Origin of the sequence: Flavobacterium sp., assembly GCF_041911335.1 — a bacterium.
Lineage (GTDB): Bacteria > Bacteroidota > Bacteroidia > Flavobacteriales > Flavobacteriaceae > Flavobacterium.
In genome coordinates this window covers 1-40716 of the sequence record NZ_JAYRPD010000020.1, presented here as the reverse complement: position 1 = coordinate 40716, position 40716 = coordinate 1, and the positions used below count along the sequence as shown (strand labels likewise).

At 33.2% G+C, this 40716-nt stretch carries 39 protein-coding genes and 1 pseudogene; 21 read left to right on the top strand and 19 right to left on the bottom strand.

What is annotated here, in order from left to right; translation table 11 throughout:
- Positions 1-5: 5 nt before the first annotated feature.
- Complete coding sequence (locus tag ACE3PD_RS02705; RefSeq protein ID WP_374398722.1) at positions 6-104, top strand: IS3 family transposase; 99 nt, start codon at positions 6-8, stop codon at positions 102-104.
- Positions 105-162: 58 nt separating this feature from the next.
- Here the strand turns inward: ACE3PD_RS02705 and ACE3PD_RS02700 are convergent, their stop codons facing one another.
- Positions 163-3588, bottom strand: coding sequence for a methylmalonyl-CoA mutase family protein (locus tag ACE3PD_RS02700; protein ID WP_374399298.1), 3426 nt, complete (start codon positions 3586-3588; stop codon positions 163-165).
- A gap of 186 nt (positions 3589-3774) precedes the next feature.
- Here ACE3PD_RS02700 and ACE3PD_RS02695 point away from each other — a divergent pair.
- Positions 3775-4431, top strand: a pseudogene (locus ACE3PD_RS02695) (DUF4197 domain-containing protein).
- Between the two features lie 410 nt (positions 4432-4841).
- Here ACE3PD_RS02695 and ACE3PD_RS02690 read toward each other — a convergent pair.
- Positions 4842-5534 carry an SIMPL domain-containing protein gene (locus tag ACE3PD_RS02690; protein WP_374399296.1) on the bottom strand — a complete coding sequence of 231 codons (693 nt, stop codon included), beginning with the start codon at positions 5532-5534 and terminating at the stop codon, positions 4842-4844.
- Between the two features lie 57 nt (positions 5535-5591).
- Positions 5592-6218, bottom strand: coding sequence for a rhomboid family intramembrane serine protease (locus ACE3PD_RS02685; protein ID WP_374399294.1), 627 nt, complete (start codon positions 6216-6218; stop codon positions 5592-5594).
- A gap of 81 nt (positions 6219-6299) precedes the next feature.
- On the opposite strand from ACE3PD_RS02685, the gene ACE3PD_RS02680 reads away from it, so the two are divergent.
- Complete coding sequence (locus ACE3PD_RS02680; protein WP_374399292.1) at positions 6300-7181, top strand: lysophospholipid acyltransferase family protein; 882 nt, start codon at positions 6300-6302, stop codon at positions 7179-7181.
- A gap of 16 nt (positions 7182-7197) precedes the next feature.
- Here the strand turns inward: ACE3PD_RS02680 and ACE3PD_RS02675 are convergent, their stop codons facing one another.
- From ACE3PD_RS02675 to ACE3PD_RS02665, 3 genes are read right to left on the bottom strand one after another with little or no spacing between them, the layout of a single operon-like run.
- Complete coding sequence (locus ACE3PD_RS02675) at positions 7198-8685, bottom strand: aminotransferase class V-fold PLP-dependent enzyme (RefSeq protein ID WP_374399290.1); 1488 nt, start codon at positions 8683-8685, stop codon at positions 7198-7200.
- Between the two features lie 17 nt (positions 8686-8702).
- Complete coding sequence (locus ACE3PD_RS02670) at positions 8703-9197, bottom strand: hydrolase (protein WP_374399288.1); 495 nt, start codon at positions 9195-9197, stop codon at positions 8703-8705.
- Positions 9198-9202: 5 nt separating this feature from the next.
- Positions 9203-9967 (bottom strand): MBL fold metallo-hydrolase, encoded by a 765-nt coding sequence (locus tag ACE3PD_RS02665; RefSeq protein ID WP_374399286.1) that lies wholly within the window; start codon positions 9965-9967, stop codon positions 9203-9205.
- Positions 9968-10082: 115 nt separating this feature from the next.
- On the opposite strand from ACE3PD_RS02665, the gene ACE3PD_RS02660 reads away from it, so the two are divergent.
- Positions 10083-11558, top strand: a complete 1476-nt coding sequence (locus tag ACE3PD_RS02660; RefSeq protein ID WP_374399300.1) for a TonB-dependent receptor — start codon at positions 10083-10085, stop codon at positions 11556-11558.
- Positions 11559-11611: 53 nt separating this feature from the next.
- Positions 11612-12085, top strand: a complete 474-nt coding sequence (gene rlmH, locus ACE3PD_RS02655) for a 23S rRNA (pseudouridine(1915)-N(3))-methyltransferase RlmH (protein ID WP_374399284.1) — start codon at positions 11612-11614, stop codon at positions 12083-12085.
- Between the two features lie 60 nt (positions 12086-12145).
- Here the strand turns inward: rlmH and ACE3PD_RS02650 are convergent, their stop codons facing one another.
- Positions 12146-12883, bottom strand: a complete 738-nt coding sequence (locus tag ACE3PD_RS02650; protein WP_374399282.1) for a hypothetical protein — start codon at positions 12881-12883, stop codon at positions 12146-12148.
- 3 nt (positions 12884-12886) lie between these two features.
- Complete coding sequence (gene folP / locus ACE3PD_RS02645) at positions 12887-13708, bottom strand: dihydropteroate synthase (protein WP_374399280.1); 822 nt, start codon at positions 13706-13708, stop codon at positions 12887-12889.
- Positions 13709-13797: 89 nt separating this feature from the next.
- Here folP and ACE3PD_RS02640 point away from each other — a divergent pair, with 89 nt between their 5' ends.
- The 5 genes from ACE3PD_RS02640 (at position 13798) to tpiA (ending at position 17326) form a co-directional block, all read left to right on the top strand.
- Complete coding sequence (locus ACE3PD_RS02640; protein ID WP_374399278.1) at positions 13798-14337, top strand: DUF1599 domain-containing protein; 540 nt, start codon at positions 13798-13800, stop codon at positions 14335-14337.
- A gap of 121 nt (positions 14338-14458) precedes the next feature.
- Positions 14459-14812 (top strand): four helix bundle protein, encoded by a 354-nt coding sequence (locus ACE3PD_RS02635; protein WP_374399276.1) that lies wholly within the window; start codon positions 14459-14461, stop codon positions 14810-14812.
- Between the two features lie 76 nt (positions 14813-14888).
- Positions 14889-15962 (top strand): MauE/DoxX family redox-associated membrane protein, encoded by a 1074-nt coding sequence (locus ACE3PD_RS02630; protein ID WP_374399272.1) that lies wholly within the window; start codon positions 14889-14891, stop codon positions 15960-15962.
- A gap of 3 nt (positions 15963-15965) precedes the next feature.
- Positions 15966-16466 (top strand): TlpA family protein disulfide reductase, encoded by a 501-nt coding sequence (locus tag ACE3PD_RS02625; RefSeq protein WP_374399270.1) that lies wholly within the window; start codon positions 15966-15968, stop codon positions 16464-16466.
- 110 nt (positions 16467-16576) lie between these two features.
- Entirely contained in the window at positions 16577-17326 is a 750-nt protein-coding gene (tpiA, locus tag ACE3PD_RS02620; RefSeq protein WP_374399268.1) for a triose-phosphate isomerase, read from the top strand.
- A 127-nt stretch (positions 17327-17453) separates the two neighbouring features.
- Here tpiA and rho read toward each other — a convergent pair whose 3' ends face one another.
- Positions 17454-19229, bottom strand: coding sequence for a transcription termination factor Rho (gene rho / locus ACE3PD_RS02615; RefSeq protein ID WP_374399266.1), 1776 nt, complete (start codon positions 19227-19229; stop codon positions 17454-17456).
- Positions 19230-19415: 186 nt separating this feature from the next.
- Between rho and ACE3PD_RS02610 the strand changes: the two genes are divergently transcribed.
- Entirely contained in the window at positions 19416-19826 is a 411-nt protein-coding gene (locus ACE3PD_RS02610; protein ID WP_026724970.1) for a DUF4293 domain-containing protein, read from the top strand.
- Positions 19827-19932: 106 nt separating this feature from the next.
- On the opposite strand, the gene ACE3PD_RS02605 is transcribed toward ACE3PD_RS02610, so the two are convergent.
- Positions 19933-20427 (bottom strand): metallophosphoesterase, encoded by a 495-nt coding sequence (locus tag ACE3PD_RS02605; RefSeq protein WP_374399264.1) that lies wholly within the window; start codon positions 20425-20427, stop codon positions 19933-19935.
- Between the two features lie 97 nt (positions 20428-20524).
- On the opposite strand from ACE3PD_RS02605, the gene truA reads away from it, so the two are divergent.
- The 9 genes from truA to ACE3PD_RS02560 all read left to right on the top strand — a co-directional run bounded on the left by truA (position 20525) and on the right by ACE3PD_RS02560 (position 30483).
- On the top strand, positions 20525-21271 hold the full coding sequence (gene truA / locus ACE3PD_RS02600) for a tRNA pseudouridine(38-40) synthase TruA (RefSeq protein ID WP_374399262.1): 747 nt from the start codon (positions 20525-20527) through the stop codon (positions 21269-21271).
- 39 nt (positions 21272-21310) lie between these two features.
- Entirely contained in the window at positions 21311-23062 is a 1752-nt protein-coding gene (locus ACE3PD_RS02595; protein ID WP_374399260.1) for an ABC transporter ATP-binding protein, read from the top strand.
- A 391-nt stretch (positions 23063-23453) separates the two neighbouring features.
- Positions 23454-24842, top strand: coding sequence for a dihydrolipoyl dehydrogenase (lpdA, locus tag ACE3PD_RS02590; RefSeq protein WP_374399257.1), 1389 nt, complete (start codon positions 23454-23456; stop codon positions 24840-24842).
- 93 nt (positions 24843-24935) lie between these two features.
- Positions 24936-26057, top strand: coding sequence for a hypothetical protein (locus ACE3PD_RS02585; RefSeq protein WP_374399255.1), 1122 nt, complete (start codon positions 24936-24938; stop codon positions 26055-26057).
- A gap of 442 nt (positions 26058-26499) precedes the next feature.
- Positions 26500-26667, top strand: a complete 168-nt coding sequence (locus ACE3PD_RS02580) for a hypothetical protein (RefSeq protein ID WP_374399253.1) — start codon at positions 26500-26502, stop codon at positions 26665-26667.
- A gap of 193 nt (positions 26668-26860) precedes the next feature.
- Positions 26861-27847: a virulence RhuM family protein gene (locus ACE3PD_RS02575; RefSeq protein ID WP_374399251.1), complete on the top strand. Its 987-nt coding sequence runs from the start codon at positions 26861-26863 to the stop codon at positions 27845-27847.
- Between the two features lie 115 nt (positions 27848-27962).
- Complete coding sequence (locus tag ACE3PD_RS02570) at positions 27963-28748, top strand: MlaE family ABC transporter permease (protein ID WP_374399249.1); 786 nt, start codon at positions 27963-27965, stop codon at positions 28746-28748.
- 2 nt (positions 28749-28750) lie between these two features.
- A complete protein-coding gene (locus ACE3PD_RS02565) occupies positions 28751-29497 on the top strand; it encodes an ABC transporter ATP-binding protein (RefSeq protein ID WP_374399247.1) in 747 nt (248 codons plus the stop codon).
- A gap of 8 nt (positions 29498-29505) precedes the next feature.
- Positions 29506-30483 carry an MlaD family protein gene (locus tag ACE3PD_RS02560; protein WP_374399245.1) on the top strand — a complete coding sequence of 326 codons (978 nt, stop codon included), beginning with the start codon at positions 29506-29508 and terminating at the stop codon, positions 30481-30483.
- Between the two features lie 47 nt (positions 30484-30530).
- On the opposite strand, the gene ACE3PD_RS02555 is transcribed toward ACE3PD_RS02560, so the two are convergent.
- From ACE3PD_RS02555 to ACE3PD_RS02530, 6 genes are all read right to left on the bottom strand, one after another.
- The gene (locus tag ACE3PD_RS02555; RefSeq protein WP_374399242.1) at positions 30531-30995 is read right to left on the bottom strand and encodes a hypothetical protein; all 465 of its coding nucleotides are present in this window, start codon (positions 30993-30995) and stop codon (positions 30531-30533) included.
- Positions 30996-31013: 18 nt separating this feature from the next.
- Entirely contained in the window at positions 31014-31697 is a 684-nt protein-coding gene (gene cmk, locus ACE3PD_RS02550) for a (d)CMP kinase (RefSeq protein ID WP_374399240.1), read from the bottom strand.
- Positions 31698-31856: 159 nt separating this feature from the next.
- On the bottom strand, positions 31857-32876 hold the full coding sequence (gene porQ, locus ACE3PD_RS02545; protein ID WP_374399238.1) for a type IX secretion system protein PorQ: 1020 nt from the start codon (positions 32874-32876) through the stop codon (positions 31857-31859).
- A 120-nt stretch (positions 32877-32996) separates the two neighbouring features.
- Positions 32997-35459 carry an endopeptidase La gene (gene lon, locus ACE3PD_RS02540; RefSeq protein ID WP_374399236.1) on the bottom strand — a complete coding sequence of 821 codons (2463 nt, stop codon included), beginning with the start codon at positions 35457-35459 and terminating at the stop codon, positions 32997-32999.
- Positions 35460-35609: 150 nt separating this feature from the next.
- Positions 35610-36899, bottom strand: coding sequence for an MFS transporter (locus ACE3PD_RS02535; RefSeq protein ID WP_374399234.1), 1290 nt, complete (start codon positions 36897-36899; stop codon positions 35610-35612).
- Between the two features lie 65 nt (positions 36900-36964).
- Positions 36965-37783 (bottom strand): M48 family metallopeptidase, encoded by an 819-nt coding sequence (locus tag ACE3PD_RS02530; RefSeq protein WP_374399232.1) that lies wholly within the window; start codon positions 37781-37783, stop codon positions 36965-36967.
- 168 nt (positions 37784-37951) lie between these two features.
- Here ACE3PD_RS02530 and ACE3PD_RS02525 point away from each other — a divergent pair, with 168 nt between their 5' ends.
- Positions 37952-38815 carry an alpha/beta fold hydrolase gene (locus ACE3PD_RS02525; protein WP_374399230.1) on the top strand — a complete coding sequence of 288 codons (864 nt, stop codon included), beginning with the start codon at positions 37952-37954 and terminating at the stop codon, positions 38813-38815.
- A 33-nt stretch (positions 38816-38848) separates the two neighbouring features.
- On the opposite strand, the gene ACE3PD_RS02520 is transcribed toward ACE3PD_RS02525, so the two are convergent.
- The 3 genes from ACE3PD_RS02520 to ACE3PD_RS02510 form a co-directional block, all read right to left on the bottom strand.
- Positions 38849-39574, bottom strand: coding sequence for a TIGR00730 family Rossman fold protein (locus tag ACE3PD_RS02520; protein WP_111567574.1), 726 nt, complete (start codon positions 39572-39574; stop codon positions 38849-38851).
- Positions 39575-39697: 123 nt separating this feature from the next.
- A complete protein-coding gene (locus ACE3PD_RS02515) occupies positions 39698-40228 on the bottom strand; it encodes a hypothetical protein (protein WP_374399227.1) in 531 nt (176 codons plus the stop codon).
- 3 nt (positions 40229-40231) lie between these two features.
- Positions 40232-40716: AAA family ATPase (locus ACE3PD_RS02510; protein WP_374399225.1), on the bottom strand; the 485-nt coding region annotated here is incomplete at its 5' end.

Sequence of the window (40716 nt, the reverse complement as noted above, 5' to 3'; positions counted from 1 at the left end):
ATGAAATAAAACAATATATAAACTATTACAATAACGAAAGAATTAAATCAAATCTAAACAAAATGAGCCCGATTAAATATCGAGCTCACTATTATCAAAATTAATTATAAATTTGTCTAAACTTTTGGGTGCAGTCTAAATGGAAGGTTTTTTATTTAAATTTTACATATTTCTTCTATACTGACCACCCACCTCAAACAATGCGCTGGTGATTTGTCCTAACGAACACACTTTCGTAGCATCCATTAATTTTTCAAAAATGTTTTGGTTGTTGATAGCAGCTTCTTGAATTACATTTAACTGTTCTTCAACCTTGTCAGAATTTCTCTTATGCAGATTATTCAACATATCAATTTGATATTGTTTTTCTTCCTCTGTTGCACGAATAACCTCAGCTGGGATAACTGTTGGTGAACCTTTTGAACTTAAGAACGTATTTACACCAATAATTGGAAATTCTCCTGTATGTTTTAAGGTTTCGTAATACAATGATTCTTCTTGAATTTTTGAACGTTGGTACATCGTTTCCATTGCACCAAGAACTCCGCCACGTTCTGTGATTCTTTCGAATTCTTGTAAAACAGCTTCTTCCACTAAATCGGTTAATTCTTCAATAATGAATGAACCTTGAATTGGATTTTCATTTTTCGCTAAACCTAATTCTTTATTAATAATCAACTGAATTGCCATTGCTCTACGCACTGATTCTTCTGTTGGTGTTGTAATCGCTTCGTCGTAAGCATTTGTGTGTAACGAGTTACAGTTATCGTAAATTGCATATAACGCTTGTAAAGTCGTACGAATATCGTTGAAATCAATTTCTTGAGCGTGTAATGAACGTCCAGAAGTTTGAATGTGGTATTTCAACATTTGTGCTCTTTCGTTAGCACCGTATTTATTTTTCATGGCTTTTGCCCAAATTTTACGTGCTACACGACCGATTACCGCATATTCAGGGTCGATTCCGTTTGAGAAAAAGAAGGATAAATTCGGACCGAAATCGTTGATATTCATTCCTCTACTTAAATAGTATTCCACGTAAGTGAAACCATTTGCTAACGTGAAAGCTAACTGAGTAATTGGATTCGCACCCGCTTCAGCAATATGATATCCAGAAATTGAAACCGAATAAAAATTACGAACATTTTGCTTAATGAAATATTCCTGAACATCACCCATTAAACGTAATGCAAATTCAGTTGAGAAAATACAAGTGTTTTGTGCTTGATCTTCTTTTAAAATATCCGCTTGAACCGTTCCACGAACTTGTGCTAACGTTTTTACTTTGATGTCTTGGTAAACCTCTAAAGGTAAAACTTGGTCTCCAGTTACTCCTAAAAGCATCAAACCTAAACCATTATTCCCTTCTGGTAAAGTACCTTGATATTTTGGACGCTCTACTCCTTTTTTCTTGTAAATTTCATTGATTTTAGCTTCAACTTCGTGTTGTAAACCGTTTTCAATGATATATTTTTCACAGTTTTGATCGATGGCAGCATTCATGAAGAATCCTAACAACATTGGTGCTGGACCATTAATTGTCATCGAAACCGAAGTTAACGGATGACTTAAATCGAAACCTGAATATAATTTCTTAGCATCATCTAAACAACAAATCGAAACTCCTGCATTTCCAATTTTCCCATAAATATCTGGTCGAACGTGTGGATCATTTCCGTATAAAGTTACCGAGTCAAAAGCAGTTGACAAACGTTTTGCAGGTAATCCAGCTGATACATAGTGGAAACGTTTGTTGGTTCTTTCTGGTCCTCCTTCTCCGGCAAACATTCTACTTGGATCTTCTCCTTCACGTTTGAATGGATATAATCCTGATGCGAATGGAAATTCTCCCGGTACGTTTTCTTGTAAATTCCATTTTAAGATATCGCCCCAAGCTTGGTATTTTGGTAAGGCAACTTTTGGAATTTGTGAATGGGATAACGATTCGGTATGCGTTGCAATTTTGATTTCTTTATCACGAACTTTAAAACTATAAACCGGATTTTTGTATTTATTTACTTTTTCGTCCCAAGTTAAAATGATTTCCCAATTATATGGATCTAAATTCATTTTTACTCGGTCGAATTCTTTAGTTAATAACGAAACGAAATCTTTGTTATCAGCAGTAATTTTTAAAGAACTTTCAACAATTCCGGCTTTGTCTAATTGCGGTACATTTCCGTTAACCGATTCGATGGTTTTGAAAATTCCGTATAATTTCTGAGCTACTTCTACTTGAGAAAGTGCTGTTTCATCGTATTTTCTATTGTTTTCTGCAATTTCAGATAAATAACGAGTTCTGTGTGGCGGAATTACGAAAATCTTCTCGCTCATTTCACGCGTAATTTCAAAAGTCGATTTTAAATCAGCTCCTGTTTTCTCCACAATCTTATCCATGATAGATTTGTAAAGCGTGTTCATTCCTGGATCGTTGAATTGCGACGCGATAGTTCCAAAAATTGGCATTTTATCGGTATCTACATCCCATAAATTATGATTGCGTTGGTATTGTTTTTTTACATCACGAATGGCATCTAAAGCGCCACGTTTGTCGAATTTGTTTAACGCTACTAAATCAGCAAAATCTAACATATCGATTTTTTCCAACTGAGTTGCTGCTCCAAATTCTGGCGTCATTACATATAAAGAAACATCAGAATGGTCCATAATTTCAGTATCTGATTGTCCAATTCCTGAAGTTTCTAAAACAATCAAATCGTATTTTGCAGCTTTCAATACTTGAATCGCTTCTGCCACATATTTTGATAACGCTAAATTTGATTGACGAGTTGCTAACGAACGCATGTAAACACGAGAATTGTTGATGGCATTCATACGAATTCTATCGCCTAACAAAGCTCCGCCTGTTTTACGTTTTGATGGGTCAACCGAAATTAAACCGATTGTTTTCTCTGGAAAATCGATTAAAAAACGACGCACTAATTCATCTACTAACGATGATTTTCCTGCACCACCCGTTCCTGTAATTCCTAAAACTGGAATTTTTGACGTTTCATTCTTTTGGTGAATTTCATCAAAAACCGATTTTGCAATTTCAGGAAAATTCTCAGCTGCAGAAATTAATCTTGCAATTGCAGTTGGATTTTTCTCTTCGATATGCGATAATTCTCCCGTAAGTTTATCTCCAATTGGATAATCGGAACGTTGTACTAAATCGTTAATCATCCCTTGTAATCCCATAGCACGACCGTCGTCTGGTGAATAAATTCTTTCGATTCCGTATTCGTGTAATTCTGAGATTTCAGATGGTAAAATTACACCTCCACCTCCACCAAATATTTTGATGTGACCTGCTCCTTTTTCTTTAAGCAAATCGTACATGTATTTGAAATATTCGTTATGACCTCCTTGGTAAGATGTCATTGCAATTGCATTAGCATCTTCCTGAATAGCGGTATTTACTACTTCTTCCACACTTCTATCATGCCCTAAGTGAATAACTTCTACTCCTGTAGCTTGAATAATTCTACGCATGATATTGATAGCTGCATCGTGTCCATCAAAAAGTGACGCTGCGGTCACAATTCTTACTTTATTTTTAGGAATATAAGGAGTTTGTAGTTCCATATGTAATTTTTGTTCGTTTTAAAGGGTGCAATTTACGAATTTAATAATTTTATTTCATTTAAAATTTTGAATTAATTGTGATAAAAATTGGCACTATCTTTGTCTAAATAGTTGACAAAATATTTATCATGAAAAAAATCGTATTAAGTTTATTTGTTTGTTTTTAGTTTATTTGGATGTGCCGAAATGCAACAAGTATTAGACCAATTACCACAAGGTACAGGAGTTTTGAGCCAGGCGGAAATTGGAAACGGATTGAAAGAAGCCTTAAATAATGGAATTACCAAACAAGTTTCAAAATTAACTGCTACAGATGGCTTTTTTAAGAATGAAGCTGTTAAAATTTTATTACCACAAGAATTGCAAGTGGTAGATAAAAAATTACGTCAAATAGGGATGAGTAAATTAGCCGATGAAGGATTGAAAGTCTTAAATCGTGCTGCTGAAGACGCGGTAAAAGAAGCGACTCCGATCTTCGTTGATGCTGTAAAACAAATGACTTTTAATGATGCCAAAAATATTTTGATGGGTAATGAAAGTTCGGCAACGACTTATTTACAAAACACGACTTCTACTGCTTTGTATGCAAAATTTAATCCTATGATTAAAAATTCTTTTGCAAAAGTAGGTGCTGATAAAGTTTGAACCAACATCATTACGAAATACAACGCCATTCCGTTAGTGACAAAAGTGAATCCTGATTTAACGGATTATACAACCAACAAAGCAATGGAAGGTGTTTTCAAAATGATTGCTATTGAGGAGAAGGAAATTCGTACAAATTTAACAGCAAGAAGTTCCGATTTATTAAAAAAGGTTTTTGCTTTACAAGACAAAAAATAATGAATTGTAATTTATTTTTTACAGAAAAAACGTTTTCGTAAAAATTTAGTAATCAATAACATAAGAATAACATAACCTTAACATTACAATTCAAAAAAAGGTAAGATATTTGCAACGTAATAAGAGAAAGTTTCTCATTTAGTTAGGGTTAGTTTAGAAAAAATCACTCCGATGCAAATCGGAGTTTTTTTGTTTTTGTAAGGTACGTTTTGTAAATATTTTATTATATTTGACAAACAAAAAAGTATGATGTTTAATATACATATTCATCAAAAATGGTGAGATATGTATTAGTAAGTTAACATATAAAGAAGTTAAATTTCAAAAAGTTTTTTGTGATTGCTTACGTCTTTATATAAACAAAAAACCAGAACTTTCATTCTGGCTTTTCAATTTTTTAAAACTATTTTTTATTCCAATACAAAAGAAACTGAAACATTAGAAATAATCTCAATTTCTCCAATAGCTAATGTTTCCTTAGGCATTGCACTTCCATCTGCCATCGCCATAGTTTTCATTTCGGCATAAACTGGTCGTGGATAGTTGGTATAAGAATTATCAGAAATCACTAAAGCCTTCCCTACTTTTTGTCCCGCTAAAACAGAAACGTAATCTTCTGCTTTTTGTTTGGCATCTACCATTGCTTTTTTACGAGCATCACGTTCAAACTCTTTAATCTTAGACGATTTAAACTCTACTCCTTGAATTGAGTTGATACCGCTATCTACCAAATCCATCATTAACTTATCGTATTTGGTTAAGTCTTTCAAATGAATAGAAATCGTTTGATTGGCTACATAATTGTATTTTTTTGTATTATAATCGTAGTTTTTGTACAAATTCACACGTTGTGTTTGATAATCGGCTGTTGGAATTCCACGTTGCTTGATTAATTTCAACACTTTATCTACAATTTCATCGTTTTTCTTTTTTACTTCGGCTGCTTCTTTACCTGTATTTTCCACCGCAACTGTAATTATCGCTTCGTCTGGAGTTACTTTGATTTTTCCTTCGCCAGAAACACTAATTTGTGGAACTGTTTTTACTTCTTGTGCGTGTACCATACCTACTGAGAATAATAGTATCATTACTAGTTTTTTCATAATCTTAATATTTTAATAATTTATAGTTTTCAAGTATTGTGCCAAAAATGAATCCACTTATATTTTTTTCATTTTAGCCATGATAAATAAAATTACAATAGGAACCAACAATGCTATTACTGTTTTTGATTCTTCTGTAATTAAAAAAGGGAATTTTGCTAAAGTAATTCCAAATCCGCCAATGGCACCTCCAAAATGCGCTACATGTCCAATATTATCGCTTTTTGCTTTCATGCCATAGATCGAAAATAGTAAATATGCGAATCCGAAAATATAACCTGGAATGAATCCGTACATATACAAATTAGGTTCTAACAAAATAGCACTATAAATAATTCCCATTACCGCACCAGAAGCGCCAACCGCTCGGTAGTAATATTCATCTTTATGAAAATACAAAGTGAGTAAATTTCCTGCAATTAAACTTCCAAAATAAAGATAAGCAAAATACATAGCACCTACACTATTAATTACAAAAGGAGCAAACATATAAAGCGTAAACATATTGAAAAGCAAATGCATCAAATCTACATGTAAAAATCCAGACGAAAACATTCTGTATTGTTCGCCTGAGCGAATGCTTCCAATGTGAAATTCGTATTTTCTGAAGAAAGAAGAATCGTTAAAGGCTTTGTAACTGATTAAAGCATTAGCCACCAAAATCACTAATAAAACAATGTTCATAAAGTTTTTTTTGTAAATTTAGGAATACTTTGTCAAATTTACTTGGAACGAAAGAAGTATATTTGTAAAAAATTTTAGGTAATGCAATTATTGATTTATATACTGGTTTATCCCATTTTATGGATAATTTCTATACTTCCCTTCCCTATTTTTTATTTGCTATCTGATGCTATTTGCTTTTTGGTATATAACCTTATCGGATATCGAAAAAAAGTAGTTCGAAAAAACATACGACTAGCACTTCCTCATTTATCTGAAAAAGAACAACTTACCGTAGAGAAAAAGTTTTACAGTCACATGTGTGATATGTTTTTAGAAATGATAAAAACCATGAGCATTTCGCAAAAAGAAATGGAAAAACGTTTTGTTTTTACTAATATGGAAGTGTACTATGATTTAGAGAAAAAAAATAAAAGTATTGCCCTGATGTGCGCGCATTATGCGAGTTACGAATGGGTGATTTCGATGAATTATTATACTAATTTCAAAGGAATTGGAATTTATAAGAGATTAGCAAATCCGTATTTTGATAAATTGGTGAAACGTATCCGTTCTAAATTTAAAGCTGAATTGATTACCACCAAAGAAACTATCGCTACGATTAAGAATAATTACCGAAACAACGTTTTAAGTTTGTATGGTTTTGCTAGTGACCAATCGCCAAGAGTAAGTGCTGCTCATCATTGGGCATCCTTTATGGGACATGTGGTTCCAGTGCATACAGGTGCAGAAATGTTAGCCAAACGTTTTGATATGAATGTGATTTTTTTAAGAACTAAAAAAATAAAACGTGGTTATTACGAAGCAAGTTTTGAAATTCTTTCTGAAGATGTAAAATCGGTTCCTAATTATGAGATTACTGATAAATTCTTGAAGTTAGTAGAAGAACAAATCTATGAAGCACCCGAATTTTACTTGTGGACGCATAAAAGATGGAAACATACAAAAGAAAAAGCTCAGTAATCACTGAGCTTTCTTTTTATAAATTAAACCAATTGTGAACCATTTCCTTGATTTCACCTTTGGCACTTTTATGAACAAATTCATTGGTTTTAGGATTGTATTCATAATCCGTTCCCCATTCTTTATGATTAGCTGCTAAAGCTTTGATGTTTTCGCAAACGAATTCTATTTCTTCTGTTGTAGTTGTTGGGTGAATCGACATACGAATCCATCCTGGTTTTTGAATTAAATCTCCTGAAGAAATTTTACAAACTAAATCGTGCGAAGTTTCTTGATCTACGTGTAGTAAATAATGTCCGTAAGTCCCAGCACAACTGCAGCCACCACGCGTTTGAATTCCGAATTTATCATTTAATAATTTTACTCCTAAATTGTAATGTAAATCATCAATATAAAACGAAATGACTCCTAACCTGTCTTGGTGTTGGTTTGCCAAAATATGTAAGTTATCGATATTTCCAAGAGCTTCAAAAATGTAAGCAACAATTTCGTGTTCTCTTTCTAAAATATTTTGAACACCCATTTTTTCTTTCAACTGAATTGCCAAAGCCGTTTTCATTACTTGTAAGAAACCTGGAGTTCCACCATCTTCTCTATCTTCGATATTGTCGATGTATTTGTGTTCGCCCCAAGGGTTAGTCCAACTTACGGTACCACCACCGGGACAATCGGGAACGTTATTTTTGTATAAATCTTTGTTGAAAATCAAAACGCCTGAGGTTCCAGGACCACCTAAAAACTTATGAGGCGAAAAGAAAATCGCATCCAAATAACTTTCTGCATCTTCTGGGTGCATATTGATATTCACATACGGACCCGAACAAGCGAAATCTACAAAGCAAACACCGTTATTTTGGTGCATTAATTTTGCCACTTCATGATACGGAGTTCTAATTCCGGTAACGTTTGAACAAGACGTTATTGAAGCTATTTTAAAACTTCTGTCTTTGTATTTTTCTAGTAAATTCTTTAATTCATTAATACATAACAATCCATTTTCATCGGCTGGAATTACCACAACATCAGCAATGGTTTCTAACCATGACGTTTGATTAGAATGGTGTTCCATGTGCGAAATAAAAACGATTGGTTTCAACTCGTTTGGAATCGCAGTAAACTCTTTTAAATTTTCTGGAATACGAAGTCCTAAAATACGTTGGAATTTGTTTACAACACCCGTCATTCCGGTTCCATCGGTAATTAAAATATCCGAATCCGATGCGTTTACATGATGTTTGATAATGTGACGTGCTTCATGATACGCCATTGTCATAGCGGTTCCTGTAACTGAAGTTTCGGTATGCGTATTGGCAACAAACGGACCAAAATCATTCATCAATTTCTCTTCAATTGGACGATATAATCTTCCACTGGCTGTCCAATCGGTATAAATGATTTTCTTTTCCCCAAAAGGCGATTGAAATTTTTGATTGATACCAATTATATCCTTTCTGAATTGATCAAAATAACACTCTAATTCAGTTTTTGTAGTTGTAGTTGACATGTTTTAACCTAATTTATTTATTCTTTCGTTTGTCTTTCGTATAAAACCGTTTCTACTGTTTCAAAATAAGTTGGTTTTCCTTCTGTGACAAAATATTTTATTAAAACTTGACCCCATAAATCGCCACAAGAAAATTCAGCAATTATCCATCTGTGATTCAGAATTTTTGATGTATTAATCAAAAACGGAACACCATCAATTGGTTCATAAGGAACAAGCGGATTTCCTTTTTTATTTTCGTTTAAACTAATCAAATCTTCTTTAACTTTTACAGCAACTTTTTGATAATCTAGATTGTTAGAAAAGAAATATTCTTGTGCATCTTCGTCGCTTTCCAAAGCAAAATAATTAGCATTAGCTAAAGTGGCAACAGAATCTCTCGACGTTTTTAAATTCGCTTTTACTTTTAGTATTTCTTTGTCTTTTGCATCTAATATTTTGGTTGAATTCACATATTGAAATACATTAAACAATAATGAGAAAATCAAAGCATACAAAATTACGTTCTTCATAAGTATTAAATATTAATTTCTAAATTGTCATAAGCTACAAACACATTTTCTGGCAATTTCTTCTGAATTTCTTTATGAAAACCAAACAAATGGCTGATATGTGTTAAATAAGTCGTTTTTGGATGCACCAAAGATATGAAATGTAAAACTTCTTCTAAATTAAAATGTGTCGCATGTGGTTCTTCTCGCAAGCAATTCACAACCAAAACCTTACAATCTTTAATTTTTTCGATTTCAGAAGCATCCATTGTTTTCACATCTGTCAAATACACAAAATCTTGAATTCGGTATCCAAAAACTTGCAACGAACCATGGTACGCATTTACGGGAATAACAACTTCATTATTCACTATAAACGATTGATTATTAATGACTTCATTTTCAGAAACAGAAGGTGCTCCTGGATATTTATTTTCGGTTTCAAAGATGTAATCGAATCTTCGTTCTAAATTCTTCAATACACGTTCATGAGCATAAATGGCAATAGCTCCTTGTTTAAAAAAGAACGGACGAATATCGTCTAAACCTGCAGTATGGTCAGCATGTTCGTGTGTAAATAACAAAGCGTCAATTTTAGGACATTTCGAATTTAGCATTTGTTGTCTAAAATCGGGACCACAATCGATAACAATAGAAGCATCTTCGGTTTCAATCCAAACAGAAACACGTAATCTGTTGTCTTTTTTATCCGTACTCAAACAAACTGAGTGATGACTTCCAATTACTGGAATTCCTTGAGATGTACCTGTTCCTAAAAAGTAAATTTTCACAACCTTATCTTTTGCACAAAAATAACAATAATTATGGTAGTTTTTATAAAATGATTAACTTTGCAATTAGAGATTATTATTCTCGTGTACCCCAAAATATATTTTAATGAAAAGTATGGTTACAGATATTAAAGTTCGTGGAGATAAAGAGATAGAGCAAATCCCTTCCATTAAAGATAAAGCATTAAGAATCAATCTTAATGAAAACATCTATGGAACGTTTGCAGAGATTGGTGCAGGACAAGAAACAGTACGTAACTTTTTTAGAGCTGGAGCCTCTTCTGGAACTATAGCAAAAGCCATGTCGGCATACGATAAAGACTTTAGTGACGCTATCTATGGTGAAGAATCTGATGGTCGTTATGTAACAGAAAGTCGTCTTCGTAAAATGCTAACTCATGAAATTAATCTTGTTGAACAACGTTTAAGTAGAGACAAACATCCAAATAAATTGTTTTTTAGTTATGCTAATACGGTTGCTACAATCGACTTTGCAAAGCAATTTAAAGGTCACGGATGGGTTGGAATCGTTTACCAAGTAGAGCCAGATGAAGATTATAACGAAATTATTCTTCACATTCGTTTCAAAGAAAATGATGCTAAATTACAACAAGAAACTCTAGGGATTTTAGGGGTAAATTTAATTTATGGTGCTTTCTATAAATACAACGACCCAAAAAAATTACTTCGTTATTTATACGATCACTTAGATAAAGACCAATTAGAAATTGATACGGTAAACTTCTCAGGCCCAAGATTTGCCAATGTGGACAATCGTTTGATGAGTTTACAATTAGTTAAAAATGGAATGACAGATGCCGTAATGTTTGGTCCAGATGGGAAAAACATTTTACCTGCTGCTGTTTTATATAAGAAGAATATCTTAGCATTAAGAGGGAGTTTTAGACCTGTTACTAAAGTAAATATGGACATGTATGAGGAATCATATAACATGTTTATCAAAGAAAATAAAGTAGCCGAAGACAACACATTTGTTGTTTTTGAAATTACGCTTTCCAATTTAAAAGCAGAAGGTGAAATTGACGAACGTGACTTCTTAGACCGTGCTGAGTTACTTTGTAAATTAGGACAAACGGTAATGATTTCTAACTTCCAAGAGTATTTCAAAGTTGTGGAATACTTCTCTAACTATTCAAAAGCAAGAATGGGATTGGCTATGGGAGTAAATAACTTAGTCGAAATCTTCGATGAAAAATATTACCGCCATTTATCAGGAGGAATTTTGGAAGCTTTTGGAAAATTATTCTATCGCGACTTAAAAGTGTACTTGTACCCAATGAAAGACGAAAGTGGTAATATCATCACTTCTGAAAATTTAAAAGTACATCCAAGAATGAAAGAATTGTACAAGTTCTTCAAATTCAACGGAAAAGTAATTGATATTAAAGATTTTGACGAAAAGAACTTAGATATTTTCTCAAGAAAAGTATTAAAAATGATTTGTAGAGGTGAATCAGGTTGGGAAGATATGCTTCCTGAAGGAACTGCCGATATCATTAAGAAAGAAAAATTATTTTCTTACGCTTGTGAAATCGACTTCAAAGAAAAGCAAACGGAAGAAATTAACTAATATCGAAAATCACTCCCAAAAAGAGTGATTTTTCATTTCACAAAACCAACCACATGAACATTCGTCTTTTAGCTATCGGAAAAACAGATAATAAAGCCCTTCAAACCTTGATTGATGATTACACCAAGCGTTTGTCTTTTTACGTGAAATTTGATTTGGAAATTATTCCCGATATTAAAAACGTAAAGAATTTATCCGAAGCCCAACAAAAAGAAAAAGAAGGCGAATTGATTTTATCTAAAATCACACCTACTGACCAATTAATTCTACTCGACGAAAACGGTAAAACCTTCAGTAGCGTAGGATTCTCCGATTTTTTACAAAAGAAAATGAATACTGGAATTAAAACGTTAGTATTCGTAATCGGTGGTCCGTACGGATTTAGCGAAACCGTTTACCAAAAAGCACAAGGAAAAGTTTCCTTATCGGAAATGACGTTTTCGCATCAAATGGTGCGCTTATTTGTCATTGAACAAATCTATAGAGGATTTACGATTTTGAGAAATGAACCGTATCATCATCAGTGATAAGGTAAAAGGTTAAAGAGGGTAATAGGAAACTAATTCATCCAATTCTTAACTTATTACTTACAACTTACATCCACATTCAGGCAATTTTTTCTCATCGTACACAAATTCAAAAGAAGACAACTGGATTTCATTATTCGTTGCTTTCCATGCCAAAATTTTATTTTGAATGTATTGGTCATAGGTTAATCGGTTATCAAAATTCAAATGTAGCATTGTGATTTTTCCGTCACTTGTGAAATCGGCAAATTCTTTGATGTAGTCAATAAATTCTTCTCTTGAAACATCTACACCATCAACCGTTATTTTGTTGTCTTTATTGAAATTCACGGTGAAATTGTGGTAATTTCTATAGTGTTCGGCGTGTTTTTTTATAAAAAACTTAGAGAAGTATTTTCTGTATTTAAACTCTACATCGGTAAAAGGGAAAAAAGCCAAATTCTTAGCCACACTATCCGAATACGTAAAAACGTTCATGGTTCCTTCTTTTGAGTGGGAACTGCGTTTCTTTTTGTCTTGTAAATTCATCACTTCTGGAATGACTAATTTCAAGGGTAAACGTTTGTCGATATTAAAAACCCAATTGGTTGATGCAATAGAATTCTTGCGATTCACTTCTACAATCGTATCTAATTTTTCTTTGTTGTCTGGATTTTCTTCGGTTTTAAAAAACATATAAATAGGTGAATGATCGGTCATTTCTTTTAGAACCGAAACATTTTCTTGAGGCAACAATACTTCTTCGTTATTACAAGAAAACAAGCCCATCAAGGCAATAATAGCAACTAATTTCTTCATTCTTTATTTTAATTTACTGACTAATTTTATACATTCCACCGCTTCTTTAACATCATGAACTCGGAGAATTTTAGCTCCTTTTTGTAACGCAATTGTATTCAACACCGAAGTGCCGTTCAATGCTTCTTGTGGCGAACTTTCTAACACTTTATAAATCATCGATTTTCTGGAAACTCCGGCTAATAATGGTAATTCTAACATCGAAAATAATCCCATTTTATGCAACACTTCGTAATTCTGTTCCAATGTTTTGGCAAAACCAAATCCAGGATCAATAATAATATCAGAAATTCCAAAGCTTCTCGCCTTTTGAATTTGCTCTGAAAAATAGAAAATCATTTCTTTTACAATATCATCATACTGCGTCAAACTTTGCATCGTTTGTGGGTTGCCTCGCATGTGCATCATAATATACGGCACTTTCAATTCGGCAACGGTTTCCAACATTTTATCATCTAACCAACCTGCTGCAATGTCATTTACCATCGCAACCCCATTTTCGACTGAAGCTTTCGCCACTTGAGCTCGAAATGTGTCTACTGATAAAATAATATTAGGAAAAGTGTCCACCAATGATTTCACAATCGGAACTAAACGTTTGATCTCTTCTTCTTCCGAAACAAATTCGGCACTTGGCTTACTTGAATAGGCTCCAATATCAATAAAATCAGCTCCTTCCGATAGCATTTTATCAACCTGATGAATAATCGAATTGATTTCTTTGTGCTTGCCACCATCGTAAAAGGAATTGGGCGTCACATTCAAAATCCCCATTACTTTTAGAGTTGATAAATCGATTAATTTTCCGTTACAATTGATATTCATCTTAATTTGTATTTCTTTTCACTTTTCACTTTTCACTTTTCACTTAAATGCTTACTTTTGAAAAATTTCACACAAATATAAAGCAAATAATGTCGAATACTTCTCAACAATATGATAAAGTTATAGCGGTTTGTCGCGATTTATTTTCAAAAAAAGCACATGATTACGGTACCGCATGGCGTGTTTTACGTTTGCCTTCTTTAACTGACCAAATTTTCATTAAAGCCCAAAGAATTCGCAGTTTACAAGAAAACGAAGTACGTAAAGTGGACGAAGATGAAACTTCAGAATTCATCGGAATTATCAATTATTGTGCGATGGCTTTGATTCAAATGGAAAAAGGAGTTGCGAGTCAACCTGATATGTCGGCAGATGAAGCTGTGCGCTTATACGATGAAAAAATTGCGGAAACCAAAGCTTTAATGGAAAATAAAAACCACGATTATGGTGAAGCTTGGCGTGATATGCGAATCAGTTCGTTAACTGATTTAATCATTCAAAAATTACTTCGTGTGAAGCAAATCGAAGACAACAAAGGAAAAACTTTAGTTTCCGAAGGAATTGACGCGAATTATCAAGACATGATTAACTATTCGGTTTTCGCCTTGATTTTAATGGAAAATAAATAACAAGTCGTTAACAAGATAACTCTTTTGTAAATTGTATTTTAGCCATTAGAAATCCCAAAAAGCAAAAAACAAAAAACAAATAAATCTAAAATTTCAATTTTTTAAATTCAAAAAAATCTAAATGAGTGAAAAAAAGTATGATTTAGAAGATAGAACCCTTGAATTTGCAATAGCTTGTAGAATTTATATTTGTAAATTACCAAAATCAATTTCAAATATTGAAGATTCAAAACAATTGGTTAGAGCATCAGGTTCTATTGGAGCTAATTATATTGAAGCCAATGAATCATTAAGTAAAAAAGATTTTGTTTTTAGATTGAAAATTTCGAGAAAAGAAAGTAAAGAAGCAGTGTATTGGTTAAACATATTAAACAGAACAAACCCCGAATTTAAATCCGAAACAGAACAACTAATAAAAGAAGGAAAAGAATTAAAATTGATATTTTCTTCTATAATCGAAAAATACAAAGTATAGACTTTTGGATTTTGAAGTTTTAAAATTTGGTCCTTATTTGTAATTTATGATTTGCTATTTGTAATTTAAATATACTATGAACTCAAAAAACATTTCTTGGATTTTACGCCTTATCATTTCAGCATTATTTTTACTTTCTGCTGTAGCCAAATTATATCCATCGCCTTATTTTGCGATTTCCACTTTTGAAGTAAAACAATTATATCCATTAGGATTTTCGGAAGGTTTTGCGCCTTATTTCTCTCGAATTTTAATCGGAATTGAATTCGCGCTAGGAATTGCAATTTTATTAAAAGATTACTTGAAAAAAATCACGATTCCAGCTACGATTTTATTGTTAGCGGTTTTCACAATTCACTTAAGTTACACAACTTTCGTAAGTGGAAATGCTGGAAATTGTGGTTGTTTCGGAGAATTAATTCCAATGACACCAGTTGAAGCGATTATTAAAAATATCATTGCGATTGGATTATTAGTTTGGTTATTCAAATTAGTACCTGCTGATGGAAAATCGAATTTTTGGTTGTTGAAATCAGTTGCTTTAGGCTGTATTTTAGCACTTTTTATGGTGGCTCCTATTCGACCAGTAGTGGAAGTTGTGGAAGAACCCACTACTGAAATTCAAGACAATTTAGGAGTTGTGGTTGATTCTAGCGCTTTATTAACTGTTGAAGGACCAGCAACTGCAATCATAAAAGATACTATTAAAAAAGCAGAAGAAAAGAAAACCGAAGATGCTCCTAAAAAAGTAAAATCGGGTTACGAGAAATATTTCCCAGGAATTGATACTGATAAAAAGATTCTGTGCTACTTTGTTCCAGGTTGCGACCATTGTATGGATACGGCAAAAGAATTGAATGAAATGCGCAAAAAAGACAAAAACTTCCCTCCTGTTTACGTGATTTTCATGAATGAAGAACCAGAGAAAATTCCAACTTTCTTTGAATTCGCAGGAACGAAATTCCCATACAAAATGATTGATGTGATTCCGTTTTGGACAGAACTAGGCTCAGGAAGAGACACACCTGGAGTAAAATATTTATGGAATGGAAACGAATTCAAATACTACGACGGCATCAATGAAAATAAATTCAATGGTGCTGAATTCAAAAAAATAATTAAAAAACCGTATTCGGAATTAAAAAAATAAGCTATGAAAAAAATATTTGTTTTAGCTACAATGCTAATCAGCACTTTAGGATGTGCGCAAAAAGAAGAAACTTCATTTAAAAATGAAAGCCTTAATTATGTTTTAAAAACAACAAATGATCAGCCAATTACTTTCCAAGAAGTAGTAAAAAAACATGAAGGAAAAACGATATTTATAGAACTTTGGGCTTCATGGTGTTCCGATTGTATTAAAGCAATGCCTGAAGTAAAAAAATTAAACCAAACGTATGGTAAAGACGTTGTTTTTGTAAACTTATCCTTTGACAAAACATTTGAAAAATGGATTCAAGGAATCGAAAAACATGAAGTGGAAGGTGAGAATTATTTCATTGGTGATAACATGAAAGGAACATTTGGAAAATCATTAGATGTAGATTGGATTCCAAGATATTTAATAGTGGACAAAACCGGTAAAATTGTTTTATACAGAGCCATAGAAAAAGACTTTGATAAAATAAAAGAGGTATTAAACAAGGTTAAATAATAGTCTAATCTTCGCAAACCTTTGCGTAAATTTATTACAATGAGGTGACCAAAAAGTACTAATTAAACAAACAAATTAGTACTTTTGAAATTAATAAAAATGAAATTTCAATGAGAAAAAATATCGTTGCCGGAAACTGGAAAATGCACAAAACTCAAAAAGAAACCGTTGCATTATTAGAAGAAATTATCGCAAAAAAACCAAATACAACTACTGAAATTATTGTAGCTCCAACGTTTGTCAACCTATCAAAAGCAGTTGAAATCACGAATGGAAAAGGAATTACAGTAGCCGCTCAAAACATGCACCAAGCAGAAGGTGGCGCTTTTACAGGTGAAATTGCAGCTTCAATGTTAACCGATATCGGCGTAACAACTGTAATCTTAGGTCACAGTGAAAGACGTGCGTATTTTCATGAAACCGATGCTTTATTAGCTAGTAAAGTCGATACCGCTTTAAAACACGAAATGCGCGTTATTTTTTGTTTTGGTGAAGAATTAAAAGACCGTCAACAAAACAATCATTTTAATATTGTAGAATACCAACTTCGCGATGGATTGTTCCATTTAGAGAAAAAAGATTGGGCGAATATTGTTTTGGCTTACGAACCGGTTTGGGCAATTGGAACAGGCGAAACGGCTTCTCCAGAACAAGCGCAAGAAATGCATAAATTCATAAGAACTTTAGTTGAAAAAGTATACGGATTTGATATCGCAGACAACTTAACCATTTTATACGGAGGAAGTGTAAAACCTGATAATGCGAAAGAAATCTTCTCAAAACCTGATGTAGATGGAGGATTAATTGGTGGTGCTGCTTTAAAAGCAGATGACTTTTTAGCTATTGTGAATGGTTTTTAATTTTGTTGGAACGCGGATAACACAGATTTAACGGATTTACACTGATTTCTTTTAATGAATTTGAAAATTAAATCTATATACAAAATAATACTATAAAAAACTCCGATTTTCATCGGAGTTTCTAATTTTATTCATTCATTGAAATTAAGAATTCTTCGTTATTTCTTGTTTTCTTGAAACGGTCGTGGATGAAATCCATAGCTTCTACTGGGTTCATATCGGCTAAGTATTTGCGCATAATCCACATTCTTTGGATGGTATTTTCGTCTAATAACAAATCGTCGCGTCGAGTACTTGAAGAAACCAAGTCGATTGCAGGGAAAATACGTTTGTTGGCAATTCTTCTGTCTAACTGTAATTCCATGTTTCCAGTTCCTTTAAATTCTTCGAAGATTACTTCGTCCATTTTAGAACCGGTTTCTGTTAATGCAGTTGCGATGATACTTAACGAACCACCATTTTCTACATTACGAGCCGCTCCAAAAAAACGTTTTGGTTTTTGTAACGCATTTGCATCCACACCACCACTCAATACTTTTCCAGAAGCTGGTTGAACCGTATTGTATGCTCTTGCTAAACGTGTAATCGAATCTAATAAAATCACTACATCGTGACCACATTCTACTAAACGTTTTGCTTTTTCTAATACAATATTGGCAATTTTAACATGCTCTTGAGGCTCTCTGTCGAAAGTTGAAGCAATTACTTCACCACGCACACTACGTTGCATATCGGTTACTTCTTCCGGACGTTCATCAATCAATAAAACAATTAAATAAACTTCAGGATGATTAGCAGCAATAGCATTCGCAACATCTTTTAACAACATCGTTTTACCCGTTTTTGGTTGGGCTACAATCATACCACGTTGTCCTTTTCCTATTGGAGAAAACAAATCGATAATACGAGTTGAAATGGTACTATTACGTTCTGCTAAATTGAATTTCTCTTTTGGAAAGATTGGCGTTAAATGATCAAAAGCAATTCTATCGCGAACAACTTGTGGATCATGACCATTGATTTTTAATACTTTTACCAAAGGGAAATATTTTTCTCCTTCTTTTGGTGGGCGCACTACTCCTTTTACAGTATCACCCGTTTTTAATCCGAACAAACGAATTTGAGACGTTGACAAATAAATATCATCTGGAGACGCTAAGTAGTTATAATCTGACGAACGTAAAAATCCGTAACCATCAGGCATCATTTCTAAAACGCCTTCACTTTCAATAATTCCGTCGAACTCATAATCAGGTTCTCTGAAATTTGGTTTTTTGTTTTGATTTGGATTTTTATTGTTATTTGGAGTGTTCCCAGTATTCCCTTCAGCAGGATTACTTTTTTTGTAATCAGGATGGTTGGGATTATTTTGATTTGCCTTGTGATTTGGATTTCTTGGCAAATTTTTATCATTCTGAGAAGTTTCTGTAGTAGTCACTTCTTTAATTGGTTTTTCAGCTTTAGCTACATCTTCGTTAATAGCTTCTTTGTTTGGTAAAGGTTTTTTATTTTTAAAATCTTTACGAGGCAGTTTGTCATTTGGTTTAGGTGAAACTACTTTTAACTCACTTACTTTGATTTCATCATCTTTATCAGTTACTTGAGGAATGCTATCTTCTGGTAAATCTTTTAAAGGTTTTGAGAATAAATCTTTTTTTATTTTTGGCGCTTGGCTAACTTCTTTTTTAGGAGCAATTCGCGCTCTTTTTTCTTTAGGTTGGTCTGTAGCTACTTCTTTAGGTAATTCAGATTTAATTACTTCTGGCTTAGCAGCTTGTAAGTCTAAAATTTGATATACCAAGTCATCTTTTTTAAGTGAACGGTATTTATTAATTTTAGCCACTTTTGCAATCTCTTGCAAATCAGAGAGTTTCATCTCCTTTAATACTTCAATATCAAACATGGATATAAGTTGAATAAAATTGTTGATAGGGTTAAAACAAAAAAATGATAGATTTTTTTTGAGGTGTAAGGTGTCGCAGAATGAAGTACTTACGACTAACACAATGCAATAATACGAATAAATTTGGATATAACAATAGTTTTAATTGAAAAGAAATACTATTTTTGCTCTACAAATTAACTCAAAATGATACAAAGAATTCAAACGGTTTATATGGCTATCAGCGCTATTGCGATGGGCGCTTTGCCATTTGTATTTTCTTTATGGACAACAACCGATAAAAAAGAAGTGTTTTTTACTTCTTCTTTATTGTATATCATTTTTTTCGTGGTTTCAGCTTTATTAGCGGTTTTTAGTATTATCAATTTTAAAAAGAGGCAACATCAATTTGTGTTAAACAGATTGAACATGATATTTAACTTTATTTTACTAGGATTTTTTGTGTATCGCTCGCTAAACTTATCCGGAGAAACCATGGTTTCTGAGAAGGGTATTGGGATGTTTCTTCCTGCAATTTCTATCGTTTTATTAGTCTTGGCCAACAAGGCAATAAAAAAGGACGAAGAGCTCGTAAAATCTGTTGATCGATTACGATAAACCTATCATCTTAGTTTATTAGTGCGAAGAAAAAATCCGAAGCGAAAGTTTCGGATTTTTTTGTTTTAGAATAGAACAGATGAACAACGAATTTTGAAGTTTTAAACTACTTCTTCCCTAACTCAACAATCTCTAAATTTTGAATTTTATCTCCATCGATTTCAAAGCGCAACATAGTTCTTACTTGGTGAAATCCATATTTTCCACAAGCACCTGGATTCATGTGTAATAAATTCAATTTTTTATCGAATTGCACTTTTAGAATGTGCGAATGACCACAAATGAATAATTTCGGAGGATTCTTTGTGATTTCAGCTCGAATTACTTGATTGTATTTATCAGGATAACCACCAATATGCGTAATCCAAACATCAACTCCTTCACAGAAAAATCGATTGTTTAATGGGAATTCTAAACGTGCTTTTTCATCGTCGATGTTTCCATAAACAGCGCGAAGTGGTTTTAGTTTTTTAATGGTGTCTGTGACTTCTAAATTCCCAATATCGCCTGCGTGCCACACTTCATCAGCTTGGTTGACGTATTTTAAAATGACATCATCAATATGACTGTGCGTATCGGATAACAATAGAATTTTCTTCATAAGACAAAATTAAGTTTTTATTATCACAATTTGAAACGAACTTTACTTTTGAATTTTGTAAATTTGCAAGCTATTTAAGAAAACCGAACACCTAATTTTGAGATATTTCATAGAATTTGCCTACAACGGAAAAAACTTCCACGGATTTCAGAGTCAGCCTGACGCCGCTTCGGTACAGGAAACTTTGGAAAAGGCGCTTTCTACCCTTTTCAGAGAAACTATCGCCATTGTAGGTGCCGGAAGAACGGATTCGGGCGTGCATGCCAAACAAATGTATGCGCATTTTGAAACTGAATTGGAATTGGATTCCTACTATTGGTCACACAAATTGAATTCGTTTTTACCGCCGTCGATTGTAGTGTATCGAATTTTTAAGGTAGCTGATGATGCTCATGCCCGTTTTGATGCGACTTCGAGAACTTACGAATATTACATGCACACGTTTAAAGATGCGTTTATTACCGATGGAAGTTGGTACCATTCGCATCGTTTGGATTTGGACAAAATGAACGAAGCGTGTAAAATTTTGTTTGAATACATCGATTTTGAGTGTTTTTCGAAAGTACATACTGATGTGAATACCTTTAATTGTAAAATTTCGGAAGCACGTTGGAAACAATCGGGAAATCAACTTATCTTTACCATCACAGCGGATCGATTTTTACGCAATATGGTAAGAGCGATTGTGGGAACTATGGTAAACATCGGTTTAGGCAAAATAGAAGTCGCTGATTTAAGAACGATTATCGAAAGTAAAAACAGAGGAAAAGCCGGATTTTCAGTTCCAGCACACGGATTGTATTTGGTGAATGTAAGATATCCATACATTGAAGACAGAAAATAGATTTTAGAAAATAGAACACAGAATATAGAAAATAGATAAATGAAGCTCATCAAATCCAAATCACTAAAAAAAGTATTGCACTATGCGAAGCCTTACCAAAAAAGGTTCAATTGGGTAATCGTTTGGGCTATCTTACTTTCTATTTTCGCTGCAGCGCGTCCGTATTTATTGAAACAAACGGTTGACGAATACATCAAACCCGAAGACGAAAACGGATTACTTCTTTATGTTGTTTTAATGGCAGTAGTACTTTTGTTAGAGGTTTTAGCGCAATTTTACTTTACGTATTGGGCAAACTGGCTCGGTCAAGACATTATTAAAGATATTCGCGATAAATTATTCCATCATATTACTTCCTTTAAAATGAAGTATTTTGACAATGAACCTGTTGGGAAATTAGTAACACGTTCCGTTTCAGATATTGAATCGATTGCTAGTATTTTCAGTCAAGGTTTGTTTATGATTGTGAGTGATGTACTTAAAATGGTCGTGATTTTGGGAATTATGTTCTTTATGAACTGGAAATTATCGTTAATCGTATTAGCCGCAATGCCAGTTTTAATCTACGCTACCGATGTTTTCCAAAAGAAAATGAAAGTTGCTTTTAACGAAGTTCGAAATGAAGTAGCTAACTTAAACACCTTTGTACAAGAGCGATTAACAGGAATGAAAATCGTACAATTGTTTAATAGAGAAGCAATTGAATTAGAAAAGTTCAAAGAAATCAACCAAAAACACAATGTAGCTTGGTTAAAAAACATTTTGTACAACTCCATCTTCTTCCCTATTGCCGATATCGTTTCATCCTTAACGCTTGGTGCGATTGTGTATTACGCCGGAATTTCCATCATAAATGGTGACACATTAACTACTGTGGGAGATTTATTCGCTTACACTATGTTAATCAATATGTTATTTAACCCATTGCGTCAAATTGCGGATAAATTCAACGTGATGCAAATGGGAATTATTGCTGCCGATAGAGTTTTTGAAATTTTAGAAAAAGAAGAAAACGTTCAAGATAAAGGAAGTGTTGAAGCGACGCATTTTAAAGGTTTAATTCAGTTGAAAGACGTTCGTTTTAGCTACATCAAAAATGAAGAAGTTTTAAAAGGCATTAATTTAGAAGTCCAACCTGGCGAAACTATTGCTATTGTGGGAAGTACCGGTGCTGGAAAATCGACTATTATCAATTTATTGAATCGTTTTTACGAAATTGATTCAGGTGAAATTAATATTGATAATCAGAATATAAAAAATTACACTTTAGAAAGTCTTCGCAAGCAAATTGCTATTGTTTTACAAGATGTTTTCTTATTTGCAGATAGTATTTACAACAACATCACTTTGCATAACGAAGCCATTACAAGAGAAGACGTTATAGCTGCAGCTAAGAAAATTGGAGTACATGAATTTATCATGAGCTTGCCCGATGGTTATGATTACAACGTAAAAGAACGCGGTGTCATGTTATCCTCTGGTCAACGTCAATTAATTGCTTTTTTAAGGGCATTTGTAAGCAATCCTAGTATTTTAATTTTAGATGAAGCCACTTCTTCAATTGACACACATTCGGAAGAATTGATTCAAAAAGCGACTGAAACCATTACAAAAGGTAGAACTTCAATTGTTATTGCGCACCGATTGGCAACAGTTGTAAATGCTAGTAAAATTGTGGTTATGGATAAAGGCCAAATTGTAGAATTAGGAACACATCAAGAGCTTTTGGCTAAAGAAAATGGTTATTACAAAAAATTATACGATTCGCAATTTGCTGCAGTAGTTGAGTAGTTATCTTAGTAGCAGTCTTCAGTCGCAGTCTCAGTTGTCATGCTGTAAAGCATCTCTTGAACTAGTGATAAGTTTTTAGAACGCGGATAACACAGATTGAACGGATAATCGCTGATTTTTTTGTGTTCCTTGTGCTTTCATTGTGCCCTTTGTGGTTAAACTTTTTACACAGAGATTCGCCGAGATATTTTTGAATTACTTTGTTTTGAGAGAGATTCACAGAGACGTTTCACTTTTTGCACTTGAAATTGAATATGTCTTTGAAATTGAATATGAATCACAGATTTCCTTTGCGTTTCTTTGCGTAAAACTTTGCGAACTTTGCGTTTAAACTTTTAAAATATTTCCTTAAATTCGCAACTTATAAATAAAACTGAAATACTTTATAAAAATGAAATACGATATCATAGTTTTAGGAAGTGGTCCTGGTGGTTATGTAACTGCTATTAGAGCATCACAATTAGGCTTCAAAGTAGCCGTTATCGAAAAAGAAAATTTGGGTGGAATTTGTCTGAATTGGGGTTGTATCCCAACGAAAGCGTTATTAAAATCGGCTCAAGTTTTTGATTACCTAAAACATGCTTCAGATTACGGATTAACCGTTAAAGAATTTGATAAAGACTTCAATGCTGTAATTGCACGTTCGCGTTCGGTTGCAGAAGGAATGAGCAAAGGAGTTCAATTCTTAATGAAGAAAAATAAAATCGACGTTATTGATGGTTTTGGAAAAGTAAAACCAGGTAAAAAAGTAGACGTTACTGCTGCTGACGGAAAAGTAACGGAATATACTGCAGATCATATCATCATTGCAACAGGAGCGCGTTCTCGCGAATTACCAAACTTACCTCAAGATGGTAAAAAAGTAATCGGATACCGCCAAGCGATGACATTACCTGAGCAACCAAAGAAAATGATTGTTGTGGGTTCTGGTGCGATTGGAGTTGAGTTTGCTCATTTCTATAACGCAATGGGAACTGAAGTTACGATTGTTGAATTCATGCCAAACGTAGTTCCAGTGGAAGACGAAGACATCTCAAAACAATTTGAGCGTTCGTTGAAAAAAGCAGGAATCAACGTGATGACGAATTCTTCTGTGGAAAGAATCGATACTTCTGGAAACGGAGTAAAAGCATTCGTAAAAACGGCAAAAGGAGAAGAAGTTTTAGAAGCCGATATCTTATTATCAGCGGTTGGAATTAAAACCAACATCGAAAACATCGGATTAGAAGAAACAGGTATTGCTACCGATAGAGATAAAATCTTAGTTAACGCTTATTACCAAACAAACGTTCCAGGTTACTACGCAATTGGTGATGTAACGCCAGGACAAGCTTTAGCACACGTTGCTTCTGCTGAAGGTATTTTATGTGTGGAGAAAATTGCAGGTTTACACGTTGAGCCATTAGATTACGGAAACATTCCAGGTTGTACGTATGCTACTCCAGAAATTGCTTCTGTGGGTATGACTGAAAAACAAGCGAAAGAAAAAGGATACGAATTGAAAATTGGTAAATTCCCATTCTCAGCTTCAGGAAAAGCAAAAGCAGCGGGAACTCCAGACGGATTTGTAAAAGTAATTTTCGATGCAAAATACGGCGAATGGTTAGGTTGCCACATGATTGGTGCCGGCGTTACCGATATGATTGCAGAAGCTGTTGTAGCGCGTAAATTAGAAACTACAGGACACGAAATCTTAAAAGCAGTTCACCCTCACCCTACTATGAGTGAAGCGGTTATGGAAGCTGTGGCTGAGGCTTACGGTGAAGTGATTCACTTGTAGTCTTTAGAACAAAGAAAATAGATTTTAGAAAATACAGAAATCCTTGACAAATTGTTGAGGATTTTTTTTATATTGCTGTTATAAAAAACTAATATGAAATTTTATTTTTTAATTGTTTTACTAATTGCCACAACTGTAAAAGCACAAGTTTCAAATATAGATTCTATATATGGAAAGGTTAAACGTGTTCGTGAAAAAGTTTTTGATATAAGTAATAAAGATAATCCAATTCAAATAGAAATAGATGAGTATAGTGACTCAATGATTTTAATTCCAAATAGTTTAAATCTCAATATTTATGACATTTTATTTTCGACAAGTAACATTGGATATGAAAATTATGAACGTAACTATAATGAGAATGGCAACATCTTAAAACATACTTGGTTTGTAAAAAAAGACGAGTTTTATAAATCTACAACTTACAAGTATGATGACAAAAACAGAGTAATCAGAAAAATTGATTCTACAAACAATTATGGTTTTATTGATAAACATTATTATGAAGATTTTGATGAGTTTACCAATGAAAATATTATTTCATTAAGTTTTGATTCTGATTATTTTAATCATACTATCAAACATTATAAAGACAATAAAGTAATAAGAGTAAAACTTATTGATGAATATGGCTATATGACAGAATACATCAATAATTATAATCAAAACGGAAAATTAAATTCTACTACCATAAAAAATCCAAAAACTTGGCGTAAAAATGAAGAAGGAGATTGGTCATATGGTGTTCAAGATTCTATTCCAAATGTTTTTAAAAGTAGAATTAATGAATATGATAACAAAAATAGAATTCTAAAATCATTGGAATATAATTATTCCATTAAAAACAATTATAAAGAACCTATTTTATTACATCAAGTTTTATATAATTATGAAAAAAATAAAACTACAGTAAAAACAATTTATGAGTCAGGGATGATTTCATCTAAAAGTTATATTTACGACAATCAAAACAGAATAATTAAATATTTTTGTTGTAGTGATACTATTTCAGGTTCAAATATAATTAGAGAATATTCGTATAAAAATGATAAAATAGTTTCAGGTAAGCTTATTACAAAAGATAAAGGCAAAATTGAAATTCAAAAAATTGAATTAAAATATAAATATGACGCTAAAAACAATTGGACTGAAATTATTAAATCAGTTGATGGTAAAGAGCGATATAAAAGAACAAGAGAAATTGAATATTACTAACTTTTATTGACCCGATAGCGCGGATTTGCAACCTGATAGCGCGGATTTGCAATCCGTGCCCATAATTTAAAATATTTCATTCAAAACTTAGCATGATTGAATGTTAGTCATCAGTTTTACAAAGTGTAAAAAGACTTAATAAAATGGAAAATAATATCAAACCCGATAGCGCGGATTTACAATCCGTGCCCATAAAGTAAAACAAACAAAATCCAACTCCACCACAAGTCTTATTTTTTACTACAACTCTTACAAATGTCATGTTTTATCTGATTAAAAATCACTATATTTGATTGTAATTAAGATGCTTCATGAAAAAATATTTCGACAATCTTACTGAAGCTTTACAAAACTTCCTCATCGAAGTGGGCGAACTCTCCTACTTTGCAGGGCGTTTTTTCAAGGAATTTTGGAAACCCCCGATAGCGCGGATTTCCAATCCGTGCCCACAAAATTCAAAGAATTACAAAATGACACAACAAATTTTATTCCTTATAGTAGTTTAATTGGAGCCTATTATGCTCGTAAATACGGAAATAAAGCAAAACGCGACATTGAAAAATACAATCAGAATAAAGAACAAGAAAAGATTAAAAATAAGCTTGATTAATCGTACCGTTCCGAGAAAACAAGAATCTCTTCACTTAGATAAAAAAAACCAAATCCGACTCCACCACAAGTCGGATTTTTTACTACAACTCTTACAAATGTAAGTTGGCGAGTGATAAATAAATCAGTATATTTGATTGTAATTATGTTACTGAAATAAAAGCTTATGAAAATGAATTTCTAAAGAAGTAAACATGGAGGAAAGTTTAAAAAAATTCTTGTTATACACCGCTCCTACGGGTGAAATTCGGGTTGATGTTTTGTTGCAGAATGAAATGTTGTGGTTATCGCAGAAAGCGATGGCTTTATTATTTGATTGTAGCGTAGATAATGTTTCTTTACATTTAAAAAATATTTTTGAAAGTAATGAGTTACTTGAAAATTCAGTTACCGAGGTTTTCTCGACAACTGCATCTGATGGAAAAAATTACAAGGTAAAACATTACAACCTCGATGCTATCATTTCTGTTGGTTATAGAGTAAATTCGGCTAAAGCTACACAATTTCGTATTTGGGCAACACAAGCATTAAAAGAATACATTATAAAAGGATTTGTTTTAGATGATAATCGCCTAAAACAAGGGCAAGCAGTTTTTGGAAAAGATTATTTTAAAGAATTATTGCAACGCGTTCGTTCCATTCGAGCAAGTGAGCGTCGCATTTACCAACAAGTGACTGATATTTTTGCCGAGTGTTGTTTAGATTATGACAGAAATTCCGAAATCACAAAGAACTTTTATGCTATGATTCAGAATAAGTTTCATTTTGCCATAACTGGAAATACAGCTGCCGAAATCATTCACAAAAAAGCAGATAAAACCGCTGAAAATATGGGTTTGACAACTTGGAAAAATGCTCCTGATGGAAGAATTTTAAAGCAAGATGTTATCATAGCGAAAAACTACTTAGATGAAAAAGAAATCAAACAATTAGAACGAACAGTTACGTCCTATTTCGATTATATTGAAGGCTTAATTGAACGTGAGAATACTTTTACTATGGAACAATTAGCAGAAAGTGTCAATAGATTTTTAAACTTCAATGATTATAAAATTTTAGAAGGAAAAGGAAGTGTTTCTAAACTTCAAGCGGATAAAAAAGCCATTCAAGAATATGAAGTGTTTAATAAAACTCAAAAAATAATTTCCGATTTTGACAAACAAATTAAAAAACTAAATTAAAACTATTGTTTTAAAATCCAACTCCACCTCAACTCCTATTTTTTACTACAACTCTTACAAATATCATGTTTTATCTGACTAAAAATCACTATATTTGATTGTAATTAGATGCTTCATGAAAAAATATTTCGACAATCTTACTGAAGCTTTACAAAACTTCCTTATCGAAGTGGGCGAACTCTCCTACTTTGCAGGGCGTTTTTTCAAAGAATTTTGGAAACCGCCTTACGAATTCAAAGAACTCTTACGTCAGTGTTTTTATATTGGAAATCGTTCTTTGTTGTTGGTGAGCGTTACGGGTTTTATCATTGGTTTGGTATTTACACTTCAATCTCGCCCTACATTGCAGGAATTTGGTGCCGTTTCTTGGATGGCGTCTATGGTGAGTGTTTCTATTATTCGTGAAATTGGTCCCATCATTACCGCTTTAATTTGCGCGGGAAGAATTGGCTCAGGAATTGGTGCCGAATTGGGTTCCATGAAAGTAACCGAACAAATTGATGCCATGGAAGTTTCGGGAACCAATCCCTTCAAATATTTAGTCATTACGAGAATTTTAGCGACTACTTTGATGTTGCCATTACTCGTAATCGTGGGCGATTTCATTGCCATTTACGGTTCGTTTTTAGTGGAAAACATCAAAGGAAATGTGTCGTTTACCTTATATTTCAATCAGGTTTTTAATATTTTAGAATACAGCGATATTGTGCCAGCTACCATCAAAACCTTCTTTTTTGGGTTTACGATTGGCTTAGTGGGTTGCTATAAAGGTTATAACTGTAAAAAAGGTACGGCTGGCGTAGGAAAAGCAGCCAATGCAGCGGTAGTATATACTTCGATGTTGCTTTTTATTATTGACTTTGTAGCGGTTTTTGTAACGAACATTTTTTACGATTTATAACCATGACAACTCCAACGAAAAAAGCGATTATCACCATCAAAGATTTGCATAAGCAATTTGGCAACAATGTAGTTTTGAATGGTTTCGATTTGGAACTCTTTGAAGGAGAAAACCTAGTGGTAATGGGAAAATCGGGTTCGGGGAAATCGGTGATGATTAAATGTGTGATTGGTTTAGAACAACCAGATAGCGGTTCGATTTTAGTCATGAATGAAGAAATTAACAAACTAGAACAAGAAGATTTAAACGAATTACGCACCGAAATCGGATTTCTATTTCAAGGAAATGCGTTGTACGATTCGATGATCGTTCGTGAGAATTTAGAGTTTCCATTGCGTCGACACACTAAAAAGTTTGGTGTAATTGAAGATACGACTCCTTTGGTTATGGAAGCCTTAGAAAACGTAGGATTAGCACATGCAATTGATTTGATGCCGAACGAACTTTCTGGTGGTATGAAACGAAGAATAGCTTTAGCCAGAACCTTAATTTTAAAACCCAAAATCATCCTATACGACGAACCCACAACCGGTTTAGACCCGATTACATCAAAAGAAATTGTACTTTTGATGAATTCGGTACAAAAACAATACAACACGTCTTCGATTATCATCACACACGATGTGGATTGCGCGAAAGTCATTGCCAATCGCATGATTTTATTGATAGATGGCGTAAATTATATAGAAGGAACTTTTGAGGAATTAGCCAGTTCAACCGATCCAAAAGTGCAAGCATTTTTTAAATAGTTTTAGTAATGGAAAAATCAAATTCTCAAAAAATACAACTCGGAATCTTTGTTATCATTGGAACATTAGTTTTCTTAGCTGCTATTTATTTTATTGGAAATAAGCAAAATATGTTTGGTAATACCTCACATTTGAAAGCGGTTTTTGTCAATGTAAACGGATTGCAATTGGGCAACAATGTGCGTTACGCTGGAATAGACATTGGTACCGTTAAAGAAATCGAAATGATTAACGATACCACTATTAGTGTGCACATGATTATCGATAACAAAATTATGGAACACATTAAGAAAAATGCAATTGCTACGATAAGTTCCGATGGTTTGGTGGGCAACATGATTATCAATATTATTCCGGGAAAAGGAATGGCAGAAAAAGTCGAAAATGGCGACACCATTCAATCCTATAGCCGAATTGGAACCGATGCAATGTTAGAAACTTTGAATGTAACCAATGAAAATGCGGCCATGTTAACCGCTGATTTATTAAAAATTACACAAGAAATCACACAAGGAAACGGAACGGTTGGACTTTTGATACGAGATACACTTATGGCACAAGATTTAAAAGCTACTATGAGTTATTTGCGACAAACTTCTAAAGGAACTTGGGAATCAGTGGCTAGTTTGAATAAATTAATCAATGAATTAAATCAAAAAGACAATGTTATCGGTACTTTGAACGACACGGTTGTAGCGAATAAAATGAAGAAAATCGTGATTAACTTAGAGAAATCAAGTAGTGAAATTGACAAAGTGGTAACCAATTTAAATGCCACCATTACCAATGTAAAAGAAGGAAAAGGCGCTTTAAACTACCTTTCTAATGATCCTAAATTAGTCCAACAAATTGACTCAACGATTACGAATATCAACAAAGCAAGTATTAAACTAAATGAAGATTTAGAAGCTTTGAAACACAATTTCTTATTTAGAAGGTATTTCAAAAAGCAAGAAAAAGAGAAAGCCAAAAATAAAACAAATTAAAAAAAGGCTGTCATTTTAAAGTGACAGCCTTTTTATATGCTTTTTAATTATCTGTGATATTCGGTAAAAAGTTCGCCTGTTACACCACTATCGTTGATTAATGTTTTAATTTTCATAAAATTAGCATTCAAAACGACTACTTTCGACATTTCGCCATCAATATCTAAATCATCTGTTATTTCGTCATAATAATATTCACCACTAGTGGAAGACGCTTCAATTGGTGTAGTTTCCGAATAATTCAAAGCTGGAATAGAAACCGTTAGATAAGCACTAATAATATTACTATCATAAGTTCCATTCGCCTTGAATTCCATAGTTCCTTCAGAATCGCCATCTAAATTGGCGTTCATTCCGTTATAATTAGCTGTTCCATACATGCGACCTAATTGCCAAACGCCTTGAATGTTTGCTACAGTTTCATCACTATCTTCTTCGCCACTACAACCGTTTAAAAATAAAACCGATAATAATAGAAAAGTTACTTTAAGAGAATTGGTTAAAAATTTCATATTGCTGTTTTAATTGATTTACATTTTTTCTTTTACTAAGTTCAAGACCAATTCAAATTGCTCTTTTTTAGTCAAGCTAGAATTATCGACTTCAATGGCATCTTCTGCTTTTACTAAAGGAGAATCTTCTCTGTGCGTGTCAATATAATCGCGCTCTTCTACATTTTGAAGTACTTCCTCGAAAGTGATGTGTTGTCCTTTTTCTACTAGCTCATCAAATCTTCGTTGCGCTCTAGTTTTCGAACTTGCTGTCATGAATAATTTCAACTCGGCATCAGGGAAAACTACGGTTCCGATGTCTCTTCCATCCATCACAATGCCTTTATCTTTGCCCATAGCTTGTTGTTGTTCGACTAATTTAGCACGAACTTCCGAGATTTCTGCTACTTTACTTACCATACGAGAAACTTCAATCGTTCTGATTTGAGTTTCTATATTTTCGTTGTTCAAATACATTTCAGCAAATCCTAAAGTTGGATTAAATTGAAAACGCAAATTGATATGCGGTAATTGGGCAACCAAACCTGCTTTATCTAAATGGGTTTCTGAAACCAAGTTATGTTGCATCGCAAAATACGCTACTGCGCGATACATCGCTCCCGTATCTACATAAACGTAACCTAATGCTGCAGCCAATTGCTTAGCTAATGTACTTTTTCCTGTTGACGAAAAACCGTCTATTGCTATGGTAATTTTTTTCATATGTTTCCACTAAGACGCTAAGGCGCTAAGTTTTATATTATTAAATCTATTGACTTTTATTTAAACACATAAGTCAGATAAGTTTTTTTTAGTGTTACTTTGACAAGAATGTAGTTCATTTAAGCTAGCCACTTCTCTCTTTTTACTTTTTACTTCTCCCTACTCCAAATCAATCATCAAACCAAATAAACTCGTATTGGCTGCTACAGTATATCTGGAATACGAATAATCAAATTTCACTTTTCCAAATCGCAATCCAAAACCAACTGATATTCCGGAGAAGTTGCGTTGGTCTACAATTCGTAATTCTTCACCTCTTCTAAAATTGTATCCTAATCGAAGATTAAAGCCTTTTTCTGGAAACAGTTCGGCTCCTAAAATTAGGTGACGTAAAGCGTTATTAAAAAACGATACTTTTTCTTCCTCCGAACCTCCATCTAAACTTCCTTGTGCTCGATTTGGATTGGAAAACGCAATATTCCATTGTTGTAAATTTTCAAAAGTCACATGCCAACGAATCGGAACATTTTCCATCAATTGCGAAATTCCAGCATCTATGGCCAATGGTAATTTTTCATTGGTATCTTCATACGGCTTAATTTGAAAACCTAAGTTTCGAACTGTTAATCCGTAATTGATGTCATTATCATAATCGACATATAAAAAACCTAAATCAACTGCGGTTCCCCATGAATTATAACTTTCCAATGTTGAGGAAATCAGCTTTACGTTGGCTCCAACAAACATATCCGTCCAAGGAATATTGTAAGCATAACCTAAAGACAAAGCGGCTTCACTTCCTGTGAAATCGGAAGTTAAATTCCCTAGTTCATCTCTTCCTTCAAAAGTTCCGTAATTGATGTAATTGATTCCCGCATGAAAAGTTTGCAAATGGCGGTCGTAAGTGTAAGCGTAAGCGGCGGTTCCGTAAGATACTTCTCCGTAATAACTACCATAATTCACCGATAATCTTTTGTGCATATCGGCATTAATTGTCGCTGGGTTGTAAAATGCTTGATTCACGTCGTAATCCACAACAGTAACTGTTTTTCCACCTAAAGCGGCTTGTCGAGGCGATTGTGCTAAGTTCAAAAACTGATATACTGCTCTACCTCCTATTTGGCCAAATACTGAAGCCGATAGTAGAAATGAGAGTAGTAATACGAGTTTTCTTAGCATTTTTTGGTGTTCATCTTACTTATAACGCAAGTGCGAAGATAAAATTATATCGGTTAGGAAACAAAAAAAGAACTCCCAATAAATGAATTATTGAGAGTTCGTATTTTAATTATTGAGAAATTACTTTTTACTTTCTAAAACTTTAGCGTTTTTCACCTTTTGATTCGTAATGGCAATGTCTAAAACTTCGCTCATTCGATCAACGTAATGGAACGTTAAACCTTCAATATAATCGGCTTTGATTTCTTCGATATCACGTTTGTTTTCTTTACACAAAATGATTTCTTTGATGTTTGCTCTTTTCGCAGCTAAAATCTTTTCTTTAATACCGCCTACTGGCAACACTTTTCCACGAAGTGTGATTTCTCCTGTCATGGCGATGTGTTTTTTCACTCGTTTTTGGGTGAAAGAAGACACCATTGAAGTCAACATGGCAATTCCGGCACTTGGTCCGTCTTTTGGCGTTGCGCCTTCTGGAACGTGAATGTGAATGTTATAATTGTTTAAAACTTCTGGATTGATTCCTAAAAATTCTGCATTAGCACGAATATATTCCAAAGCAATCGTAACCGATTCTTTCATCACGGTTCCTAAATTACCTGTCATCGTCATCGCTCCTTTTCCTTTTGAAATTAAAGATTCGATAAATAAAATATCACCACCAACCGATGTCCAAGCTAAACCTGTAACTACTCCGGCAACATCATTATTTTCGTATTTATCGCGCTCCATACGTGGCGATTTCAATACTTCTAAAATATCAGCATCCGAAACTTTTACGTTGTAAGGTTCTTCCATAGCAATTGATTTTGCTGCATGACGCACCATTTGAGCGATTTTCTTTTCTAAACCACGTACACCTGATTCACGTGTATAACCCACTACGATTTTTTCCAATTGTTTTTTTCCAATTTGTAAATCTTTCGTGGTTAATCCGTGTTCTTTTAATTGTTTTGGCAATAAGTGTGTTTTCGCGATTTCTATTTTCTCTTCAATCGTATAACCCGTCATTTCGATGATTTCCATACGGTCGCGAAGCGCTGGCTGAATGGTTGACAAGCTATTCGAAGTGGCAATGAACATCACTTTTGATAAATCATAACCCAATTCCAAGAAATTATCATGGAATTCTTTGTTTTGTTCCGGATCTAAAACCTCCAATAAAGCCGAAGATGGATCACCGTTATGACTTGAAGATAATTTATCAATCTCATCCAATACGAAAACTGGATTTGATGTTTTTGCTTTTTTAATATTTTGTAGAATTCGTCCTGGCATAGCTCCGATATACGTTTTTCTGTGACCACGAATTTCCGCTTCATCACGCAAACCACCTAATGACATTCTGATATATTCTCTACCTAAAGCTTCGGCAATAGATTTTCCAATTGATGTTTTACCAACCCCTGGAGGTCCATACAAACATAAAATTGGTGATTTCATATCGTTACGAAGTTTTAAAACTGCTAAATGTTCGATGATACGTTTTTTAACTTCTTCTAATCCGTAATGATCTCTATCTAGAATTTTTTGAGCACGTTTTAAATCGAAATTGTCTTTGGTAAATTCGTTCCAAGGCAATTCTAAAAATAGCTCAATATAATTGCGTTGGATACCAAAATCGGGAGAATTTGGATTGGTACGTTGCAGCTTAGACAATTCTTTTTCGAAATGTTGCGCTGTTTTATCGTCCCATTTTTTCTTTTTCCCTTTGGCACGCATTTCTTCAATTTCGGCTTCATACGAAACACCACCCAATTCTTCTTGAATGGTTTTCATTTGTTGTTGTAAGAAATATTCGCGTTGTTGTTGGTCTAAATCGAAACGAACTTTTGATTGAATATCGTTGCGAACTTCTAATTTTTGAAGCTCTAAATTCATGAAACGCAAGGTTTCAAGCGCTCTGTCTTTTAAATTTGGAATCGATAATAATTCTTGTTTCTCTTCTACCGAAAGATTCATGTTAGAAGAAACAAAATTGATTAAAAACGGATTACTTTCGATGTTTTTGATTGCAAAAGTAGCTTCTGTAGGGATGTTTGGACTTTCCTTGATAATTTGGATTGCCAATTCCTTAATCGATTCAACAATTGCTTTGAATTCAACATTTTTAGCATCAGGTCGTTCTTCTGGAACTTCTTTAATTGTTGCTCTCAAATAAGGTTCTTCCTGAGTGAAATTTTCTATTTCAAAACGTTTTTTCCCTTGAAGAATTACAGTAGTATTTCCATCAGGCATTTTTAAAACGCGCATGATACGAGCTACCGTTCCAATATGATGAACATCGTTTGGAGTAGGTTCTTCAACGTTTTCATCAATTTGCGCCACCACACCAATAATTTTACCTTTGGCATTGGCATCATTAATTAATTTAATCGATTTATCTCTTCCGGCAGTAATTGGAATAACCACTCCTGGGAATAAAACAGTATTTCGTAAAGGTAAAATGGCAATATCTTCAGGCAAAGCCTCGTTGTTCATTTCTTCTTCATCTTCGGGCGTCATTAACGGAATTAATTCCGCATCTGGATCCATTTCTTGAAGTGACAAATTGTCAAGCGCTAGTATTTTTTGATTCGGCATAATAATATTTATGGTCTTTTTGTCAGTAATTATCATTTGAAAATGTATTCAAAGGTACGCATTAAAGCGCTATTTTATTGATAATCAAATCATAAAATAATTTTAAATAGCAATTTCAAAAGTAATAGTTCAAGATGTATGCCAAGAACCTTACTTTTTAGGAACTCGTAACAAAAGAAGCAATCCAACAACAAAAAATAGGATTAAAAATAAGATCGCATTTTGGATTTTCCCTGTTACATCAGCAATATAACCATAGGTAAACATTCCGATAACAATTCCGATTTTCTCGGCTACATCGTAGAAACTAAAGAACGAAGTTGTGTCTTTAGAATCTTCAGGAATAAATTTAGAATAAGTAGAACGCGATAACGATTGAATTCCTCCCATTACTAATCCCACAAAAGCGGCAGCAATATAGAAATCGTTTGGAGTGATTACAAAATAGGCGTATGTACAAATTAAAATCCATGAGAAATTTAAACCAATTAAGACTACAATATTTCCATATTTAGCAACAAGTTTAGAGGTTAACCAAGCACCTAAAACAGCAATTAATTGAATTAATAAAATACTCACAATTAATCCCATTGTACGTTTACTATCGCTACCCCATTGTACTTCTTTTTCACCAAAATAAGCAGCAATAATCATAATAGTTTGTACTGCCATACTGTAAACAAAGAAAGCACCTAAATAACGTCGCAAGGATTTTAATTCTTTTATTTGTTGCCAAACTTTTCGCAACTCTTTGAAGCCATTAAAAATTACATTTTTATGCAGTTTGTTGTCATTTTTATTATTTGGCAAGTAGTAGTAAGTGTATTGACTAAAGCCTAACCACCAAATACCCACTAAAAGAAAGGAATAACGCATCATTTGTAGTTTTTGGTTATCCGCTACTGACATAACCATAGCCAAACAAATCAATAACAAAACAACGCTACCCACATAACCCAAACTAAATCCTTTTGCGCTGATTTTATCTTGTTGTTCTTTGTGAGCGATATCGGGTAAATAGGAATTGTAGAAAACTAAACTTCCCCAAAAACCTATTAAAGCCAATAAATAGGAAACCAGACTCAAAATAACCGTATCTAACGAAAAAAAGTATAAACTCATACAAGAAACAGCTCCAACATAACAGAAAAGCTTTAAGAAAAACTTCTTGTTTCCTAAATAATCGGCAATTCCAGATAATAGTGGCGAAATGAAGGCGATGATTAAAAATCCTAAAGCGGTAACATAACTTATTAATGCTTCACTTCGAATAGAAAATCCAAACAAAACAATCTCTTCAATATTTTTTTGGCGGAATAAAGCTCCATAATACAATGGAAAAATGGTTGAGGAAATCACCAAAGCATAAACCGAGTTTGCCCAATCGTAAAAAGCCCAAGCATTTAAAAGTTTTGAATCTCCTTTTTGAAGTTTTTGCATACCAATTATTTTAAAATAAAAAATCCCGACATTGTCGGGATTCAAATATAATAGTAATTTTTTAATTATTTAAACGTAACTCCAAACTTAGCTGCTTCGGCTTTTGCTTGCGGAATTAATGCGGTTAATTCTTTAATTCGTGTTTCATTGCTTGGATGCGTACTTAAAATTTCTGGTGGTGCTTGACCTCCTGAATTTGCCGACATACGTTCCCAAACTTTCACGGCATTAATTGGGTCGTAACCTGCAATTGCCATTAAGGTTAATCCAATCATATCGGCTTCACTTTCATGAGCACGACTAAAAGGCAACATACCACCTACCTGAGTACCTACACCGTACGCTTGCATAATTAAAGCTTGTGTTTGAGGATCTTTATTTCCAATAGCAATTTGTGTTCCTACAGCTCCTAACTGTTGTAAAAGTCCAGCACTCATACGTTGTTGTCCGTGATTTGCAAGTGCGTGGGCTACCTCGTGCCCCATTACAGCAGCGATACCAGCATCGTCTTTACAGATTGGTAAGATTCCTGTATAAAAAACAATTTTTCCTCCTGGCATACACCAAGCATTCACTTCTTTACTATCAACTAAATTATATTCCCAAGCATAACCTTCTAAATAGTCTGCTTGACCATTAGCCGCTAACCATCTTTCTGAAGCTGTTTTTATTTTAGTTCCAATGGTTTCAATTCTTTTTGCATCGGTTGTTCCTTTTATAACCTTATTTTCAGATAAAAATTGATTATACTGTTGAAAAGCCGATGGAAAAATTTGGCTATTAGGAACTAAAGCCATTGTACTTTTCCCTGTAAATGGATTTTTAGCACATGATACTACGAGTACCAAGATAGCAAAAGCGATAAATTTAAATTTGAAATTCATGAGTGAAAATTTTTTACAAAAATACGATTTTATAGTTTAACAATTCAACCTCGAACAAATTTTGTACCAATTTAGCATCTTTAAGCAATATAGAATTTAACTTTATTTTATAACCTTCATTTTACTACCTGATTTACATAAATTGTAAATTGCGCAAAATTTCTGAACATGTCTAAAAAGAAACAAAAACAATCGCAAGTTATTGAAATACCTAAACCTATTTTATATACGGCTAAATTTTTACAAGCTATTTCATCAAGTCTAACAACTAAATTTGCGGCTAAACTTTTTACAACTCCTATTCGCCATAAATTACCTAAACGTGAATTACATATGGAACGCGAAAGTGTTCAAAAGAGTATTATGATTCCTGAGATAAACAAAGAAATCGTAGTGTATGAATATGGCAAAAGCGATAAAAAGGTACTTTTAGTTCACGGATGGTCTGGTCGTGGAACCCAATTGGTTAAAATTGCGGATGAGTTACTAAAAATGGGTTACATGACTATTAGCTTTGATGCTCCAGCACATGGTAAATCAAAAGGAAATTATTCGATAATGACCGAATTTATTGCTTCAATTTTAGAATTGGAAAAACAATACGGTTCGTTTGAATTTGCTATTGGACATTCGCTTGGTGGTATGTCGGTTTTGAATGCGATTAAACAAAATCTGAATGTTAAAAAAGCTGTAACCATTGGAGCTGGTGATATCATTCAAGACATCATTGATGATTTTATTAAGAAATTGGAATTAAAACCAGAATACGGAATCAAATTGCGAGATCATTTTGAGAAACGTTTTGTTGGAAAAATGGATGATTATTCGGCTTACAAAGCAGCTAAAACAATTAAAATCCCAGTTTTAATCATGCACGACAAAGAAGATGATGATGTATCTGTCAAAGCAGCTTATCATATTCACGAACATTTACAAGGTTCTGAACTTGTGATTACAGAAGGTTTAGGTCATCGTAAAATTTTAGGCGATGAAGCTGTAATTGAGAAAATCAAAGAATTCCTTTCAAAATAAAAAAGTCCTTCGGTTTGAAGGACTTTTGCTTTTTTAGAAGTTTGGTGACAAATTGTATTTTTTATAGAAGTTATCTAATGCTTCTAGAACCTCATCTTCTGTATCAACTACTTTGATTAAGTTCATATCTTCTGGACTGGCGTTTTTCATTTTGTCAATCATGACATTTTTAATCCAATCTAATAAACCTGACCAAAATTCGGTTCCTACTAAGATAATCGGGAATTTTCCAATTTTCTTCGTTTGGATTAACGTTACCGCTTCGAATAATTCGTCTAATGTTCCAAAACCTCCTGGCATAACAACGAAACCTTGTGAATATTTTACAAACATTACTTTTCTTACGAAGAAATAATCGAAGTTTAAGTTTTTATCTTTATCAATATAAGGATTGAAATGTTGCTCAAATGGTAACTCGATGTTCAAACCTACCGATGTTCCACCACCATAATGTGCTCCTTTATTTCCTGCTTCCATGATACCAGGACCACCTCCGGTAATAACACCATAACCCGCTTTACTGATTTTATAAGCAATTTTTTCTGCTAATAAATAATATTTATCTTCAGGTTTTGTTCTTGCTGAACCAAAAATAGAAACACAAGGTCCTATTCTACCCATAGATTCATATCCGTTAACAAACTCAGACATAATTTTAAAAATTGCCCAAGAGTCGTTTGTTCTTATTTCGTTCCAGGTTTTTTGCTTGAATTTTTCCTGAATTCTATGATCTTCGTTTTCGTATTGATCTGCTGCCATAATAATTTTAGTCAATTTGTTAATAAACAAATCATTAAAGTTAATAATAAAGTTTAGCAGTGTTGTTGTGTGTAGTAATTAGTTTGCTAAGATACTAATTAAATATCATGATGTTAATAAAATTTATTCTATAAATAATATTTCCATTATTTGAAATTCACTTTTGTGATTATAATGTATAATATCATTTTCATCTTTTTTGCAAATATCTTTTGCTGTCTTTGGTCTCATTAATGCAGACTCACTTATTTTAACTTTTCTAAAATGTAACTCTTCCGTAAATTCAAATCCAACTCTTTTTCCAGAATTTATAATAAACTTTGCGAATTCTTCACTAGATAACAATTGTTTAGTTGCGCTATCACTACCTAATTTTAACTCTATGAGTAGAATATATAAAGTATTATTCTTTTGAACAAACATTAAATAATCACAAATTTTCGAAAGCCCTATATCGTTATTAAAATATGGAAATGGGATTGTCTTGTTTGGATCTAATCTAAAAAGTAAATAATTTATACATTTATGGCTTTTTATATCTCGTTTCATTGAGAATTCATCACCAAATTTATCTCTATCTTTTTCCTCTAAAATTTCTGATTCAACAAAAAATTCTTTTTTTAGAATTTCTTTTAGATTATTTAACTGTGTCATAAATTATTCGACTTTACCAAAACGTAATGAATAAAATAGTTGATTTGCTATTTCACTTTGTTTTTCAATTGTTTCATCGATTGATTTGATACTAAACCCACTTAGATTTTTTGACAAGACTTTCACATCAGCTTTTAATGCTTTATCATTTTTAAAGTTAAATAAATACATGTTAATATCTGTTGTATCAAATATTTCATCTTCCTGATAACCACCTATATCAGTAGCTAGTTCTTTTATTTCTTCATCTCCTTGAGAAATCATTAAAATATTATTAAACTCTCTTATTATATAATCACTATGAGTACTTACAATTATCCTTAAACCATTCTTAATCAATTTACTAAAAATTCTGGCTAACAGAATTTGATTATTTGGGTGTAAATTAAGTTCAGGTTCATCGATTATAATTAGATCATTTTCAACTGCTTTATGTTTTAAATATAAAATCAAACTAGCTAAAGTTTTTACAATAGAAGAACTTTGAT

What these genes read in the sequence shown, in the direction of transcription:
- ACE3PD_RS02625 (WP_374399270.1), top strand. Translation starts at nt 15,966, where the DNA reads ATGAAAAAAATATTTGTTTTAGCTACAATGCTAATCAGCACTTTAGGA.
- ACE3PD_RS02650 (WP_374399282.1), bottom strand. Translation starts at nt 12,883, where the DNA reads ATGAAGAAATTAGTTGCTATTATTGCCTTGATGGGCTTGTTTTCTTGT.
- rho (WP_374399266.1), bottom strand. Translation starts at nt 19,229, where the DNA reads ATGTTTGATATTGAAGTATTAAAGGAGATGAAACTCTCTGATTTGCAA.
- ACE3PD_RS02535 (WP_374399234.1), bottom strand. Translation starts at nt 36,899, where the DNA reads ATGCAAAAACTTCAAAAAGGAGATTCAAAACTTTTAAATGCTTGGGCT.
- ACE3PD_RS02670 (WP_374399288.1), bottom strand. Translation starts at nt 9,197, where the DNA reads ATGAAGAACGTAATTTTGTATGCTTTGATTTTCTCATTATTGTTTAAT.
- ACE3PD_RS02660 (WP_374399300.1), top strand. Translation starts at nt 10,083, where the DNA reads ATGGTTACAGATATTAAAGTTCGTGGAGATAAAGAGATAGAGCAAATC.
- ACE3PD_RS02595 (WP_374399260.1), top strand. Translation starts at nt 21,311, where the DNA reads ATGAAGCTCATCAAATCCAAATCACTAAAAAAAGTATTGCACTATGCG.
- lon (WP_374399236.1), bottom strand. Translation starts at nt 35,459, where the DNA reads ATGCCGAATCAAAAAATACTAGCGCTTGACAATTTGTCACTTCAAGAA.
- ACE3PD_RS02680 (WP_374399292.1), top strand. Translation starts at nt 6,300, where the DNA reads ATGCAATTATTGATTTATATACTGGTTTATCCCATTTTATGGATAATT.
- ACE3PD_RS02560 (WP_374399245.1), top strand. Translation starts at nt 29,506, where the DNA reads ATGGAAAAATCAAATTCTCAAAAAATACAACTCGGAATCTTTGTTATC.
- ACE3PD_RS02685 (WP_374399294.1), bottom strand. Translation starts at nt 6,218, where the DNA reads ATGAACATTGTTTTATTAGTGATTTTGGTGGCTAATGCTTTAATCAGT.
- ACE3PD_RS02610 (WP_026724970.1), top strand. Translation starts at nt 19,416, where the DNA reads ATGATACAAAGAATTCAAACGGTTTATATGGCTATCAGCGCTATTGCG.
- lpdA (WP_374399257.1), top strand. Translation starts at nt 23,454, where the DNA reads ATGAAATACGATATCATAGTTTTAGGAAGTGGTCCTGGTGGTTATGTA.
- ACE3PD_RS02520 (WP_111567574.1), bottom strand. Translation starts at nt 39,574, where the DNA reads ATGGCAGCAGATCAATACGAAAACGAAGATCATAGAATTCAGGAAAAA.
- ACE3PD_RS02525 (WP_374399230.1), top strand. Translation starts at nt 37,952, where the DNA reads ATGTCTAAAAAGAAACAAAAACAATCGCAAGTTATTGAAATACCTAAA.
- ACE3PD_RS02585 (WP_374399255.1), top strand. Translation starts at nt 24,936, where the DNA reads ATGAAATTTTATTTTTTAATTGTTTTACTAATTGCCACAACTGTAAAA.
- ACE3PD_RS02700 (WP_374399298.1), bottom strand. Translation starts at nt 3,588, where the DNA reads ATGGAACTACAAACTCCTTATATTCCTAAAAATAAAGTAAGAATTGTG.
- ACE3PD_RS02605 (WP_374399264.1), bottom strand. Translation starts at nt 20,427, where the DNA reads ATGAAGAAAATTCTATTGTTATCCGATACGCACAGTCATATTGATGAT.
- cmk (WP_374399240.1), bottom strand. Translation starts at nt 31,697, where the DNA reads ATGAAAAAAATTACCATAGCAATAGACGGTTTTTCGTCAACAGGAAAA.
- porQ (WP_374399238.1), bottom strand. Translation starts at nt 32,876, where the DNA reads ATGCTAAGAAAACTCGTATTACTACTCTCATTTCTACTATCGGCTTCA.
- ACE3PD_RS02555 (WP_374399242.1), bottom strand. Translation starts at nt 30,995, where the DNA reads ATGAAATTTTTAACCAATTCTCTTAAAGTAACTTTTCTATTATTATCG.
- ACE3PD_RS02530 (WP_374399232.1), bottom strand. Translation starts at nt 37,783, where the DNA reads ATGAATTTCAAATTTAAATTTATCGCTTTTGCTATCTTGGTACTCGTA.
- ACE3PD_RS02690 (WP_374399296.1), bottom strand. Translation starts at nt 5,534, where the DNA reads ATGAAAAAACTAGTAATGATACTATTATTCTCAGTAGGTATGGTACAC.
- rlmH (WP_374399284.1), top strand. Translation starts at nt 11,612, where the DNA reads ATGAACATTCGTCTTTTAGCTATCGGAAAAACAGATAATAAAGCCCTT.
- ACE3PD_RS02575 (WP_374399251.1), top strand. Translation starts at nt 26,861, where the DNA reads ATGGAGGAAAGTTTAAAAAAATTCTTGTTATACACCGCTCCTACGGGT.
- ACE3PD_RS02570 (WP_374399249.1), top strand. Translation starts at nt 27,963, where the DNA reads ATGAAAAAATATTTCGACAATCTTACTGAAGCTTTACAAAACTTCCTT.
- ACE3PD_RS02565 (WP_374399247.1), top strand. Translation starts at nt 28,751, where the DNA reads ATGACAACTCCAACGAAAAAAGCGATTATCACCATCAAAGATTTGCAT.
- folP (WP_374399280.1), bottom strand. Translation starts at nt 13,708, where the DNA reads ATGAATATCAATTGTAACGGAAAATTAATCGATTTATCAACTCTAAAA.
- ACE3PD_RS02630 (WP_374399272.1), top strand. Translation starts at nt 14,889, where the DNA reads ATGAACTCAAAAAACATTTCTTGGATTTTACGCCTTATCATTTCAGCA.
- ACE3PD_RS02515 (WP_374399227.1), bottom strand. Translation starts at nt 40,228, where the DNA reads ATGACACAGTTAAATAATCTAAAAGAAATTCTAAAAAAAGAATTTTTT.
- ACE3PD_RS02640 (WP_374399278.1), top strand. Translation starts at nt 13,798, where the DNA reads ATGTCGAATACTTCTCAACAATATGATAAAGTTATAGCGGTTTGTCGC.
- tpiA (WP_374399268.1), top strand. Translation starts at nt 16,577, where the DNA reads ATGAGAAAAAATATCGTTGCCGGAAACTGGAAAATGCACAAAACTCAA.
- ACE3PD_RS02675 (WP_374399290.1), bottom strand. Translation starts at nt 8,685, where the DNA reads ATGTCAACTACAACTACAAAAACTGAATTAGAGTGTTATTTTGATCAA.
- ACE3PD_RS02635 (WP_374399276.1), top strand. Translation starts at nt 14,459, where the DNA reads ATGAGTGAAAAAAAGTATGATTTAGAAGATAGAACCCTTGAATTTGCA.